The 57,671-nt window shown below is 55.1% G+C and carries 50 protein-coding genes and 1 riboswitch (1 of these 51 running past the window's edge); of the genes, 24 read left to right on the top strand and 26 right to left on the bottom strand.

Translation table 11 applies throughout. The features are described 5' to 3' along the window. Positions 1-3,271, top strand: the 3' portion of a protein-coding gene (locus AFL22_RS13255; protein WP_052271571.1) for an AAA family ATPase. The gene continues 2,270 nt to the left of window position 1, outside the view; the window shows 3,271 of its 5,541 coding nt (coding positions 2,271-5,541); its start codon lies beyond the left edge, outside the window; it ends in the stop codon at positions 3,269-3,271. Between the two features lie 29 nt (positions 3,272-3,300). Here the strand turns inward: AFL22_RS13255 and AFL22_RS13250 are convergent, their stop codons facing one another. Then, positions 3,301-3,921: a response regulator gene (locus AFL22_RS13250; protein ID WP_033760375.1), complete on the bottom strand. Its 621-nt coding sequence runs from the start codon at positions 3,919-3,921 to the stop codon at positions 3,301-3,303. An 821-nt stretch (positions 3,922-4,742) separates the two neighbouring features. On the opposite strand from AFL22_RS13250, the gene fdhF reads away from it, so the two are divergent. Both fdhF and AFL22_RS13240 read left to right on the top strand, forming a co-directional pair. Beyond that, the gene (gene fdhF, locus AFL22_RS13245) at positions 4,743-7,715 is read left to right on the top strand and encodes a formate dehydrogenase subunit alpha (RefSeq protein ID WP_052271570.1); all 2,973 of its coding nucleotides are present in this window, start codon (positions 4,743-4,745) and stop codon (positions 7,713-7,715) included. Continuing rightward, on the top strand, positions 7,715-8,200 hold the full coding sequence (locus tag AFL22_RS13240; protein WP_022624305.1) for a DUF1641 domain-containing protein: 486 nt from the start codon (positions 7,715-7,717) through the stop codon (positions 8,198-8,200). The genes fdhF and AFL22_RS13240 overlap by 1 nt, the downstream gene beginning before the upstream one ends. A 16-nt stretch (positions 8,201-8,216) precedes the next feature. Here AFL22_RS13240 and AFL22_RS13235 read toward each other — a convergent pair whose 3' ends face one another. Together AFL22_RS13235 and AFL22_RS13230 are read right to left on the bottom strand one after the other, a co-directional pair. Continuing rightward, entirely contained in the window at positions 8,217-8,627 is a 411-nt protein-coding gene (locus tag AFL22_RS13235) for a GFA family protein (protein ID WP_010670336.1), read from the bottom strand. A gap of 155 nt (positions 8,628-8,782) precedes the next feature. Then, positions 8,783-9,553 (bottom strand): DeoR/GlpR family DNA-binding transcription regulator, encoded by a 771-nt coding sequence (locus AFL22_RS13230; RefSeq protein WP_052271569.1) that lies wholly within the window; start codon positions 9,551-9,553, stop codon positions 8,783-8,785. A 120-nt stretch (positions 9,554-9,673) separates the two neighbouring features. On the opposite strand from AFL22_RS13230, the gene AFL22_RS13225 reads away from it, so the two are divergent. After that, on the top strand, positions 9,674-10,825 hold the full coding sequence (locus AFL22_RS13225) for an MFS transporter (RefSeq protein WP_052271568.1): 1,152 nt from the start codon (positions 9,674-9,676) through the stop codon (positions 10,823-10,825). 82 nt (positions 10,826-10,907) lie between these two features. Here the strand turns inward: AFL22_RS13225 and AFL22_RS13220 are convergent, their stop codons facing one another. The 4 genes from AFL22_RS13220 to AFL22_RS13205 all read right to left on the bottom strand — a co-directional run bounded on the left by AFL22_RS13220 (position 10,908) and on the right by AFL22_RS13205 (position 13,985). Beyond that, the gene (locus AFL22_RS13220; protein WP_010247152.1) at positions 10,908-11,549 is read right to left on the bottom strand and encodes an NrsF family protein; all 642 of its coding nucleotides are present in this window, start codon (positions 11,547-11,549) and stop codon (positions 10,908-10,910) included. Continuing rightward, on the bottom strand, positions 11,536-12,090 hold the full coding sequence (locus AFL22_RS13215) for a sigma-70 family RNA polymerase sigma factor (RefSeq protein ID WP_022624309.1): 555 nt from the start codon (positions 12,088-12,090) through the stop codon (positions 11,536-11,538). The genes AFL22_RS13220 and AFL22_RS13215 overlap by 14 nt, the downstream gene beginning before the upstream one ends. Before the next feature lie 71 nt (positions 12,091-12,161). Then, on the bottom strand, positions 12,162-13,403 hold the full coding sequence (locus tag AFL22_RS13210; RefSeq protein ID WP_052271567.1) for a thioredoxin family protein: 1,242 nt from the start codon (positions 13,401-13,403) through the stop codon (positions 12,162-12,164). 24 nt (positions 13,404-13,427) lie between these two features. After that, positions 13,428-13,985 carry a peroxiredoxin gene (locus tag AFL22_RS13205; protein WP_010670341.1) on the bottom strand — a complete coding sequence of 186 codons (558 nt, stop codon included), beginning with the start codon at positions 13,983-13,985 and terminating at the stop codon, positions 13,428-13,430. Positions 13,986-14,354: 369 nt separating this feature from the next. Here AFL22_RS13205 and AFL22_RS13200 point away from each other — a divergent pair, with 369 nt between their 5' ends. Continuing rightward, positions 14,355-15,563: an aldose 1-epimerase family protein gene (locus tag AFL22_RS13200; RefSeq protein WP_052271566.1), complete on the top strand. Its 1,209-nt coding sequence runs from the start codon at positions 14,355-14,357 to the stop codon at positions 15,561-15,563. A 272-nt stretch (positions 15,564-15,835) separates the two neighbouring features. Next, entirely contained in the window at positions 15,836-16,096 is a 261-nt protein-coding gene (locus AFL22_RS13195; RefSeq protein ID WP_010670343.1) for a type II toxin-antitoxin system ParD family antitoxin, read from the top strand. 325 nt (positions 16,097-16,421) lie between these two features. Here the strand turns inward: AFL22_RS13195 and AFL22_RS13190 are convergent, their stop codons facing one another. Further along, on the bottom strand, positions 16,422-16,814 hold the full coding sequence (locus AFL22_RS13190; protein ID WP_052271565.1) for a cytoplasmic protein: 393 nt from the start codon (positions 16,812-16,814) through the stop codon (positions 16,422-16,424). Beyond that, positions 16,811-18,190: an MFS transporter gene (locus AFL22_RS13185; protein WP_052271564.1), complete on the bottom strand. Its 1,380-nt coding sequence runs from the start codon at positions 18,188-18,190 to the stop codon at positions 16,811-16,813. The genes AFL22_RS13190 and AFL22_RS13185 overlap by 4 nt, the downstream gene beginning before the upstream one ends. A gap of 126 nt (positions 18,191-18,316) precedes the next feature. On the opposite strand from AFL22_RS13185, the gene AFL22_RS13180 reads away from it, so the two are divergent. The 3 genes from AFL22_RS13180 to AFL22_RS13170 all read left to right on the top strand — a co-directional run bounded on the left by AFL22_RS13180 (position 18,317) and on the right by AFL22_RS13170 (position 21,574). Continuing rightward, on the top strand, positions 18,317-19,228 hold the full coding sequence (locus AFL22_RS13180) for a LysR family transcriptional regulator (protein WP_052271563.1): 912 nt from the start codon (positions 18,317-18,319) through the stop codon (positions 19,226-19,228). Between the two features lie 464 nt (positions 19,229-19,692). Further along, positions 19,693-20,463, top strand: a complete 771-nt coding sequence (locus AFL22_RS13175) for a transporter substrate-binding domain-containing protein (protein WP_033780226.1) — start codon at positions 19,693-19,695, stop codon at positions 20,461-20,463. A gap of 37 nt (positions 20,464-20,500) precedes the next feature. Then, on the top strand, positions 20,501-21,574 hold the full coding sequence (locus tag AFL22_RS13170; RefSeq protein WP_052271562.1) for a DUF2817 domain-containing protein: 1,074 nt from the start codon (positions 20,501-20,503) through the stop codon (positions 21,572-21,574). A gap of 2 nt (positions 21,575-21,576) precedes the next feature. On the opposite strand, the gene AFL22_RS13165 is transcribed toward AFL22_RS13170, so the two are convergent. Next, positions 21,577-22,350 carry a 2OG-Fe(II) oxygenase family protein gene (locus tag AFL22_RS13165; RefSeq protein ID WP_052271561.1) on the bottom strand — a complete coding sequence of 258 codons (774 nt, stop codon included), beginning with the start codon at positions 22,348-22,350 and terminating at the stop codon, positions 21,577-21,579. 99 nt (positions 22,351-22,449) lie between these two features. On the opposite strand from AFL22_RS13165, the gene AFL22_RS13160 reads away from it, so the two are divergent. Next, positions 22,450-23,358 (top strand): LysR substrate-binding domain-containing protein, encoded by a 909-nt coding sequence (locus AFL22_RS13160; protein ID WP_010670351.1) that lies wholly within the window; start codon positions 22,450-22,452, stop codon positions 23,356-23,358. A gap of 98 nt (positions 23,359-23,456) precedes the next feature. Here the strand turns inward: AFL22_RS13160 and uca are convergent, their stop codons facing one another. The 6 genes from uca to AFL22_RS13130 form a co-directional block, all read right to left on the bottom strand. Then, complete coding sequence (uca, locus tag AFL22_RS13155; protein ID WP_052271560.1) at positions 23,457-27,068, bottom strand: urea carboxylase; 3,612 nt, start codon at positions 27,066-27,068, stop codon at positions 23,457-23,459. Positions 27,069-27,232: 164 nt separating this feature from the next. Beyond that, complete coding sequence (locus AFL22_RS13150; protein WP_010670353.1) at positions 27,233-27,868, bottom strand: urea amidolyase associated protein UAAP2; 636 nt, start codon at positions 27,866-27,868, stop codon at positions 27,233-27,235. A 10-nt stretch (positions 27,869-27,878) separates the two neighbouring features. Further along, entirely contained in the window at positions 27,879-28,607 is a 729-nt protein-coding gene (locus AFL22_RS13145; RefSeq protein ID WP_052271559.1) for an urea amidolyase associated protein UAAP1, read from the bottom strand. Continuing rightward, positions 28,604-29,389, bottom strand: a complete 786-nt coding sequence (locus AFL22_RS13140) for an ABC transporter ATP-binding protein (RefSeq protein WP_033780235.1) — start codon at positions 29,387-29,389, stop codon at positions 28,604-28,606. The genes AFL22_RS13145 and AFL22_RS13140 overlap by 4 nt, the downstream gene beginning before the upstream one ends. After that, entirely contained in the window at positions 29,386-30,201 is an 816-nt protein-coding gene (locus AFL22_RS13135) for an ABC transporter permease (protein ID WP_010247123.1), read from the bottom strand. Before AFL22_RS13135 ends, AFL22_RS13140 begins: the two co-directional genes overlap by 4 nt. Positions 30,202-30,225: 24 nt before the next feature. Continuing rightward, entirely contained in the window at positions 30,226-31,281 is a 1,056-nt protein-coding gene (locus AFL22_RS13130; protein WP_010247121.1) for a putative urea ABC transporter substrate-binding protein, read from the bottom strand. 60 nt (positions 31,282-31,341) lie between these two features. Continuing rightward, positions 31,342-31,440, bottom strand: a riboswitch (guanidine-I (ykkC/yxkD leader). A 288-nt stretch (positions 31,441-31,728) separates the two neighbouring features. Between AFL22_RS13130 and AFL22_RS13125 the strand changes: the two genes are divergently transcribed. Together AFL22_RS13125 and AFL22_RS13120 are read left to right on the top strand one after the other, a co-directional pair. Continuing rightward, positions 31,729-32,778: an ABC transporter substrate-binding protein gene (locus tag AFL22_RS13125; protein WP_052271558.1), complete on the top strand. Its 1,050-nt coding sequence runs from the start codon at positions 31,729-31,731 to the stop codon at positions 32,776-32,778. Further along, the gene (locus AFL22_RS13120; protein WP_052271557.1) at positions 32,778-33,464 is read left to right on the top strand and encodes a molybdate ABC transporter substrate-binding protein; all 687 of its coding nucleotides are present in this window, start codon (positions 32,778-32,780) and stop codon (positions 33,462-33,464) included. Before AFL22_RS13125 ends, AFL22_RS13120 begins: the two co-directional genes overlap by 1 nt. Before the next feature lie 70 nt (positions 33,465-33,534). Here the strand turns inward: AFL22_RS13120 and AFL22_RS13115 are convergent, their stop codons facing one another. Further along, a complete protein-coding gene (locus tag AFL22_RS13115; protein WP_045140103.1) occupies positions 33,535-34,116 on the bottom strand; it encodes a DJ-1/PfpI family protein in 582 nt (193 codons plus the stop codon). 151 nt (positions 34,117-34,267) lie between these two features. Continuing rightward, positions 34,268-34,651 carry a cupin domain-containing protein gene (locus AFL22_RS13110; RefSeq protein WP_052271556.1) on the bottom strand — a complete coding sequence of 128 codons (384 nt, stop codon included), beginning with the start codon at positions 34,649-34,651 and terminating at the stop codon, positions 34,268-34,270. Positions 34,652-34,935: 284 nt separating this feature from the next. Between AFL22_RS13110 and AFL22_RS13105 the strand changes: the two genes are divergently transcribed. Beyond that, positions 34,936-35,733, top strand: coding sequence for a MetQ/NlpA family lipoprotein (locus AFL22_RS13105; protein WP_010247110.1), 798 nt, complete (start codon positions 34,936-34,938; stop codon positions 35,731-35,733). A 132-nt stretch (positions 35,734-35,865) separates the two neighbouring features. Here the strand turns inward: AFL22_RS13105 and AFL22_RS13100 are convergent, their stop codons facing one another. Beyond that, complete coding sequence (locus AFL22_RS13100; protein WP_010247108.1) at positions 35,866-36,573, bottom strand: phage antirepressor KilAC domain-containing protein; 708 nt, start codon at positions 36,571-36,573, stop codon at positions 35,866-35,868. A 390-nt stretch (positions 36,574-36,963) separates the two neighbouring features. Between AFL22_RS13100 and AFL22_RS13095 the strand changes: the two genes are divergently transcribed. Then, on the top strand, positions 36,964-37,398 hold the full coding sequence (locus AFL22_RS13095) for a 6,7-dimethyl-8-ribityllumazine synthase (protein WP_010247107.1): 435 nt from the start codon (positions 36,964-36,966) through the stop codon (positions 37,396-37,398). A 55-nt stretch (positions 37,399-37,453) separates the two neighbouring features. Then, entirely contained in the window at positions 37,454-37,927 is a 474-nt protein-coding gene (locus AFL22_RS13090) for a nuclear transport factor 2 family protein (protein ID WP_052271555.1), read from the top strand. Between the two features lie 45 nt (positions 37,928-37,972). On the opposite strand, the gene AFL22_RS13085 is transcribed toward AFL22_RS13090, so the two are convergent. Beyond that, positions 37,973-38,368 carry a hypothetical protein gene (locus tag AFL22_RS13085; protein ID WP_010247102.1) on the bottom strand — a complete coding sequence of 132 codons (396 nt, stop codon included), beginning with the start codon at positions 38,366-38,368 and terminating at the stop codon, positions 37,973-37,975. Between the two features lie 361 nt (positions 38,369-38,729). Here AFL22_RS13085 and AFL22_RS13080 point away from each other — a divergent pair, with 361 nt between their 5' ends. The 3 genes from AFL22_RS13080 (at position 38,730) to AFL22_RS13070 (ending at position 41,752) form a co-directional block, all read left to right on the top strand. Further along, positions 38,730-39,500 (top strand): MerR family transcriptional regulator, encoded by a 771-nt coding sequence (locus tag AFL22_RS13080; RefSeq protein WP_033780243.1) that lies wholly within the window; start codon positions 38,730-38,732, stop codon positions 39,498-39,500. Between the two features lie 122 nt (positions 39,501-39,622). Then, positions 39,623-40,012 (top strand): DUF1090 domain-containing protein, encoded by a 390-nt coding sequence (locus AFL22_RS13075; protein WP_010247098.1) that lies wholly within the window; start codon positions 39,623-39,625, stop codon positions 40,010-40,012. Between the two features lie 465 nt (positions 40,013-40,477). After that, positions 40,478-41,752, top strand: a complete 1,275-nt coding sequence (locus AFL22_RS13070) for a Glu/Leu/Phe/Val dehydrogenase (RefSeq protein WP_010247095.1) — start codon at positions 40,478-40,480, stop codon at positions 41,750-41,752. Positions 41,753-41,794: 42 nt separating this feature from the next. Here AFL22_RS13070 and AFL22_RS13065 read toward each other — a convergent pair whose 3' ends face one another. After that, entirely contained in the window at positions 41,795-42,964 is a 1,170-nt protein-coding gene (locus AFL22_RS13065) for an ROK family transcriptional regulator (RefSeq protein WP_052271554.1), read from the bottom strand. A gap of 297 nt (positions 42,965-43,261) precedes the next feature. Here AFL22_RS13065 and AFL22_RS13060 point away from each other — a divergent pair, with 297 nt between their 5' ends. From AFL22_RS13060 to ugpC, 5 genes are read left to right on the top strand one after another with little or no spacing between them, the layout of a single operon-like run. Continuing rightward, on the top strand, positions 43,262-44,509 hold the full coding sequence (locus AFL22_RS13060) for an extracellular solute-binding protein (protein ID WP_010247091.1): 1,248 nt from the start codon (positions 43,262-43,264) through the stop codon (positions 44,507-44,509). A gap of 9 nt (positions 44,510-44,518) precedes the next feature. Beyond that, a complete protein-coding gene (locus tag AFL22_RS13055; RefSeq protein WP_022624334.1) occupies positions 44,519-45,427 on the top strand; it encodes a sugar ABC transporter permease in 909 nt (302 codons plus the stop codon). Next, entirely contained in the window at positions 45,417-46,256 is an 840-nt protein-coding gene (locus AFL22_RS13050; protein ID WP_022624335.1) for a carbohydrate ABC transporter permease, read from the top strand. Before AFL22_RS13055 ends, AFL22_RS13050 begins: the two co-directional genes overlap by 11 nt. A gap of 2 nt (positions 46,257-46,258) precedes the next feature. Then, on the top strand, positions 46,259-47,206 hold the full coding sequence (locus tag AFL22_RS13045; protein ID WP_010247086.1) for a carbohydrate kinase family protein: 948 nt from the start codon (positions 46,259-46,261) through the stop codon (positions 47,204-47,206). A 2-nt stretch (positions 47,207-47,208) separates the two neighbouring features. Then, on the top strand, positions 47,209-48,291 hold the full coding sequence (gene ugpC, locus AFL22_RS13040; protein WP_052271553.1) for a sn-glycerol-3-phosphate ABC transporter ATP-binding protein UgpC: 1,083 nt from the start codon (positions 47,209-47,211) through the stop codon (positions 48,289-48,291). A 471-nt stretch (positions 48,292-48,762) separates the two neighbouring features. On the opposite strand, the gene AFL22_RS13035 is transcribed toward ugpC, so the two are convergent. Next, the gene (locus AFL22_RS13035; protein ID WP_052271552.1) at positions 48,763-50,703 is read right to left on the bottom strand and encodes a methyl-accepting chemotaxis protein; all 1,941 of its coding nucleotides are present in this window, start codon (positions 50,701-50,703) and stop codon (positions 48,763-48,765) included. A 522-nt stretch (positions 50,704-51,225) separates the two neighbouring features. On the opposite strand from AFL22_RS13035, the gene AFL22_RS13030 reads away from it, so the two are divergent. Continuing rightward, positions 51,226-52,353 (top strand): Fic family protein, encoded by a 1,128-nt coding sequence (locus AFL22_RS13030; RefSeq protein WP_052271551.1) that lies wholly within the window; start codon positions 51,226-51,228, stop codon positions 52,351-52,353. A 68-nt stretch (positions 52,354-52,421) separates the two neighbouring features. Here the strand turns inward: AFL22_RS13030 and ascB are convergent, their stop codons facing one another. From ascB to AFL22_RS13010, 4 genes are all read right to left on the bottom strand, one after another. After that, entirely contained in the window at positions 52,422-53,816 is a 1,395-nt protein-coding gene (gene ascB / locus AFL22_RS13025; RefSeq protein WP_052271550.1) for a 6-phospho-beta-glucosidase, read from the bottom strand. A 12-nt stretch (positions 53,817-53,828) separates the two neighbouring features. Then, positions 53,829-55,691: a PTS beta-glucoside transporter subunit IIABC gene (gene bglF / locus AFL22_RS13020; protein ID WP_052271549.1), complete on the bottom strand. Its 1,863-nt coding sequence runs from the start codon at positions 55,689-55,691 to the stop codon at positions 53,829-53,831. A 137-nt stretch (positions 55,692-55,828) separates the two neighbouring features. Beyond that, on the bottom strand, positions 55,829-56,662 hold the full coding sequence (gene bglG / locus AFL22_RS13015; protein ID WP_010247080.1) for a transcriptional antiterminator BglG: 834 nt from the start codon (positions 56,660-56,662) through the stop codon (positions 55,829-55,831). A 615-nt stretch (positions 56,663-57,277) separates the two neighbouring features. Continuing rightward, entirely contained in the window at positions 57,278-57,622 is a 345-nt protein-coding gene (locus AFL22_RS13010) for a YebG family protein (RefSeq protein WP_033780256.1), read from the bottom strand. Positions 57,623-57,671 lie beyond the last annotated feature (49 nt).

Below are 57,671 nucleotides of genomic sequence, written 5' to 3'. Positions count from 1 at the left end.
ACGTGCCGGAGATTATCTCTCGGCGCTGCGCTATCTGCGCAGCGCCCAGCAACTCAGCCAGCGGATGGTGACTGGCAATGATTTTATGCTGGGCATCGATGAGGCGGAGTGCGAATTTCTGCACGGTAATCTCACGACCGCGCAAAAGCTCTGTACCCGACTGCTGAGTGAACCAGGCACGCTGAGTGAAAAATCGATGGCAGCCTGTCTCTCTGCTGAAATTCATATGCGTCAGTCCGACAACCATCTGGCGCTGGAAACTGCGCTAGCCTGGCTGGCAGTATTTGGTGTGCATCTCAGGCGTGATCCGGACGACGCGGAGATTGACGCCGCCTGGCAGGCGATCAGGGCGCGGATCGGCGATTCCCCGCAAGCGGCTTTTTCCCACCTGCCACGCAACACCGATCAGGAAACTGAGTCGGTGCTGAACCTGATGGCCAGCACCATTTTTGTCTCCGCCTACGACTGCCCGCAGCTGCATCTGTTGCTGGTCTGCCGGATGCTGGAGATGACGCTGGATCACGGCGTGACCGGTGCCTCTGCGTTTGGTCTCGCCTGGTTCAGCGTGCTGATCAGCGAACGCTATCAGGCCTGGCATTTTGGCTATGCCTGTGGTCGGGTGGCCCGTGAGCTGGTGGAGCGGCATGACTTTACCCGCTATAAAGCCCGCACGCTGCTGCCTCTGGATCAGCTGGGGATCTGGACGCAGCCGCTGGATGTCGCCGTAGAAAGTGCCCGTGAAAGTTTTCGCGTCGCGGTGATGCACGGAGACCGTTCCTTTGCCTGCCTCTCGTTGCGTCATCAGATCATGAACACGCTGACACGCGGCGATCATCTGGAGTCGGTCATGACCTCCATTGAGCGCGGACTCGCTTTTACCCGCAAAACCTTTTATCCCGATGTTGAGAACGTGCTGGTCATGCAGAAGCAGCTGGTGATGCAACTGCGGAACAGCAACGGGTTCAGGGCAGGCGATCGCGATGGCGCTTTGCCGATGGTGGCGGGCAGCGAGCCGGGCGTGATCTCTGGCCCAAAAGCGATGGTGCTGTTCTGGGCGGGGTTGTATCGGGGAATGGCACATTTCTTTGCGGCAGAATACCGGGAGGCGCTGCGCTGTTTTGCAGAAATTCGTCCGCTGACCAGCGCAGTGCCCGCTTACATCTACCTGATGGATATGCATTTTTACAGCGCACTATCGCTAAGCCTGCAGCCCGGTGCGGCTGACAGCAACACGCTGCGCTGCGATCTGGACAAATTTGCGGGCTGGGCCGACCTCAATCCCGGACTCTTTGCTGATAAATATGCCCTGCTCAGGGCAGAGTGTGCCCGTCTTGCGGGCAACACGGGCGAGGCGCTGAAACAGTATGAAAATGCGATCTGTCTCTCCCGCCAGGGGGGATATCTGCACATTCATGCGCTGGCGAATCAGCTGGCTGGCCGCTACTGCAAAGCATTACAGCTAGATACCGCCGCCGATGCCTACGTTAAAGCGTCGATGAGAAGCTGGGAGAGCTGGGGCGCGCTGGCGATGGTGCGCCAGCTTGAGCAGCACTATCCGCATCTGACCACGCCGATGCAAAACAGTGCAGTGGCGACCATTCCCTTTACGCAGGATGCCTCGTTCTACGACCTGGAGAGTGTGCTGACCGCCGTGCGCGCCCTGACGGAGGAGATCAACCTTGATCGGTTGATTCATACCCTGATGCGCATCCTGCTGGAGCGGGCCGGTGCCCAGCGCTGTCGGCTTATCCGGATTCTGGATGGTACGCTTCCGGAAACGCAGGCCTGGGCAGAAAGCACGGCTGATGGCGTGCGGGTGCAGATTGTCAAAGAGCGCCCCGTCGCAACTGACCTGCCGCTATCGGTACTGGCCGCGGTGATCCGTACCGGTCAGGAGATACGTACTGGCAAGCCGGAAGAGTTCAGTCCGTTCAGTCAGGATCCTTACCTGGTGGCCTCGGGCGCTGCGGTGTTATGTGTTCCGATGTTCAGGCAGGCCAATATGGTTGGGGTGCTCTATCTGGAGAATCGCCTGATGCCCGATGCGTTCACGGCTGAGCACTCCCACATTGTTAAAACGTTGAGCGCTCAGGCGGCAGTTTCGCTGGAGACGGCGCGCCTCTACGCTGAACTGCTGGAGGAGAACAACCATCGGCGACGGGTTGAAAAGCAGCTGCGCGCCAGCAAAACCTCACTGATGCTCGGAGAGAAGATCAGTCATACCGGTACCTGGCGCTGGGAAGTGGCAGAGGACATGATGATGGTGTCTGAAGAGTATGGCCGTATTCTGGGCCTGCCAGCCCATCAAAAAGGGTTGTCGATGGCAGATTTTCTGACCCGCGTTCATCCCGATGATTATGAATGCATCAGCGAACTGGTGACGCACAGCGTCAGTCAGGGACGTAGTATGCAGGCTGAGTTCCGTGTGCTCAGGCCGGATGGGGAATGCCGTTATATCAAAGGCATCGGAGAGCCGGTAGAAAACTTCCCCGAGGTGAAAGAGTACTTCGGCACCATTTCCGATATCACCTCGCAGCGCCAGGCAGAAGATGCCGCGCGCATGGCACAGGCGGATCTGGCCCGTGTAACGCGCGCCACCACAGTCGGGCAACTGACTGCCTCAATCGCGCACGAAATTAACCAGCCACTGATGTCGATCGTGGCCAATGCCGGTGCCAGCCTGCGCTGGTTAAAGCGTGAACCGGTGATGCTGGAGAATGCCAGCAGCAGTCTGGATGAAATTATCAAAGAGGGAAAACGTGCCGGAGAGATAATTCGTGGCCTGCAGGCGCTGACCCGCAATCATGAATCGAGCTTTGCCTCGGAAAACCTCCATCTGATCGCCCGCGATATCCTGGCGCTCTCCAGAGTGGAGCTGGAGCGACGCGGAATTTCGCTGGAGCTGAAACTGAGGGCCGGAAAGGCGGATATCTATTGCGACCGCGTTCAGATTCAGCAGGTGCTGCTGAATCTGGTAATCAATGCCATCGATGCCATGTCCGACGATTTACCGCGCGCGGCGCTTTTGCGGCTGACGTCAGAGAACCCGACGCCGGACACGCTGCGTTTTGAGGTGCTGGATAGCGGCTGCGGCTTGCCGGATGGCGTGCGTGAACGGATTTTTGAGTCGTTCTACACCACGAAGAAAAGTGGCATGGGCATGGGATTAACCATCAGCAAAGGGATCATCAAGAAGCATTGTGGTGAGTTAGGCGCAGAGAACCGGGCGGAAGGCGGCAGCCGTTTCTGGTTCACTCTGCCACTGGGATAATCGTATTGAGGCCAGGTGTCTGCCTGGCCTTAGCGGCGTCGGGTATGATCAATATTGAGCCGCTCTGCCGCCCGCACCAGATCGGTGAGCGACCGCGCCTTCATCTTCTCCATCACCCGCCGCTTGTGAACTTTAGCTGTGATCTCACTGACGCCCATTTCGGCGGCGATCTGCTTATTCAGCAGGCCGCTAATCGCCAGCAGCATGACCTCGCTTTCACGCGGTGTCAGGGTCTGATGTCGCTCCAGTATCTCCCTTCGCTCCTCGGAAGAGGCCATATTCTGCCCGGCGATCTGTAAGGCTTCTGCAACCGCCTGCAAAATACGATCGGGATCGACAGGTTTAGTCAGAAACTCATAAGCACCGGTTTTCATCGCCCGCACTGTGACCGGAATAGTCCCGAAGCCGGTTAAGAAGATAGTGGGAATGGCGTAGCCACGATCGATCAATGCCTGTGCGACATCAAATCCATCTGCACCAGGCAGATTAATATCCAGAATCAGGCAACAGGGAAGGGGAGTAAAAGCGTGAGCCAGGAAATCATCAGCCGAAGAAAAAGAGATAACCGTGTAATCGTCGGCAGTGAGCAGATTACGCAGTGCAGCAGTCACAGCAGCGTCGTCGTCAACGATATAAACGATGGGATTCATAGGGACCTCATTTCAGCCAGGTATTTACTGATAATTTAATTAAGCATGACGCGTAAAGAGGCCCTGATGAGAAAGTGTCGGGCAGGGTTAACAGGATATTACCATAACAGTTATCATTATCATCTTATAATTATCAGCTTGTTAAAATTAAGATAAATGGCTGATAGGTATGAGTAAAATGTGAGCGTCAACTCTGGGGTGGAGCGCCACTGTTCTGGGCGTCAATGCTGATAACTGTCATTTGATCGACATAGCTATGCCATAAATTGTTCGCTCACTCACGGGCAGGAGAATAGTCCCGTTTAATAGCTAAAATAATCCATAAACCCGTTATCCAGATTAAATCGTTTCAGCCTGATATGTACTGGAATAAGTTAGTGGCGGTACGTAATTAATTTGGAAGTAGTCTGTTAACTCGCGGCGGTCCTGATAATTAATTTGCCTGAGGGCAAAACGACGGATTGATAAGCGTGCCGATCATTACCCTGGGTCTTATAGCGAAAGTAGATAGTTGATTATATAGTTACAACATACATTGTGTTTAGTTATTAATCCCAAACTTCACCATTGTGCGGCTAATGCTTATCAACGCGAAGCCACTCTGCCAAATTCTGACGATCTGCCGGGTAAAACCTGACCCGTATTTAGCCGGTAAGAAGTCATTACATTTAAAAAAGCCTTATCTGTCAGCAAGTAACCTTGATAAGCGTAGCGGTATTCATGGCGTGGCTGCTAATCCTCACTAAGCTTGTGAAGCAACCCTTTAAATAGAGGGAGATTTTCCATTCGGTAGCTCGTCGCAATGTCGTCATGAGGCTTATATGAGTCAAAATTACTGCACCATTATCTACAATGGTGAACGGTTAAAAGGGTTAGCTGATCAACCGCTAATCGATTTTCTGGATGCTCAAGGGAAAAAACTACCTCATGTCTGTTACCACCCGGCGTTGCCACCGCTGCAAAGTTGTGATGTCTGCTGGGTAGATGCCAACGGCGAGCGGGTTCGCGGCTGCACGCTCCGCACTGAAGAGGGGCTGGAGGTGCAGAGTGAAGGCAGTGCGCTTAAGGCCGCGCAGCAGGAGGGAATGGATCGGCTGCTCAATCGTCATGAGCTTTACTGTACCGTCTGTGAGCACAACACCGGCGACTGCACGCTGCATAATGCCGTGGCAGATATGCACATTCCGATTCAGTACTATCCTCATGAGCCCAAGCCCTACGCAAAAGATCATTCCAATCCGTTTTACACCTACGATCCTGACCAATGCATCTTATGCGGTCGCTGTGTCGAAGCGTGTCAGAATGTCGAGGTCAATGAAACACTTTCGATTGACTACACCCAGGCACATCCTCGCGTGCTCTGGGATGGCGGAACGGAAATCGCCGGTTCCAGCTGCGTCAGCTGCGGACATTGCGTCACAGTTTGCCCGTGCAATGCGCTGCTGGAAAAAACCATGCAGCCAGATACAGGCCCCTTTACCGCGATGGATGAAGGGCTGAAACGTCCGCTGATCGACTTTGTTAAAACGCTGGAAAACAGCATCGGCATGGAGCCGATTACCGGCGTTTCGAAAATCGATGTGGCGCTGCGCCAGTCGGAGATCAAACGCACCAAAACCGTTTGCACCTATTGCGGTGTAGGCTGCAGCTTTGAGATCTGGACCCGTGACCGCCATATCCTGAAAGTTCAGCCGGTCGCCAAAGCCCCGGCCAACGGCATCTCGACCTGCGTTAAAGGTAAGTTCGGCTGGGACTTCGTCAACAGCCCGGAGCGCCTGACTACGCCGTTGATCCGCGAGAATGGCCACTTCCGGCCTGCCAGCTGGGATGAAGCACTACAACGGGTTGCCGAAGGATTACAGGGTATCGCTCAGAATTATGGAGGCGATGCGATTGGCTTTATCGGCTCCAGCAAGGCCAGCAATGAAGAAGCCTATCTGACCCAAAAAATCGCCCGTTTAATTTTCGGCACCAACAACGTTGATAACTCCTCGCGTTATTGTCAGAACCCGGCCACAGAAGGACTGTTCCGCACGGTGGGCTACGGCGGAGATGCCGGGACGATTGAGGATCTGCAACAGACCGATTTGATCGTGCTGGTCGGCAGCAACCTGGCCGAGAACCATCCGGTCATAGCTTCTCACATCAAACAGAGCCACAAACATCGCGGTCAGAAACTGCTGGTCGTTGATCCGCGCCGTCATGAAATGGCGGAACGTGCTGACTGCTATCTGCGCATCCGACCGGGCACTGACCTGGTCTGGGCCTCGGCGATGGCAAAATATATGTTCGATCACGGTTATGCGGATGAGGCTTTTCTGGCCCAGCGGGTCAACCAGGTTGATGAGTACCGCGCCTCACTCGCTCCCTTTACGCTGGCCTTTGCCAGTGAGACATGTGGACTGAGTGAATCAGAACTGATTGAAGCAGCGGAAATGATCGGCCAGGCGGGCAGTGCCTGTGTGTTGTGGGCGATGGGAATTACCCAGCACAGCCACGGGGCAGATACCAGTACGGCGCTGTCGAACCTGCTGCTGGTCACCGGCAACTATGGCCGGCCTGGCACCGGCGGTTATCCGATGCGCGGACACAACAACGTACAGGGCGCCAGCGACTTTGGCTGCCTCAGTAATCTCTATCCCGGCTATGAAAAAGTCACTGACCCAGCGGTGCGCGAAAAATGGGCGCGCGCCTGGGGCGTCTCGCCTGAAGCGCTTTCCGATCAGCCTGGTGCAGATAATTTTAAAATGGTGCAGCAGGCCGGTGAAGGCAAAATTCGTGCGATGTATATCACCGGTGAAGAGACGGCGTTTGCGGATGCCGATGCCACTTCAGTGCATGCCGCCTTCAGCAAGCTGGAATTTATGGTGGTACAGGACATTTTCATGTCACGCACTGCCGAATTTGCCGATGTGGTGCTGCCCGGTGCGCCCAGCGTGGAGAAAGAGGGCACCTTTGTGAACACCGAGCGGCGGATCCAGCACTTTTCACCCGCCATGAAGCCGCTGGGTGATAGTCGGCCCGACTGGGAGATCTTTACCGATCTCGCCGCCCGTCTCGGTCATCCGTGGCATTACCCGAACCCAGGCGCAATTATGGCGGAAGCGGCAGGCATCGCAGAGATTTTCGCGGGTGTCAGCTATGAGCAACTTGTCGGCTGGCAGTCCCAGCTCTGGCCCGTCAGCGCCGCAGGCGAAAGCACGCCGCGACTCTACACGGAACGGTTTAATTTCCCGGATGGCAAAGCGCGACTCTATCCGCTGAGCTGGCAGCCGCCCGCGGAGCAGGAGGATTCACAGTATAATCTGCTGCTGAATAATGGCCGGATGCTGGAGCATTTCCAGTCGATGAATCAGACCGGGCAGGGTGGCCGCATGATGTCGCTGTCGCCTAATGCCTTTGTTGAGATCTCACCGGAGCTGGCCGCCGAGCGCGCGCTGAACGAAGGAGAGTGGGTACGCATTACCTCACGGCGCGGATCGCTGGATGTGCCTGTCGTGATCACTGAGCGTGTGGCAGGCAACGTGCTGTTTATGCCGATTCATCATGGCAAAGATGGCGTCAACGCCCTGACCGGCGAACATCACGATCCCGACGTCAACACACCAGCTTATAAAGAGATTGCCGTAAATATGAAGCGCGTTGATCGCCGGTCGCAGCCTAATCCGGTGCCACTACACAACTTCCGTCACGGCAGTCGTACGCCGCTGGATCACCTGCCGATAGAGCAAAAATGGCAGCAGGCTGGCTATCGGGAACCGCCTGAACATGTCGAAAAACCGGAGAAATTCTAATGGCAGAACGGATGAAATATCAGGTCCCGCCGACACCTACCGAGCCGACCGCCCGGGAGGCGATGGATGAGCTAATCGAAAATCTTCACCAGCACGGTTTTCTGCGGCTGGCGAACGACCTGGTTAAATCAAACAGCGAGGTGGGGAAAATCCTGGTCTCGGGCCTTAATCAGCCGGGTACGCAGAACGCGCTGCAGAATCTCTCGCTACTGATGATGACGCTGGGCAGCGTGCCGCCAGAACGGTTTAATCATCTGCTGTTGGCCGTTCGCGATGCCGCGATGGCCGTTAAACCAGCGCGCGATGAGGCCCGTCAGGATAAAGCCGCGCCGGGCATCCGCGGCATTATCCGGTTACTCAATGATGAGGATCTGTGGCGCGGACTTCGCCCCATCTTCGCGGCGCTTGAAGTCTTCTCACAACAGATTGACCGTGAAGAGCAGAAGCCGATTACCCGCTTCAGTGGCAAGCCCACACGAGAGTAGTTCAGCCTGCGATCGTTCAGGATTGCGTGGGGGTGTAGATCAGATGACCGGCTACACCGCCCGCGCCGCCATCTTTTGGATGATTGATACCATCGGAGACAGGGACATCGGTGAAATCAAACGGCGAAACCCCCTCAAGGCAGGCGACATTTATCCCGAACTGATCGGGCTGTGAGCGGCTCTGATGAAAGGTGTAAATGCCGCAAACGGAACAGAAGTAGTGGCCCACCTCTTTGCTGTTGAAACGATACTCTGTGAGCTGCGCTTCACCCCGGGTCAGCTCCACTTTTGTCGCAAATACCACCACCGCGCCGCGCATCCGGCAAAACGAGCAGTTGCAGCGGCGCACCGTATTAAATCCATCCTTTAGCGTCACCCGGTACGCCACCGCGCCACAGTGGCATTGTGCTGTCATTTCATTTTGCATCGTGATCTCCTGTGTAGTGAAACCAACCAGCTTTCAGCCTACGCTAAAGCCTGGAATTTGGCAGCATCGGGTGCGGATTTGTCGACCATTAGTACAGCCAGGGCAGGGTGCGTTCATCGGGTTCGTCTGCGACATGATTTATTTAATCACCCCTATCAGACAGTAATAAGCGTTATCTCTTCCGCTTCAAACGCCTCAAGCAGTTCTTTATCGAGCTTCTCTTCCACGACCAGCATTGAGATTTCACGACATTTCGCCACGCTGAATCGCGCTACTGCGGGGATTTTATCCGCTGTCAGCCCGACAATGACCTGATTGCTTTGCGCCATGGCAACTTTCTTGAATTCGCAATCCGCATAGTTAAAACCGGTCAGACCGGCCTCCGGACTCATGGCACAGCCGCCAATAAACGCCTGATCAAACAGAATCCCCTGGATCTGGTTGATCGCGGTTTGCCCGACCGCGCCGCCGGTGCTCTTCTGTATCTGCCCGCCCAGCATAATCACCTCCGCAGCAGGATGGTTGATCAGTAGCGCAGCAATATCGGGTGCATTGGTGACGACGGTGATATTCAAATCTGGTGATAGCGCCTGTGCCAGCGCCAGATTGGTTGTACCGGCATCAATAAAGATGCAGCTATTGGCTTTCACCAGGCTGGCACAGCGCTGCGCGATCAGGGCTTTTGCTGCGTGATCGTGAGCTTTCCGGCTGACAAAGCTGCCCGCCTCCTGAAGCTGTAACACCGCACCGCCATAGACCTTTTTACATAAACCCTCTTTACTGAGTTCATGGAGATCGCGGCGGATAGTGTGCTCTGACACGGCCAATTGCCTTGCAAGGTCAGCGCAGACCACCCGTCCTTTGTCCTGCAATATCTCACGAATCAGCGCTTGTCGCTGCTGCGGGAAAGCTGCATAATCGAGCATATAAACCTCAAAATATTCACAATCGAGCTATAGTGAGCATAATCGTTCACTGCCGGGCAGGGAGTCAATAGCGATCTCTCGGTCCTGTCAGCTCTCCCCGACATCCCTTAAAGGAATGCAATGGCTAATAACGTCTCTTCCACGCTGGCAACACGCATCATCTTTTTTATAGCCGGATTTATCACCGCGACCTGGGCGGTGATTGTGCCTTTCGCCCGCGGCAATACCGGCGTTAATGAGGCGCAACTCGGCACCTTGCTGCTTTGTCTTGGCGTCGGCGCGCTGATTGCGATGCCGGTGACGGGCTGGCTGACCAGCCGCTTTGGCTGCCGCCGGGTGATTCTGGTCGCTGTCGCGCTGGTCATCATCAGTACGCCATGGCTATCGGTGCTCAGCGACCCGCTGTTGCTGGCGCTGGCGTTGCTGGTTTTTGGCGTCGGCATCGGAGTAACCGACTGCGCCATGAACATCCAGGCGATCCTGGTGGAGAAGCAGGCGGAAAAGCCAGTCATGTCAGGCTTTCACGGCATGTATAGCGTGGGCGGCATTGCCGGCGCGGGCTTTATGACGCTGCTGCTGGCGATGGGATTTAGCGTGCTGACCGGCTGTTTGCTGGCGGTCGCGGCGGTGATTATCATGACGCTGGTCAGCGCATCGGGCTTACTGACCTACGCGAACCCCGCTGAAGGCCCGGTGTTTGCTGTTCCGCGCGGCAGCGTACTGATTATCGGCATCATCTGCTTTGCCGTCTTCCTGACCGAAGGCACCGTGCTGGACTGGAGTGCTGTCTATCTGACCGATGTCCGGGCCATTCCGGCGTCACTGGGCGGACTGGGCTATACCTGCTTTGCCATTGCGATGACCGTGGCGCGTCTGACGGGGGACCGGATTATCTCATCGCTGGGACGTTTACCGGTTGTGCTGGGCGGCGCACTGGTTGCCGCCGCTGGCATGGCGATGGTGACCTTTATCGCCTCCTGGCCGCTGGCGTTACTGGGCTATACCCTTGTCGGCGCAGGCTGCGCCAATATCGTGCCGGTAATGTTCTCCGCCGCTGGGCGTCAGACGGTGATGCCGCAGGCGGTCGCCGTGCCTGCCATTACTACTCTGGGCTATCTGGGGGTCCTGAGCGGGCCAGCCGTGATTGGCTACGTGGCGCATTACACACATCTCGCTTTCTCGTTTTCACTGATTATGGCGCTGATGCTGATCGTCGGTGCGGTCTCTCTGACCCTGGATCTGGGCCGTAGCCGCGCGGGGGAGAATGCATAAAATTACCCAATCCGCGCTCCTGACAGAATTTCATTGAACGGGGCGCGGAGTCATCTTCAGGAGGAACGGAAGCGGCGTGCCATTACTCTCCCAGCCTGACCCAGCGGCGGCCTGCCAGCACCGTCAGCGCCACGATGGTGATGCCCGCAGCCAGATGCATAGAAAAATCGATGGCGTGCAGATGGGTATCGTGGCACAACGACAGCAGCATCGATGAGGTAAACGCACTGCCGCAGCCGCTCAGCGCCAGACTGCGCGCCGGATAGAGGGATCGGGTGCGCTGCAGGGCGAACACGGACATCAGCATCATCGGGACACTGGCCGACAGCATAAACAGATAGCAGTGCATCCCTTCACCCAACCGGTTCGCGCCCGATGGCGGTGCTGAAGATGACATATTGATCAGATTCAGAACCAGCCACATCATCGCCATCAGCAGCGGCCAGCGCAGGCTGATCGGTTTTCTGCCTGCAATACTCAGCGTAAAGGCTGCCGCCAGCGTGCTGCCCGCGATGATGAGTGACAGCAGCAGGGCAACCAGCGCGAAAAACGCGCCAGGCTGCGACCAGTCAGTGAAACGGCTGTGAAATGCCCAGCTGGTCAGCGCGCCACAGGGCAGGGCAAGGGCAATCCAGCCCGCAACGCGCCAGGCGGTGGGCCAGACGCGCTGCACCGGCTGGGCAGACGCGCTGAGCTGATTAATTAACTGGTCATGATTTCTCATGATGACCCCGTCCATATTTACGAAGGTTGACCATTGCGCGATGCAACAGAGATTTAACCGCAGAGAGCGACTGATTGGTTTCAGCTGCTGCCTGCGCCAGGCTCTGCTCACGCAGATGCACGGATTCGACGATCTCCCGCTGGCGCTGCGGAAGGTTATCCAGATAACCGGAGAGGATATCCGTATCGGCTGAGGACTCTGCACTTGCAGCGGGTTGTCGTTGCAGCTCTTCCTCATCCTGTACTTCCTGGCGACGGCCGCGATGGCGCAGCGCATCAATGGCCCGGGCAGAGGCGATGGCAGCAACCCAGGGGAGTATCGGACGCTGCGGATCGTAAGTATGCCGCACCCGATGAATCGCCAGCAGCGTCTCCTGAATGACATCCTCAACCAGTCCCTCATCACGTATTTTTTTGCATACCAATGCCCGGATGGCCGGAACCATCGCTTTCAGTAACTGGTTATAGGCAGCTCTGTCACCCGCCTGCGCCCTGGCCATTAATGCTGGCCACTGCTGTGCGCGTTGATCAGTTTCTGGCATCGATCATCAGCAGTTCAGCACGCTGTCGCCGCGCCCTGACCACGCGCCAGGCCATCGTTTCATCAGTAATCTCAGGATTTATTTCCTTTTTCTGTTGCCTGATCCAGCGCTGAAATCACAATGCCAGGCGTCAGCACCTGCGGCAGTACCTCAGGTTTACCGCCGTCAGCCGGATAGACCACGTAGAGCGGTAATCCACCGCGTCCGAAATCGCTCAGCGCCTGTTCAACATCGGGATTATATTTGGTGGAATCCGCGACCATATAAATGGTGTTGGTTCGCGCCATCGCCGCTTTTACCACCTGCGTCGAAAGCGAAGTACGATCGTTAACCTGGCAGGTAATACACCATGATGCGGTAAAGTTCACCAGTATTGGCTTGCCCTGGCCTTTGATGGCATCAACGTTCTGGGGCGACCACGCCACAGCGGCGGCAGCCTGTGAGGCGGTTGCCGTTTCAGCCGGAGCCTCGGCAAACCTGTTCAGGTTCAGTAACGGCACTACGACCAGCGCCAGGAAGAATGCGGTCGCCACATGCAGCACCCAATGACGCTGTCCCATCATACGGCGTTTCTGCGCCATGCCATACAGCCAGGCGGCGAAACTAAACAGTAAACAGCAGGCCAGAATGGCAGCCAGTGCCGCCGATCCCGCCTGACGTTCAAGTACCCAGATTAGCCAGCCCACCGCGCCCAGCATGGGAAACGCCAGCCCCTGCTTTAACGTGATCATCCAGGCACCCGGTTTTGGCAAAATTCGCGCCAGCACCGGGAAGAATGAGATGAGAGTGAAGGGCGCAGCAAAGCCCAGCGCCAGTGAAATAAAGATCACCAGACTGATCAGTGGAGGCTGGGTAAGCGCATAGCCTACCGCGCTGGCCATGAAGGGCGCGCTGCAGGGAGTCGCGACAATGATGGCCAGAGCGCCAGTCAGTGCTGAACCGACTAAACCACCGCGATCGCCTCCCACTTCGCCAACCCGCTGTACCGATAATCCTACTTCAAACAGACCGAGCAGGTTCAGTGCCGACCCAAGCATCACCAGAATCAGCGCGGCGATGACCAGCGGCGATTGCAGCTGGAATCCCCAGCCCACCGATGCACCGCCCGCCCTGGCCAGCAGCAGAACTGCGGTCAGAGCGACCATCGTCACGACTACGCCCAGCAAAAAGGCCAGGCCTTCGGCTCTGGCGTGGGAAGGTGATTCGTGATGGCGGATCAGGCTCAGTGCTTTCAGCGAGATCACCGGAAACACGCAGGGCATGAGGTTCAGAATAATGCCGCCCAGGAAGGCGGCTGCAATCGCAGTCAGCATGATGTACCTGCTCTGAAGATGAAGTTATGCCGGATTGGCCTGACGGTATTTTTTAACGGCATCCATCGCTTTCTGGATATGCGTATCAGGATTTTTATCGGTGAAGCTCAGCAGGATTTTGCCATCGGGCGCAATCACGTAAGAGGTACGGTCTGAGAGTTTCTGCCCTTTCATCTCCATGGTGCTCTTATATTCTGCCGCCACTTTGGCACCGGGATCGGCTGCGACGGTAAATTTGTCACGGCATTCAAGCTGCGAGAATTTCGCAATCTGATCGGTATTGCCCGCCGTCACGCCAATGACGGTCGCACCCTGCTTTTTAAATTCATCGGTCGCTTCAGCAAAATCGTGTGCTTCCAGCGTACAGCCTGCACTGAAAGCAGCAGGGAAGAAGTAGAGTACAACCGGGCCTTTCTGCAGCGCCTGTTGCAATGAGAAGGTGGTCGATTTACCAGCCAGCGCGGCTTCCAGTTTAAAGTCCGGTGCTTTTTCACCGACCTGTAACGCTGCAAAAGCAGATGTTGCCGGAACACTCAGTGCCAGCAGCGTAGCGACGGCCAGGGTTTTCAGGGTGTTTTTCATTGGCTTTACTCTCTCCATTGACGAACAGACGGAGTTGTCTGACGTCCCTGATAACAGGTTCGTTTAAAAATGGAAAAAGTTGCGCGTTTGAAGATTTTTTTTAAATTATTTTTTAAATAGCGCTTCATCCGCCATCTTTTATCAGATCCCTCTTTTTGAGCTGAATCGAATAAAGCTAATGTCAGCAAATTTCACCTGATTCGCTGTAGTTATTCCTCTCTGGCCTGTAATCACTGTGATTTGGTCCACAATAATAGGTCTAATTCGCTGCCTTTTCCCAACAGGTGAGCATCATCACGTTTATCTTCAGTCCCATTAAGTAAATTTCCCTTACGGAATGAAAAAACGATTCAGCTAATGGGGTGAAGGGTGAAGATTAAACTGGCGTTAACGGTACTGGCAGTGCTGGTTTCAGGCTCTGCAGCGGCGAAAACCTGGGTGCTGACGAGTGCTGAACAGGGCACCGAGCAGGGAAACTGGAAGATTTCCAGCAGTGAGCTGAAGTCTCAGGGCAAACCGTTCAGCATCGAACAGAAAGTCCTGCATGGCGGCAAGCAGGAAGGTAGTAAAATACTGACGATCCGCAGCGAGGATGGCCTGACCATCACGCTAAGCCCGACACGTGGCATGAATTTACTGCGTGTTGAAGGCTTTGGCACCCGCATGGGCTGGGATTCACCGGTTAAAGAGGTCGTCAATCCTGCCTACATCAATCTTGAGAGCCGCAACGGTCTGGGCTGGCTGGATGGTTTCAACGAGATGATGGTGCGTTGCGGCTACGAATGGACCGGCCATCCGATCACCGATGAAGGCCGAATCTATACGCTGCACGGTAAAGCAGGGAATACGCCGGTTTCTCAGCTGGAAGTTGAAGTGGCAGATGCGGCACCACACGAAATTCGTATTCGCGGCCTGATTAAAGAGAGCACCTTTAAGAAAGCTGATTTGCAGACCATGACCGAACTGCGTTACGTGCCAGGCAGCAACAGTTTCAGCCTGCATGATGTGTTAACCAACCATGCCGACTATCCGCACGATTACCAGATCATCTATCACAGCAACTTCGGCAAACCGATTCTGGAAGAGGGCGCACGCTTCCTGGCGCCGATGTCCGGCATCAGCCCATTCAATGACTACGCGAAAGCCGGGTTAAAAGAGTGGCAGACCTATAAAGGTCCGACCAAAGACTTCGATGAGATGGTGTTCAACATCAAGCCACTTTCAGACAGCAATCATCAGACCGTCGCTGCGGTGATAAATAAAGCGGGCAACAGCGGCGCATCCATTCAGTTCGATACACGTCAACTCCCGATGCTGACCTTATGGAAAAATACCGACACCCTGAAACAGGGCTACGTGACCGGTATCGAACCTGGTACCAGTTACGCCTATCCGGTCACCATTGAACGTGAACAAAAACGCGTGAAGCAGCTGCAACCGGGTGCCAGTACGGCATTTGATCTGACTTACACCTTGCTGCACAGCAGCGAGCAGGTTAATGACGTTGAGAAACGCATTAAGGGCATTCAGGGTGAAACGAAGATTGATGTGAGCGAGACGCCAATAGCGAAAGAGTAACGACCCATCATAACCCCAGCTAAATTGTTGGGGTTTTTAGTTTACAGGTCAGCGTTCCGTCACGGGATGACAACACAAATGCGGGAAAGAGGCAAAGATCTGCGCAGGATACTGGCGATGCTAGAAGGTCGCGGGGTTGGTCAACGCAAAGTTACACGCAGGTAAACATCCGGCAAACCTGTGTAAGGGTGTTAAGCCGAAAGTTGATAGAGAAGAGTAACTCTGGAATACTAACAGTTAATAACTGATAGTAATTCAGCGGCAGAGGAATCATGCCAACCAGCGTAGCACTCAGTCCTTATTTCGAAGCGTTCATCCGCGAACAGATTGAAAGCGGGCGATATAACAACACCAGTGAAGTGATCCGTGCGGGACTCAGGGCACTGGAAGAACGGGAGCAGCAGATGAAACTTGATGCCCTGCAAACAGCGGTCAGCGCAGGTATAAACAGCGGCGAAAGCAAAAACGCGGAAGAGGTATTTGGTCGCCTGTCGCAAAAATATCGGCGGCAGGCCGAAGGTGGTAAAGCGTAATGAGGTACATGTGCGATATGTAATTTAACATAAGATAGATTATGCGCACTTAAGGCGCGGCGGTAACGTAGAGGCTAAAGCTCTAAGCTAACCTTATTCGGGCGCTTCAGACAACCTGCTGAAGCCCCTTGTATGAGTATGACGGCCTCTGGTGCGGAATTTTCACGATCAATAAAGCCGTCGCCTCACCACCGCTGTAGCTCTCACGGCGATCGGTTCAGCATAGACAGCGGCGAGCATCGCTGGTTTAAGAAACGCGGTTCAGCCTGCACACTGTTGCTCTCAACCCGTCGCGCCCTGACACACTGCGAATCGTCAGCCTCTATCACTGCGGCAATGAAGTCTCGTGCAGATGTCGCCACAAAACCTTGCCAGCATCATTTATCTCGAACACAACCGTAGAAAACCGCAGCGTGGCATCCTGGCCCGGAAGCTGCTGCAACTCCTTATATACCACAGTGGCGTTTCCTTCACTCTCAGCAACCATCTGCATGTCGCAGATATCAATCGCTAAACCCGGACGTGCACCGCGCTGAGTGCGGAAAAAACCATTTAGTGTCGTGAAATCCAGTAAGGCACCGCCCGGTGTCACCATAGAATATGCAGGACTAAAACGCGCTAAAAGTTCCTCACATACCTCATCATGTGCTTCTTTGTTACCCAGCCAGTTGCGAATCAATTCGTGGGCGTCCAGTACTTCCTTAAAATAACGGTTCATTTTTGGTCCCCTTTAAGCATAGAAATAACCTTCTGATTTGAAATGCGTAAACAGCACAGAAGCGGAATCACAGCGCTGAATGCCGCTATAACAAAACAGAGGTGATAAGCGTGTTCTTCAGGCATGCCGCTATTCGCAATCAGATTGAACAGCAGGCTGACCAGCGTAACGCCGAGACAAAAACTGAGCTGGCGATTGATATTCCAGAGTGCGCTGGCATCAGCAAGTTCGCTGTCGGTGATGTGAATAAAAGCAGAACTCTGAGCCGTGCTGCTGCACAGGCTGCCGCCAAATCCCATCAAGGCGAAAGCAAGTGCAAAGACTAAGCTGTCCGATGTCTGGCCAGTCAACGCCAGCAGGCCAATACCCAGCGCATGAAACAGACAGCCGGTGATAAATAGCGGGCGTGGTCCCCAGAGGTTGAACGTCTTACCTGTCAGACTAATTGCCGCAAAGGAAGCCAGAGACCATGGCAGCATGAGCGCGCCGACAATGCTGGCATGCATACCTAATTGATTTTGCAGGTATAGCATAGTGATCATACTGACGCCGGTGAACACGCCTGGTATAAACTGATAGATCAGCATTGCGGTGTGTAAGAGCGGATCCTTTATCAGATGCAGGTTAATGAGTGGATGGCTTTTTCGAAGTGCGTCCCACACATAGCCCGCCAGAGTAAGGACGCCAGCAAGCAGCATCATCGCCCCCTGATAAAGCCTGTCAGCATCGCCCAGGTAAGTCAGCCCGAGAAGGATCAGCGTGAGCGCGGTACAACCACTGACTAAACCCACCAGGTCCAGCGGGTCAGATGAGTTCGCCGGTTTGTCTGCTTTGAGCCAGCATCCCGCCAGCAGCAATGCCGCAACCGCGAGCGGCAGGCTCACAAGAAAAACCCAGCGCCAGCTAAGGCTCTCAACCACTATTCCACCAATAGCAGGCGACAAGGCGGGTGCCAGCAATGCAATCAACATCACTACTGACGATAACTTCGCACGTTCATTGCTTCTGTATAACGCATAGGTCATCGTCTGACCGATGGGGATCAATAGTCCGCCGCCGATGCCCTGTATCCATCGGAAGGCGATGAGCTGAGAAACTGACGTTGATGCCCCCACACCACAAGTGCCCGCAATGAAAATAAGAAGTGAGAGCATGAACAGACGTTTTGCGCCCATGCGCCGTACCAGCCAGCTACTGAGCGGTATGACCAGCGTCAGGCCTAAGATGTAGCCATTACTGATCCATGCCAGCTGGCTAACGGGGGCATCAAAATGTCTGCCAATCTCTGGATAAGCAACATTGGCGATAAACATGTTGACCAGATCAATAAAAAATCCCAGCAAATAGACACTGGCTACGCGCACACGATAGCTCATTTTTTTCCCAGACAGATCAGCGTAAGGCGCGCAGTATAGGTGCTTAAATTATCGGGATAAATTCACTTTCTGTTGTTACACTGTCAAAGATATTTTGACAATGAGATGTCGTTAACGGAGTTCAGGATGATCAATATGCAACGGCTGGGGATCTTTGTCGCAGTTGTCGAGGCAGGCAGTTTTACAGGTGCAGCTCAGACACTCGGGTTAACTAAAGCCGTTGTGAGTTTCAATATTAAACATCTCGAAGAGGAGCTGGGTGTCTCGCTCCTTATCAGGAGCACCAGACGCGTTTCAGCCACGGATACGGGTGAAAGATTTTATCATCGTTGCCTTCAGCTTCTACAGGATGCGGAAAGCGTATTAGAGGATGTGAGAAGTGATCACGCTGGATTAAGCGGGACACTCCGGATCACAACCACTCTGGAATATGGCGCTCGTGTGATCGTCCCTGCCCTGGCTGACTTTGCAGCCCAACACCCGCAGTTATGCATACATCACGTCTCTTCATCAAAAAATGACGACCTGATTGCCGGCCGCTTCGATGTGGCGATACGACTTGGGCATCTTGCCGATTCCAGTCATCACGCCCGCCTTATCGATCAGTTTGATATCCTGGCGGTCGCTGCACCTTGTTATCTCAACAGCCTGAATGAAGCGTCTATCCGGGATCTTTCACATCTCGCGTCAGCAAAATGGATTGCGCATAGCCGTTTATCGACGCCACTCAGCTGGCAGGTGATCACGCCCGAAGGCGAGTCTATGCTGATGAGCGCATTTCAGCCTGCCATGATCACGGCTGACAGTGCCTCTTCTTTGCTCGCTTTTACTTTAGCCGGTGCTGGCGTGGCGATTCTGCCCGCCTGGCTGGTACAGGATGAGATTGAAAAAGGTGGATTAGTACGGCTACTGCCCGATCATCAATTCCCCCGTCAGGGAATTTACGCGCTCTACCCTAGTACTCGTCATGTGCCAGAAAAAGTACGCGCGTTTATAGATTTCCTGCATGAACGTTTAGCGCTGTACAGCAGAAAATAAGCGCATCCATCACATTATTCTGATGGGCTAACCGTTAATTTATCTCAACTGATTTAAATCCCATAAACTTTATTTTATGCAGCGCGGGAAGGTAAATATTTACTGTCTGGTTAATGACAATTCAGTTTAACGCAGGCGCATTACTTAATTCCCTGTCCTGATAAATCACTGCTGCGCAATAACCTGAAAACTGGCGCTGGGGCTTGTCTTATTATCCCAACCCCAACCCCAGCGGCTGCGGCTGCGGCTTAAGGCCCGGACCTGCGCCATACCCTGGTATGGCTCAGTCATTTGATGCACAGTATTAAGTAAAAATTAACGCCGTATAAATAATTCGCACAGTATCTTAATAACATAAGATTTTAATCTGGATGATTGCGGTTTATTCGCTGGCAGGAAAACAGGTCGCATGTTATTAAATTTGAATGTCGCGCTTAAATTCATTTGCATCCGGGAATTAAAACATGAAAAAGAGCTTATCCCTCGCATTACTGTTTTCGCTCACAACAGTTAGTCACGCGGCACTGGCGCAGCAGACCCTGCGCTTTGGCGTTGACCCTACGTTCCCACCGTTTGAATTCAAGGCGGCTGATGGATCATTGCAGGGCTTTGATGTTGATCTGGGCAATGCCATCTGCGTTCAGGCAAAGGTGAAGTGCCAGTGGGTGCAAATGGGTTTTGATAGCAGCATCCCTGCCCTTCAGGCGAAGAAATTTGATGCCATCCTGTCAGCGATGTCGATGACCGATAAGCGTCGTCAGCAGGTGGCTTTCAGCGATATGTTGTACAACACGCCCAGTGCTTTACTGGCACCGGCTGCCAGCACGCTGACGACCGATGTTGCCTCATTGCGCGGTAAGACGATCGGTGTGGCACAGGGCACCATCCAGGAAACCTATGCCAAAACCAAATGGGAGCCGGAGGGCGTTAAAGTCATCTCCTATCCTAACCAGATGGAAGTTTATCCGGATCTGGTCGCCGGGCGTCTTGATGGCAGCCTGGCCAATGCGGTCTCTGCTGAACAGGGATTCCTGACCTCAGCCGAAGGCAAGCCGTACGCCATCAAAGGGACCCTGGTGGATAAAGTGATTTTTGGTGATGGCGTGGGTATCGCGCTACGCAAAGGAGATGAGGCAAACCTGAAGATGATTAACGCGGCACTGGCGGAGATGCATAAAAACGGGACTTATGACCAGCTCACCAAAAAATATTTTAAATTCAATGTTTATCCCTGAGCCGCTCAACGTGAAGAATCGCAGGAGTATGAAGACTATGGCGTTGCCCGAATACCACGTTCAGCGCGCGCGCTTTATGGCAGCGGCGCAGAGCAAAGGTGCTGAGACGACCTCTTATCCGCATCCTCTGCCTGGTCCTCTAGGAGAAGCTCTGTATACAGACGTGGCACGGATAGGACCGGCCAGCGCATCACGTCTGATGCTGGTCGTTTCCGGCACTCACGGCGTTGAAGGCTATTATGGTTCCGATTGCCAGATAGCCTGGCTCGAGACGCTGGATGAAAAAGCGTTGCCCGCTGATACCGCGCTGTTGCTGATTCATCTGCTCAATCCATGGGGCGCGGCGCATTTACGGCGCGTGAACGAAGACAATATTGATCTGAACCGTAACTTTATCGATTTCAGTCAGCCACCTCCTGCTAACCCGGATTATGCACAGTGGCACGGTATTTATCATGGCGACCGTGCAAGCGCCGATCGGCATCTGGCCGACGCACTCGAGGGCGCAGGCTGGCAGGCGGTTAAACGTGTCACAGAAGCCGGACAGTATACTTTTGCTGACGGCTTTTTTTTCGGCGGTGAGAAGCCCTGCTGGTCACACCTTACGATGGCGGCGATCGTTGACCAGCATCTCTCTGTAGCGAAAACCATCATCAGCTTTGACCTTCATACCGGGGCTGGCGCATGGGGGCATCCGATGCTGCTCTCTATTGCGGAGCAGCGTTATCCGGCGCATGACTGGGGCAAAGTCATTTACGGTGAGTGGCTGACCTTATTGTTTACCGGTGCCGGACGTGACAGTGTAACTGGCGTAACAGCAACGGCAACAGGCTATCTGTCGCAATATCTGCTGACGTCGCTGGCTGACACCCGGATTTTGCCTCTGGTGGTGGAATGCGGGACTTACGATGGGCAGGATATGCATCAGCGGGTGCGTGAAGATCACTGGCTGCACCTCTATGGCGATCCTGCCAGTGCGGGCGGCCAGGTGATAAAGCAGCAACTGGTCGAGGGGTTCTGGCCAGAAGATGCGGACTGGCGTGCATTGGTGGCTTTCCGCACGCAGCAAATCTTTCTGCGCGGCTGGCGTGCCCTTGCAGACACGCCATGATGTCATAGTCTGCCGTAAAAGGTCATACGCGCGGTTTCGGACAACGCAATATCAGGCTGCGTATTATAAGCCAGCACGGCCAGCATCCGGGTGACCTCGCCTTCAGTTGGGGTCACGCGGTGCAGGGAATTACGGCCACGAAACAGCACCAGATCCCCGGCATCTATCTCCAGCGCGTCAACGGTCTGGCGTTCTTCCAGCACTGTGTCGACACCGGCAAAGTTCATCTCACCGGCATCGGCATCCCGCAGATCTTTCACATACTGAAACACGCCGCCCGCCAGCGGTTTCTGTACCAGTAAGGTGATCGCAAATGAGGAGTTGTCGAAGTGCCAGCCCAGCTCCTGGCCGTGTGATGCATAGTGCAGGTTGATCGAGGAAAGTGGGTCAGCATAGGGATAGAGCGCTTTTTCACCCAGCACATCGCACAGGAAATGTTTGAACAGCTCATCATTATAAAGCTGACGCAGCGGCGAGTCGGCAGCGATAACATCATCAGTTATGCAGCCTTTGGTGCTGATCACATCCCGATTACGCGGATGCTCAGCACTGAAAGCGTCATCAGGTTTCATCAGATAGACATTGTGCTTGCTGCGGGTGTGATAAGCCTGGTGACGTTGTGCATTGCCCTCTTCGATGATCGCCTCTAAAGCGTGTGGTTTTAAAAATTGACGCAGTACCAGCGCGCCGGACTGGTTTAACTGTTCACGACAACGTTGACGCCAGCCATGATCGGCCAGTGGATGAAGATCGAGACGGACAAGGGAACCAGACATAGCAACAATTCTCATGATGAGCAGGTGTGATGTTACTCTACCGGTCGCCTGCAACGCTGCGTAACGATAAAAACTTAATGCCCTGATAAGGAAGAGTTAATGCCTGCCCAATTGCCAAGGTTGCCAAAGATCAGCGTCATACAGTCATTTAAAGTGGCTGCCGAACTGGGCAGCCTTGCAAAAGCGGCCGCTCAACTGGCCTTAACCCCCGCGGCAGTCAGTCAGCAGATTCGCCAGCTGGAGGAGCAACTCGGCAGCGCCCTGTTTTTACGTACGCAGAGCGGCGTGATGCTGACCGAAACCGGCAAAGAGTATCTGCGCTATGTCACCGAGGCGTTTGATATTCTGCATCTCGGTCAGCAAAACATCCGCCATGCGGCCAGTGCGCCAAAACTCACGGTTTACACATTACCGGCGCTGGCGTCCAAATGGCTGTTGCCCCAGCTGGCGAGCTGGCGCGACCATTGCCCGAATATCGATCTCTCGTTACACGGTACGCATTCTCAGGTCGATTTCACCGCGATGCCCGCCGATTTTGTGATCTGCTTTGGTGAGGATCGTTACCCGCAGTCAGATAAGCTGAAGTTGTTTCATGATGATGTGCTGCCGGTGGCCAGTCCTGCTCTGTTACATCGCTTTACGCCGGAAACGATCTTAAGCCAGGCGCCGCTGATCCACCTCGACTGGGGTAATGAAGGCCGTTTTCTGCCGGACTGGCGAAGCTGGTTTCAGGCTAAAGGCATGGACGAACCTCTGCCGCAGCCCGCATTCAGCTTTAATCTGACCTCGCTGGCGATTGATGCGGCCGTCGCGGGAGCTGGTGTGCTGCTGGGGCAGCGACGCCTTATCGCGGCGGAACTGGCGCGGGGCGATCTGGTGGTAGTGGATGATCTTTGCCTGCCGCTGAGCAAACCCTATTACCTTGTCTGGCCGCAACGCACCCTGAGCCAGCCAGGCAGTGAGGCGATGATCAGCTGGTTAAGCCAACTGGGCGCGAGCTGCGAATAGCCCGTCGCCGTGATCGGACTCGCCTGCGCACGCCAGTCTGGAACCATCAGCTGGCACAGAGTCAGATTATCACTGCGCCACCAGGTGATCAGGTGTCATCATCCTTCCGCATTATCCTCAACAATCACCGCCACGCGTTGCCCTGCACGTACAGCGCTGCCTGGCTGCACGCTGACCTGCTGAACAATGCCGTCGCACGGCGCCAGAAGCGGGATCTCCATCTTCATCGACTCCAGCACCACCAGAATATCGCCTTCCCGCACCCGGCTGCCCGCCGTCGCCTGCACCTGCCATAAATTGCCGGAAACCGGGCTTTCAACCCCCTGCTCGCCCGGCTGCAGCGGCGCGTCGCCGCCTTCATCGGCCACACTTTCCTGGCTGTCGAAATGGGCCTGCCCGCTGGCGATCCAGCGGTCACGTTCCGCATTGAACGCGGTTTGCTGGTGATCGCGAAACAGACCGATGCTCTGCGCTTCACGGGCGAGGAAATCCTGATATTCCGCCAGCCGCAGCGTGCTGTGCTCGATGCGCAGCGGATAGCGACCGAGGGGAAAATCGCGGCGAATCTGCAACAGCTCACTGGCTGAAACCGGATAAAAGCGGATCTGATCGAAAAAGCGTAGCAGCCAGGGTTTACCGCCAAAATCAGCGACTTCATGATACCGGTTCCACATCTGCAGCGTGCGGCCGACAAACTGATAGCCGCCTGGCCCCTCCATGCCATACACACACAGATAGGCACCGCCGATGCCAACCGAGTTTTCCGCCGTCCAGGTGCGGGCCGGATTATATTTTGTCGTCACCAGCCGATGACGGGGATCCAGCGGCGTGGCGACCGGCGCGCCGAGGTAGACATCGCCCAGCCCCATCACCAGATAGCTGGCTTCAAAGACCGTGTTCCAGACAGCCTGCTCATCTGGCAGATCGTTTATACGGCGGATAAATTCAAGATTACTCGGGCACCACGGCGCATCCTGCCGCACGGTGGTCATATATTTTTCGATGGCCTTCTGACAGGCCGGATCGTCCCAGGAGAGCGGCAGATGCACCACGCGTGTGGGAACCTGAAGGTCATCACTCGTGCAGACCCTCTCCCACTCACCGCGCACCCACATCAGCAGCACGTCGGGCGTCAGCGTCTCCGGCTGAAAGTGGATTTGCAGCGAACGGATCCCCGGCGTGATATCAATAATGCCGTTGCGGGATTGCGCTTCCAGCGCCTGCATCAACGCATGAATGCGAAAACGTAACACCAGATCCAGTTCCGGCTCGCCAGCCTCCAGCAGCAGATGCGTATCGCCAGAGAGGCGCGCCACCAGGCGTTTATCCGCTGCGCCGCAGGTCATCACGATGGGCGAAATCAGCGGTGCAGGCTGCCAGTCTGTTTCCTGTGGCTGGAGCGTGGTCAGCTCGGTGCGTCGGCCCTCTGCCAGTCGGCGGGCGGTAGGAATATCCACCGCGACAAACTGCACTTTGTCACCGGCTTTGAGCTGTCCCAGTTGCCAGAGGTCAGCCTCGATTACCGTCACCGGGCAGACGAACCCGCCAAGGCTCGGGCCATCCGGCCCCAGAATCACCGGCATATCACCGGTAAAATCGACCGCGCCGATCGCGTACGGGTTGTCATGGATGTTTGAGGGGTGCAGCCCTGCTTCACCGCCGCTGTCGCGGGTCCAGATTGGCTTTGGCCCGATCAGGCGAACGCCGGTGCGGCTGGAGTTAAAATGCACTTCCCATTCTGTGGCAAAAAACGTCTCGATATACTTCAGCGCAAAAAACTCAGGCGCACCGTGCGGACCATAAATGACGCGCAGCGTGCGCACCGTAGCAAGCTCTGTGTGCAGTCCGACGGGCAGTTCCGATCCGGTTGCGCTCGCAGAACGCGGAGCGAGATGCAGCACGTCACCGCTACGCAGTGCCCGTCCGGCATGTCCGCCAAACTGACCAAGGGTGAAGGTGCTTTTGCTGCCTAAATAGTCCGGCACCTGAATGCCGCCGCTCAGACAGAGATAACTTCTGACGCCAGCGCCACTTATCGCGCCCAGCTTCAGCGTTGTCCCGGCCGGAATGGTAAATACAGAATTCATTGACTGCCCGACGCCATCCAGTGTGACAGTGAGCGGCGCGCCAGAGATCACCGCCTGAATCTCAGTGTTAAATTTCAGGGTGGGTCCATTCAGGGTGATTTCCAGCGCGGCGTCACCCTCCTCATTGCCCAGCAGACGGTTGCCCAGACGCAGTGCGCGATCGTCCATCGGCCCCGACGGCGGCACGCCTACCGCCCAGTATCCCAGACGTCCGGGATAGTCCTGAACGCTGGTCTGGGTTCCGGCACTCACCACTTCAACCGTTGCCGCCTGATAGGCGAGCTGCTCCAGGCAGCGGGTCCAGGGTTCGCCAGCCGTAAAGGGCGAGAAGGCCAGAATCTGCAACAGATAGAGGCGATTGGTTTCTACGCCATAGAAACGGGTCTCCGCCAGCGCCTGTGCCAGTGTAGCGATGGCTTCCTCGCGGGTGGGGCGCCAGGTGATAACTTTTGCCAGCATCGGGTCGAAGAATGGCGGGACTTCGCACCCCGCTTCCACCCAGCGGTCAATACGCAGGGTTTTACCGTCGGCTGCCGGAAAGAGGACCTGGGTTAACAGCCCTGGCGAAGGCTGGAACTGCCGCCCCGGATCTTCCGCATAAATTCGCGCCTGCACGGCATGGCCCTGAGGATTCAGCGCGGCGGCTAACGCATGAAGCGGAGGAAGATCGCCTGCTGCCAGCTCAATCATCCACTGCACCAGGTCAACGCCCCACACCTGCTCCGTGACGCCATGTTCAACCTGCAGCCGGGTATTCACTTCAAGAAAATAGAACTGCTGCGCCACGCTGTCATAGACAAACTCAACCGTTCCGGCGCTGCGATAGTTCACCGCTTTTCCCAGCGCGATAGCCGCCGCGCATAAAGCCTCCGCCATACCTGCGGGCAGATTCGGCGCTGGCGTCTCTTCGACCACTTTCTGGTTACGCCGCTGTACCGAGCAGTCGCGTACGCCCAGCGCTATTACCCCGCCCTTACCGTTACCGAAAATCTGCACTTCAAGATGTCGGGCGCGTTCGATATATTTTTCGAGAAATACCCCGGCATCGCTGAAGTTGTTCTGGCCGAGGCGCTGGACCGTTTCAAACGCCTCTGACAGCACATTCGCATCACGACAGACACGCATACCGATGCCACCGCCGCCCGCGGTGCTTTTGAGCATCACCGGATAGCCGACCCTCTCTGCGGCGCGGCGGGCTTCACTGATATCTGCCAGCAGTTCACTGCCTTCCAGCAACGGCACCCCTTCGGCTTCCGCCAGCGCGCGGGCCGTGTGTTTCAGGCCAAAAGTCCGCAACTGCTGCGGTGTGGGGCCGACAAAAATCAGACCAGCAGCCTCGCACGCCTCAGCAAAGGCGGCGTTTTCCGAAAGGAAACCGTAGCCAGGATGAATCGCTTTCGCTCCGCTCTGCTGCGCGGCGGCGATGATCTTTTCCGTTACCAGATAGGTTTGTGCGGCCGGGCCTTCGCCAAGACTTAGCGCCACATCCGCCTCGCGGATATGTAAACTGCTCAGATCGGCTTCGGAGTAAACGGCGACCCCTTTCACCTGCATGGCACGTAGCGTGCGCAGGATGCGACAGGCGATAGCACCGCGATTAGCAATCAGTAAGGTATCAAACATAAGCGAACTCTCAGGGATGCGGGTCGTCCCGCAAAATTCGATATTCCCTGGGGCCGTCCCCGGGGCTGACCGGCACGTAACAGGCGTGCGCCGGTGGTGTGTTGAGAGGTCTGACGCACAAGGCTGAGAAACTCAGCCCTGCTTGTCGCCATGGCAACGCTGGCTCAGTTCCACACCAGCACTTCGGCGGGCGTCGGGTTCCAGCCGTTACAGGGGTTATTCAGCTGCGGGCAGTTGGAGATCAGCACCATCACATTGCATTCGGCTACCAGCTCAACGTATTTGCCGGGCGCCGATAGCCCATCCTCAAAGGTCAGACCGCCTTCCGGCGTGACCGGAACGTTCATGAAAAAATTGATGTTGGCACCGATATCACGTTTGTGAAGGCGGCCATCGTGCAGGCAGGCGCAGAGAAAGTTATCCCGACAGCTGTGCATGTAGCGCTTATCCTGGGCATAGCGCACGGTGTTGCTCTCCTGCGAGCAGGCTCCGCCCAGGGTATCGTGACGACCGCAGGTGTCGGCGACGATAGTCAGCAGCGGATTGCCGAGATTCGAATAGAGCACGCTGCCGGTGGTCAGATAGACGTTTCCCTGACGACGCAGCGTGCGCTGAGGATCGTAGCGTTCCCGCGGGTTATCGCTGTTATAGAACAGGGTATCAATTGCCTGATTCCCTTCGAGGTCGAGCAGGCGCAGCGTCTGCCCTTTTTTCACTTCGAACAGCCACGGCTCGCCTGCCGGTATCACGTGGCGATAGACGGCATCTTCAGGACGACGATCAGAGTTGATAAGGGTCATCGCAGCCTCCTTACAGGGCAAAAAGTTGGGTGTTCTGAAGCGCGCGCAGGTTTTCACCGCGCGTGACCATCGCTTCGCTGACGGCCTGCATATCGTCGGCCTGATACCAGCTCAGCTGAACCGGTCGCGGGAGATAGTCAGCGGCGGGATCCTGCGGATGTGGCAGCGCGGTCAGCACCATCAGCACGTCCATGGGTGCGTACAGTTCAGTGAAATCGCCGGCGCGGCTGTTGCCCGCGCTGAACCGGAAGCGGCCCTTCTCATCAACCGTGACCTTGCTGAAAAAATTGACGACCATCAGCAGATCCTCCAGGCCCAGATCCCATTTGCCCATCTCAACCAGCAGATTATCGGTGCCGTTGCGGTAGAAGCCGTTGCGCAGCTCCTGATAGCGTCCGGCTCCATACTTATCGTGCGCTTCCGCCGCGTTGAGCACGCCGCCAAACGGGTCGTGCCAGCCGCAGCTATCCGCCACGATCGCGGCCAGTACGCGTCCCATGTCGGAATAGAAACAGTGCCCGGTGGTCAGGCGAGCCGTATGCTGGCCTTTCAGGGTGTCCGGCAGATTCAGGCGTTCACTTTTCTCGTGGGGATTGAGCATCATCATGCTGACGTTCGCGCCGCCCTCGATGTCGGTCAGGCGCAGGATTTGCCCTTTGCGCAGAATCAGCGAGGTGTGCCCTCCGCCAGGCAGCTGCTCTTCGCGCAGGCTCGGAGCTGAATGAAAAAGTGCGGTCATTGAGCGGTCTCCTTGAGGGGATAAATGTTGTTTTTACTGCCGGTTGCCAGCTGCGACAGCCGCGTTTCATTAAGCGGGATGTCGTAAGTGATACGCGCGCCCCAGGCATTGGGGGCCTGAGGATCGATGCGCACTTTGTCGAAAACCAGCAGCCGGGTGCCAAGATTGAAGCCTTCGGCAAGGTCGTGAGTGACCATAAACACCGTCATGCGGGTTTCGCTCCAGAGCTGGAGCAGCAGCGCATGCATATCTTTGCGGATGCCGGGGTCCAGCGCGCCGAAGGGCTCATCCAGCAGCAGTACGCGCGGCTGCATGACAAAAGCCTGCGCAATCGCCAGCCGCTGCTGCATCCCTCCCGAAAGCTGCGCCGGATATTTATCGAGCGAATGGCCCAGCCCGACTTTCTCCAGCATCTGTTTTGCCTGCTCACGGGCATGGCGTTTTCGGGTGCCAAACAGTCGGCCAGTAAACGGTGAAGCCGGAAGTTCGAGGCCAATGGCGACGTTATCCAGCACGTTGAGATGAGGGAAAACGGAGTAACGCTGAAACACCACGCCACGGCTGCGATCGGGTTCCGCGCGCAGCTGTTCACCATCCAGCGTGATTGTTCCCCGTGTCGGCCTTTCCTGCCCCAGCAGCAGGCGTAAAAACGTCGACTTACCACAGCCGGACGCGCCCACCAGCGAGCAGAATTCACCTTCTTTGACCTGCAGATTGATGCGTTCCAGCACCACGTGGTCGCCATACTCCTGCCAGATATTTTTGATATCGATAAAACTCATTCCCGGCCTCCTTCCGCCCAGGGGAAACAGGCTTTGTGCAATTGACGCAGCGCGAGATCCATCAGCCACGCCAGCAGCGTGATCCAGATGACATAGGGAATGATCACATCCATCGCCATATAGCGACGAACCAGGAAAATGCGATAGCCCAGTCCGGCGGTTGCGGAAATCGCTTCTGCGGAGATCAGAAAGAGCCATGCGGATCCCAGCAACAGGCGCAGCGAGGTGATCAGCCGCGACAAGAGCTGCGGCAGCACAACCCGCAGCACCACCGTCCAGCTGTTCGCCCCCAGGGTTTGTGCTTTGATAAACAGCTCTGCGGGGATTTCCCGCGCCCGATGTTCAAGGTCGCGCGCCAGCATCGGCGTAATCCCGATAACAATCAGCATCACTTTTGACAGCTCATCCAGCCCGAAGACGATAAACAGCATCGGCAGGAGCGCCAGCGGCGGGATCATCGACACCACGGTCATAAAGGGTGACAGCGCCGCGCGACTCATCGGGAAGACGCCCGCAGCAACACCGATGCAGAGACCAATCAGTGAAGAGATCGCCAGGCCGGTCAGCAGACGGCTTAAGCTAATCCACGTATCCGCCCACAGCAGATATTCACCGCTGCGCTTGTCCGGCGTGAAGGCCATCCGATCAATAGCGGCGATCATCTGTGACAGGCCGGGCAGCAGTTTGTCGTGTGGGTTGGCTTCAAGACGCACCGCCGAACTGATAAACCAGACGGCGATCAGCAGCACAAAAGGTAATAGCATCAGCGTCAGGCGCATTCCCTGCCGGGGATAGCGGTTGATGTGGCGCATGGCAAATACTCCTGAGATCGGTGATTACAGCTTGCCCGCAGCGGCCATCTTCAGATAGCTGTCGTCAAAGCGCAGTTTGATGTTCGCTGTATCACCGACGGTGATGTTGCCAGGGAAGCTCATACCGATGAAGTCAGCGCTTTGTGCACCCTCGCCCAGTAATCCCTTATCAAAGGAGAACGCGGCGACGCGCTGCATGGTTTTCGCCAGATCGGGGGAAGAAACAAATGTCTGGGTTTCGGCTGGGGTCCAGAACAGGTGGGTGGTTTTCAGCTGCGCCTTGTATCCGGCGAGGTCAGTACCGGAATCGGCAGCCATCGCGCTCAGCGCCTGCGCATCTCCGGCCTGCATTTTCGCCATCATCTCAAACCAGGCCCCGGTCAGTGCCTTACCCAGCGCGGGGTTATCTTTCAGGGTCTCGGTGTTCACCACCATCATGTCAATCAGTTCGCCCGGCACGGCCGAAGAGCTGAACACCTCTGTGGTTTGCGGGGTTTTCTTGATCACTGAAAGCTGTGGATTCCAGGCAACCGCCGCCTGCACGCCGCTGGTACCAAAGGCGGAGACGATATCGGCATCGGAGGTGTTCACGACCTTAACGTCTTTTTCCTGTAAACCGGCCTTCTCCAGACCGCGAACCAGCAGGTAGTGCGAAACCGACAGCGCAGGAAGATAGACAGACATCCCCTTCAGGTCGCTAAGTTTTTTATTTGCGCCTTTCAGCACCACACCGTCATTGCCATCGGAGAAGCTGCCGGTGATCAGCGCCGTGGAATCAATGCCCCCCGCCGCAGGTATGGTCAGCGCATCCATGTTGGTCATGGTGCAGCCGTCGAACTGACCCGCGGTGTACTGGTTGATCGACTCGATATAGTCATTGAGCTGGGTGATATGAATTTTGATGCCGTATTTGCTGGCCCATTTATCGATGATTTTCTCGTTGCTGATGGTGCCCCACGGCATCCAGCCCGCATAGATGGTCCAGCAGATATTGAACTCTTTTTTGACCGCGGCGAAAGATGGCGCGCTGACCAGCAGCGTCAGCGACAGAATAAGCGTCAGGAGGGGTGATTTCTTCATGGTTGACCTCTGGTTGGCACAAAAAAACGGGAGCAGCGCAAGACACCATTTGGTGCCGCTGTCTCCCGGGCTTTTGTCCCGCCGTGTAACCTCACAGAGGTCGCCAGCTCTCGGACCAGACATTCACCTGCGTGAACCGGAACCCTAGCCAGCTATTTGCTATCAATTGTGTCGAACGCTGCTTACTGTTCAGACTTCAGCAAATGGCGTGCCAGAAATTAACTTACGTAAAATCAGAGAAATAGAGAGAGCATAATCCAGAAGGCACCGGGATGGTGAGTCAGTAACGGGCGTTGCACATTATCAGTGCCGGACAGGCAAGAGATATCAGAACCCTCAGTCAGTCTCTTTTCGTACTCACATCTATGCCGGAATGCAGACCCGGACCGTGACGCCCATCACTTATCGCTATATAATCCAATGCATAACGTATTTTGAGGATAGTTAATGAAGCGCTTCTGGCAGGCATGCACACTCGGTTTACTGATACTCCTTCCGCTCTTTTCCCAGGCATCGCGCCAGATAACCGATCAGACAGGCCGCCAGGTCACGATTCCTGACCGTGTTGATCGTATTGTGGTGCTTCAGCATCAAACGCTGAACCTGCTGGTGCAGATGAACGCGACCGATAAAATCGTCGGTGTGATGGCGAACTGGAAGCAGCAACTTGGCGACAGCTATGCCCGCCTGGCTCCTGAGCTGAATCAGAAAGCGACACTGGGGGATCTAACGCATGTTGATCCCGAAAAACTGGTGGCGCTGCATCCGCAGGTGGTGTTTGTGACCAACTACGCACCGCAGGAGATGATCGACAGCATTACCGCGCTGGGCATTCCGGTGGTGGCTATCTCACTGCGTCATGACGAGCCGGGTGAAAAGGCAAAAATGAACCCCTCTATCCGCGATGAGGAAATGGCCTATGACAAAGGACTGCATGAAGGGATTACGCTTATTGGCGAGATCATCAATAAACCGGCAGAAGCAAAAGCGCTGATTACGGCCACCGATGAGGGCCGCAAAATCGTCAGCGATCGCCTGAAGGATGTTCCGGCGGAAAAACGCATTCGCGCCTATATGGCGAACCCGGAACTGACCACCTACGGATCAGGGAAATATACCGGCCTGATGATGCTGCATGCGGGCGCGGTCAACGTCGCCGCAGCGACTGTAAAGGGATTCAAAACCGTGTCGATGGAGCAGATAATCGCCTGGGATCCGCAGGTGATTTTTGTGCAGGACCGTTATCCCTCCGTCGTGAATGAAATCAACAGTTCACCACAGTGGCAGGCTATCGACGCGGTAAAAAATCATCGTGTCTGGCTGATGCCGGACTACGCCAAAGCATGGGGTTATCCAATGCCGGAAGCGATGGGGATTGGCGAATTGTGGATGGCGAAAAAACTCTATCCGCAGAAATTTCAGGATGTGGACATGAATAAGCTGGCCAATAAGTGGTATCAGCGCTTCTATCGCACCGCTTATCAGGGAACAGAGTGATGCGCGTACTGGCGGCGGGCAGCCTGAAAGCGGTCTGGCCCGCGCTGATGGCGTACTTTCCTGAGCCAGTTGAAACCCGGTTTGGCCCCGCCGGTCTGCTTCGCGAACGGATTGAAGCCGGTGAGCCCTGCGATCTCTTTGCTTCAGCCAGTGAGGAGCATCCGCAAAAATTGCTGAACGCTGAGCGAGCGCTGGCAGTCATACCGTTCACGACTAATAAACTCTGCATCACGGTTCGCAGCGATCGGCTACAGGCGGGAGGCGACTGGTATCAGCTACTGACCCGCGACACACTGCGGATCGCAACCTCTACACCCACAGCCGATCCCTCTGGCGACTACGCGCAGGCCCTTTTCACCCGGATGGGCAAAGCCGGTGAAGCGGTGCGCCAGCGCGCAAAGGCACTGGTGGGTGGGCGCGACTCTGCACCCATTCCCGCAGGCAGGCTGGCGGCAGAATGGATTATCCTGGAGGATCAGGCGGATCTGTTTATCGGTTATGCCAGCCATCGGGCTGCCCTGAGCCAGATTGCCGGGCTGACAGTCGTTGATATCCCTGCGGCTTTCAATTCTGCTGCGCGCTACGCCTGTGCAGTCATTACCCCCGAGGCGCGTCGGCTGGCGGATTTTTTAGAATCGGAGCAGGCAAAAAAGGTACTGCGGGAAGCGGGATTTGGCGGGAAGTAAATGCCTTTTCTGTCGCGGATGACTTTGCGCCCTGCCAGCATCTCGCTTTAAGGGCGCGAAACACCGCTCATTAAAGCTTAGCGAAATCCACCTTAAGCTTGTGACTGATATGTTCAGCCTGCTCGGTGGCACTATCAGCGTCGCCAGTCAGGATAAAAGCGATCGCGAAGGCGAAATCAAACGCCGCGCCCAGATCCTGTCCACTCAGCAGATTGCCATCTTTCACTACCGAGGCATTAACGTAAACGCCATCGGTAACACCTTCTGATGAAGTCCCAGAACTGACATAGCGACGCCCCCTTAAAAGACCCTGTGGCGCCAGCACTCTGGCCGCTGCGGAGCAGATTGGGCAGACCAGGCGGCCCGCCTCATCATGGCGGCGAATAAAATCTATCACTGCCGCATTTGCCGCCAGATTTTTGCTGCCGTCAGGACCACCCGGCACAATCACCGCATCAAACAGCCTGTCCCGATTCGCCTCCAGCAGCTCATCGGCGACAACCTTCACATGATGATAACTGTTCACTTCGCGATAGGGCTGACAGGCCAGGGTTGTAACCTGAACGCCCAGGCGTGAGAGGATGTCGAGAGTGATAATAGCCTCAGCTTCTTCAAAGCCAGGGGCAAGCAGCAGAGCAACATTCTTATCCATGAAAATTCCTTTTTAATTGGTGTGGATGAAGCAGAGAGCGTTTAATCCTGGTCTGTGCAGGCGCACCCTTTACTGATCCGAATCAAGTCTGAGCAGGGTTTTTAAACGGCAGCGGGCGACACTACCGTGGTGCGTCATGAAGTAAGTGCGTTTAAAACTCTTCCGGCTCGCCCGGCAGTGGCTCGGTCAGTTCCTGCCCGTTTACACCGGCATAGGTAATCACCAGTTCGGCTGGCTCATCCAGTGTGTAACCGCGATGCGCACTGTTGACCGTCTCATTGAGGGCTTCACCCGCATGGAAGGTGCGCTGTTCGCCGCTCTCTTTATCCTCAACAATCAGGGTGCCGGAAAGAATAAACGCCGCATTCGGCATTGGATGGGTATGCCAGGGCAATGACGTATGGGCAGGTAGCGAGAGCCGCATAACGGTCAGCTCAGGTTCGCCGGTGGGATAGGCTTCAAGAACGTCACCGTTCCAGGCCTGGCTGCTGCGCATCACTTCAACCGCGTTAATTTCGTTATCTTGCTTCGACATGGTTAATCCCTGTTAATAATCAATAGAATGCCAGTAGTGACCGATAAGTAAGCTTAGAAGAAAACTGTGTTGATGCCCGCCTGCGTTTTAATAAGCCTGTTAACAGGAATTTTCCGCCAGCGAACAGAGGGATGAAAACCGGCCATTAGCGGACTGGCTGAATTACTGATTAATTAATGTTCAATATTTGCGTTGTGGTTATAAGATATATTCCTCAGTCAGTACGCAACCTGTGAGTTCTGTATTATCTTTGAAGCCATCAACCACCTGAGGGATTTCTGATAATGAAAGGTCTGTTTACGGCATTACTCGCCAGTTCTGTTCTACTATTATCCGCCTGCTCAAAAGATGACGATAACAAAGTTAAAGTTGCGATTAATACCGGGCCTGATGAAGCAATCTGGCAGGTGGTAAAGCAGGTGGCGAAAGATAAATACAAGCTGGATGTCGAAGTGCTTAACTTCAATGACTATGTGCTGCCAAATGAAGCGCTGAATAACAAAGAAGTTGATGCTAACGCTTTCCAGAGCCTGCCTTATCTGGAATCACAGTCTAAAGAGCGCGGCTATAAGTTTGCGGTAGTGGGTAAAACGTTCGTCTTCCCGATTGCTGCCTATTCGCACAAAATCAAGAACATCAGTGAGCTGCAGAATGGTGCCACTATCACCATCTCTAACGAAGCCACCACGCTGGGACGCAGCCTGCTGCTGCTGCAGGCGCAGGGTCTGATTAAACTTAAACCGGATGTGGGTTATTTACCGACCTCACTGGATATCATCGAAAATCCAAAAAATCTGAAGCTGGTTGAAGTGGACACCCCACAGCTGACCCGCACCTTAGACGATCCCAACGTGACCCTGTCGATCATTAATACTAATTTCTCGGCTCAGGCTGGATTATCAGCGCACCGCGATGGCTTATTTATGGAAAGTGCCTCATCGCCTTACGTCAATGCGCTGGTATCACGTGAAGATAATAAAGACAGCGATAAAATTCAGAAGCTGAAGTCAGCGCTGCAGTCACCGGAGGTGGCGGCCAAAGCCGAAGAAGTTTACAAGGGTGATGCGATTAAAGGCTGGTGAGTTGCCCGATAATCGATCATTAACGATCAAAAAAGGCCGCACTCTGTTGCGGCCTTTTTTATATCTGCACTTTTACAGGCACATCTGCCAGCACTTATACATCCGCGCCAGCCCGCAAGATCACAGGAACGGTTACGCAGCTGCGCCTTTTGGCTGAGCAGAGAGGTGCCCTGCCCACAGACTGGCGACCCATTTCACCCCTTTAGACGTAAAACGTGCCTGAGAGAAAGCGTGCTGATTTTCGCCCGTGCCGGTATGCAGCGTAAAGTAGCCGGCCTGCATATGGTAGTGCTGCGGCGTCAGGGTGCCTTTTGCGCGATACATGATGTTGCGCTCCAGCAGAAACTGGCGAAACTCCGGTTCTTTCACTTTCAGCATTTTGCAGAGCTGCCGAAAGCCCAGCGAGTCATCAACCTCAACGAAGTTATCAAAGAACGCCGCCTTGGGTGCCGAGAGAGCCAGCTGCTGCTCCGCCGCCTGACGCTGTTCAAACTGCTCAGCCCAGGCGCGAGCGGCTTCAGCCGGATTGGTAAAGTCAGGCAGATGGGTCGTCTTCTCGCGATCCTGCCAGCGATCCAGCACTTCTGCAGTGAAGCCTGGCGACAGGCGTGCCACGGCCAGCAGCGAGTCACGCTTGCACAGACGGTACTCCTGACGCACTTCCCCTTCCCGCTCATACTCATTCACGCTGAGTGGCTGGGAGAGACGCTGAGCCGTCTCCAGACTTTTGATTAACCGCTTCACTTCTCCGTGTGTAATACCGGTCATCTGAGCCAGTTCACGACTGCTCATTGTGACCGATTGTTCCAGAGATTTGAGGCTTTCAGTTGAAATCATCATGGGTTCACCCCTCGCTAACGCTACCAATACCCGGCGGGCAGTCGATTAATTATACAAACACCTGTTCAAATATCCAGTATTTTATTTAAGCAATAACGTAACTGGAAGCTGTTACGCAAACAACAGGGTGTGAGGCGGTTTGGCGGGCTGAAGCGTGCGTGTGGAATACCTTGCAGGAGACGTTGCAGGCTTTTGCTGCAGCATAAGCGGGTAAGCCATCGCTCAGTTATTTACATATAATCACAATGATGGACACAGACTCTTTACATTACAGTATAGTGAAGGCTGTCAGCAGGTTACTGGCCTGCCGGGCGCACTATTTTTGATTCGGGGTGCAGAGGCGCAATCTGGCCCGTTACCACTGGATGTCACCTTTTACTGGAGTAAGTCATGCAGCCGTTGAAAGTCGCCTTTATTAAAGCTAACTGGCACAGCGAAATCGTTTCTCAGGTTCTGACAGGATTCGAACAGGAACTGGAAAGCCGCGGTACCTCATATGAGATTAAAACATGGGATGTTCCGGGCGCTTTTGAAATGCCGCTGCTGGCGCAACGCCTGGCGCAGACCGGCAACTACGATGCGATTGTCTGTGCAGCACTGGTGGTGGATGGCGGCATCTATCGCCATGATTTCGTCGCGCAGGCTGTGGTAAGTGGTCTGATGCAGGCACAGCTGGCAACCAATGTGCCCGTCTTCTCGGTGTCACTCACGCCGCATAATTTCCAGCCATCGGCCGAGTTTATCGACTTCTATACTCAGCATTTCGTGAAAAAAGGTCAGGAAGCGGCGCGTGCCGTCTGCCAGATTCACGCCCTGGAACTCTGATACGACTGTAACGAATGCTGACAATGCGTTTGCCTGCGCTGTTAAGGAGAGAAAGTTGGAAAATACACGTCCGCCTCTACCGCCATTTATCCTGGCTGCACAGGCGATTGAAAAAGTCCGGCTGGCTGAGGATGGCTGGAACAGCCGGGATGCGGAGCGGGTCGCTCTGGCCTATTCAGCGGACAGTAAATGGCGCAATCGCGATACCTTTCTGACCGGCCGGGCAGAAATCATCGCCTTCCTGCAGCAAAAATGGCAGCGGGAGCAGCAGTATCGGCTGATTAAAGAGTTGTGGAGTTTTGACCAGAACCGGATTGCGGTGCGGTTCGCCTATGAATGGCATGACGAGCAACGGCAGTGGTATCGCTCATATGGCAACGAGAACTGGGCCTTTGATGAGCAAGGTTTAATGCAGCAGCGTTATGCCAGCATCAATGATCTGAAAATCAGTGAAGAACAGCGGCTGTTTCACTGGCCGCAGGGCCGACGCCCTGACGACCATCCTTCACTGAGCGAACTGGGATTATAGTGCCAGCCCTTCCAGCGGAGAGCGCAGCTCTCCGCCGTTATCCACTCAGCCCTGCTCGTCCTTGTTCTCAACAAAGGTCGCTTTGTTGCGTGTGACCGTATAAGCCACTTTTTTAACATCTTCCGGTGACGTGGTCACTTCTACCGGTGCAATGGTCACCCGACCCATACCAAACAGAGTGGGTACATAGCCACCGACCTGGTGTTTTCCGGCCGGAACATGCAGCAGCATGCTTTCGCCGTTAGGCAATCTGCCGGCGTCTTTACCATCTACAGTCAGGAATACACTGGAGCCATCATCTGCGCGGGTCTTGATGTGTGAGACATCAATCTGCGTCGGGCCAGCAGCAAATTCATCTGGCGCATCGCTGGCGGCATGTTTTGCACAGCCAGTCAGTACAGCAGCAACCGTTACAACGGCGAGACTAAAACGATAACGCATTGGGCACTCTTTCTCCTGATCATCAGAACCCGCTATTTTAGCGATTTAGCGGGAGGATGTAAGGGGGATAAGAGTCGGCATGCTCTTAAAATAGGCTTAAAAGTACCGATTTCCCGGTATATTTGCGTAAAGAATATTTACTGAATAAATACACAGTATTTTTATTGCCTGATCGCAGCGCTTTTAACCTGCTGATCAGCATAAATTTAATCGGAGAATAACAACGAATAAGCGTAGCGTCACAGGCACATAGCGCCGATTTGCCTTAACTCTGCCTCTGTTAATTGACTGTTATAAGGTTCATAGTGGTGGTTCATCCCCGGTTAATCCCGGCGGCCTTCCCCTCTACAGAGGGCACGATATGCATTCTTATACCACCGATACTGTTTGCGCCATAACCGGCACCCATCCCGCTAACCTGAAGAGCTGGATGAAGCAGGGATTACTGACGCCGCAGCAGTATCAGGAACGCTGGAGTGATCATCACCTCAGTGAAATCCAGACCCTGGTTGGCTTAACAGCGACTGGCGCGACGCTCGACGAAATCTGGCAAGGTCAGCAGGCTGCTTCGACGGTCACCACCTATGGCTGGGCGGCGCGCAAAGGCGACCTGCTCTGGCAACTGGAATTTGGCACACCGCTGTCGCTTTCACGCCAGATGCACACGATGTCCAGCCATTATAGCGGTGATGATTTCGTCATTAATCTGCTGCGGCCGCTGAGCGCCTGGCTTTACGCCGATCTCCGTCGGGGAGCGTCACGTCGCCTCAACCGTTTTGAGCAAACCGTGCAGCAGCAGGCGGATAAAGTCATGCGCGCCTCATCGCGCAACGAATCCTCCATTCCTCTGTTTCTGGAAGCGGTGAGCGTACTTGATAAAACCGAAATCTGGCTTGAAGCGATTCGTCTTACTGCGATGGGCTTTAATGTCGAGGTTGACTCGCGTGCAACCGGACAGCCAGCCGTTAAAACTGACCTCCATCAGCATCATGTGATGTGGTGTGGTGCCGGCATCAGCCAGCAGATGCAGGACTATTTTGAACAGCAGAGTCTGGATGGTCATCCGGTAATGCTCAGTGGACCTGATTGTAACCTGCAATTTGCCCAATCCAACGCCTCCAGCGCTGCCTGACAGCAGGCAGCGCCTTCTTTACCCCTGTTTTTCCGCGCCAGTAAATAATTTTTTTCGTTAAGAATCTCTTAAGGTGGTTCCGTATACTGGTGCCACAACCCTGACTCATTGACGAGACTAAGATGAAAAAGACCTTACTGACCTTCAGCCTTCTCCTGTTACCACTCACTTTTACTGCTGCTCACGCGGCCTCTGGCCTGACCGGTTGTGCAGCCAAAAAGCAGGAGATTGAGACCCAGCTCTCTTTTGCCCGCCAGCACAATAATACCCATCAGGTTGCCGGCCTTGAAAAAGCGCTGAGCGAAGTGAATCAGAACTGTACCGAAAGCAGTCTGCTAAAGCAGCGTCAGGAAAAAGTGGCAGAGAAAAAGTTGAAGGTACAGGAACGCGAACAGGAACTGGCTAAAGCGAAAGCTGAAGGCCGCAGCGCCAGCAAGATCCAGAAGCGCGAAGATAAACTGGCTGACGCTCGCCAGGAACTGAAAGAAGCCGAGCAGGCACTGCATCAGTAAACCTCATTCTGGCCAGCCACTGCGCTGGCCCGTTATTCTCCCTTCCCCAGCCCTGACCCTCACTCCTTTCTAAATACCTGATTAGCCTGCGCTATTAACGTCCAATCCATTACTTTATGTAATCCTTTGATTACTTATTCTCATGCACTTAATTGGTGCAGTAAAGTCAACATGGTTACGATCAATTATTTAACTTTTTGAACGCCCTCAAAGATTTGAAAGATAGCGATATTTCCTGTCCTATGCAGAAAATACGCACTCCACGCGCATCTTTATTCGTCTGTAAGGGGTCAGCAATACTAATCTATTCACTCACCCTGCCCCAAAACAGGGCATTACAGCGATGTGGCATGGCTGATGCCACATCTTATTTGTTTCAGTAGTGTTAGATTATGTCGGCGCAATGCAATGCGCTCTCCATCCACGGCTCCACACAATAAATAACTTCATTAAGAAAGGTTTTTTATGGATAAGTTATCTTATGCGTCTGAAAGCAGCACATCTGCCTGGTCCACCTATTTACAGCAAATCGACCGGGTTGCGCCCTATCTGGGCGATCTTTCACGTTGGATAGATACTTTGCGTCATCCAAAACGTGCGTTGATTGTTGATATTCCTCTCCAGATGGATGATGGCTCAATTCGCCATTTCGAAGGCTATCGCGTTCAGCACAACCTTTCGCGCGGCCCAGGAAAAGGCGGTATTCGCTACCATCCGGATGTCGACCTTAATGAAGTGATGGCGCTCTCCGCATGGATGACCATCAAATGTGCGGCGGTTAACCTGCCTTATGGCGGCGCTAAGGGCGGCATCCGCGTTGATCCGTTCAAATTGTCCGACGGTGAACTTGAGCGACTGACCCGCCGTTACACCAGCGAGATCGGCATCATCATCGGGCCGCAAAAAGATATTCCTGCGCCAGATGTCGGGACCAACAGCAAAGTGATGGCGTGGATGATGGATACCTACTCCATGAACCACGGCACAACGATTACCGGCGTTGTCACGGGCAAACCGATTCATCTGGGCGGTTCACTGGGGCGTGAAAAAGCCACCGGTCGCGGCGTGTTTATTACCGGACGCGAAGTGGCACGCCGTGCAGGTATTGAAATTGAAGGCGCACGCGTTGCGGTCCAGGGTTTCGGTAACGTCGGCAGCGAAGCGGCACGCCTGTTTGATGAGGCGGGTGCTCGTGTGGTAGTGATTCAGGATCACACCGCGACGCTGTTTAATGCCGATGGCATCAACATGGCTGCCCTGACCGAATGGCAGATCGCCAATAAGCAGATTGCCGGTTTCCCTGGTGCGCAGAGCATTGATAAAGAGGCGTTCTGGACCACAGGGATGGATATTCTGATCCCGGCGGCGCTGGAAGGTCAGATTACCCGCGAGCGTGCTGAAGTCCTGAGCTGCAAAATCGTGCTGGAAGGCGCAAACGGCCCGACCTATCCGGATGCCGATGACATGCTGGCCACCCGCGGCATTATCGTGGTGCCGGACGTGGTCTGTAATGCCGGTGGCGTGACCGTCAGCTACTTCGAGTGGGTTCAGGACATGGCCAGCTTCTTCTGGAGCGAAGATGAGATCAATCGTCGCTCAGACAAGATCATGACGGAAGCGATGGTACACGTCTGGGAAAAGTCGAAGGAGAAAGATTGCTCGCTGCGTACCGCGGCCTATATCGTGGCCTGTGAGCGTATTCTGATGGCGCGTAAAGATCGCGGTATCTACCCGGGTTAATGCCTGTGGCGCTGTTGTCTGCAGCAGCGCCCTTTTCCCTGACTACTTCATCAGCACCTGAAACTTCGGATTAAATTCATCGAAAATCGGTAAAGCGGCGGCGCCGAGAGCGGCTGTATCGCTGCCGGTCATGCCAATTTTTAGTCGCATATCGTTAAGATAGCGTCCGCGCACCGACTGATAAAGCGGCGGCAATCGCTGCACCATCTGCTCCAGCAACGGCGCAGGCATCATCCCGCCAATAATTACCGCCTCAGCATCAAACACCGACTCCAGAATATTGATTGCCTGACGTAACGGCGTCGTCACATTCTCAATCCATGCGGTAAAACGCGCGGGTTCAATCTGTAACAGATCTTCGGGCAGCGCCCGCATTGGATCGAGACCGCAGAATTCATAAGCGGCCTGCAGCGAGACGTAACGCTCGAGGCAGCCCTGATTTCCGCAGTAGCAGTCGCGACCGCCCGGCTCGACCACAATGTGTCCGATTTCGCCCGCATTATGAGCGTGGCCGGTATAGATATGACCATCAGTGAAGATCCCCGCGCCCAGGCCGGTGCCGATATAGAGATAGATAAAGGAGTTCAGGTGGCGCGCTGTGCCGTGAAAGCGTTCGCCGATGGCGGCGACCGTAGCATCATTTTCCAGCGTCACCGGCAGACCACTGATGGCGGCGAGTTCAGCCTCAATATCGACCTGCTCCCACCCGTTCAGCGTGGTCGGCCCCACTGATGAAATGCCCTCCACACCAAAAGGCCCTGGCATCACCACGCCAATCCCCAGCACTTTTTGCCACTGAGTACCCAGGAAGGCGCGCATCTCCTCCAGCACGCTGGCAATGCACGCCAGGGTGGCAGCAGGCTGAGGCTTTTGCACCAGAACGAGGCGGCGGAAACGCACTTCACCACTGAGATCGACCAGAACCAGCAGCAGCGTCTGGTGATCAAGATGGATGCCGATCGACCAGGCACTGGTGGGATTGAGCGTAACCGGAATTGAGGGCTGACCACGCCCGCTGCGGCGCGGCTGGCGGCTGGTCAGCAGTTCGGCCTGCTCCAGTTCCGCCACGATATTCGAGACGGTCTGCGGCGTCAGTGCCGTCATGCGGGCCAGTTCGGCACGGGTCAGTTCACCGTGCAGGCGAATGGCTTCAATCACCACACGCCGGTTGTGCGCCCGCGCATGTTCAAGGTTGGTACCCGAGGTTTTCATGTTGTTTTCCATTTCAGCGGGACCCGACAGTATTGGTCTCCGAATGCATTCGGGCAAACAATATCTTTGATGCTGCACGCAATTCTCGCGCATCAGGATAGGCAATTTTGCCATAAAAGCGCAGTCTGAGTTTCAGCGTTGTTACGGCTTTGTTGCTATGCCCTCCGGCACTGTGGCACGCCGTTTGCTTAGATTCAGACAGGTCAGTTCACCCACTGACCAAAATTACGCCCCCGATTAAATCAATCAAATTGATTTAATTAATCGACAGCCTGTTGCTGCACAGTGGAGAAGACCATGTCACAGCGTTACACACCCCAACTAAAAGCCGGTTTTGCCGCCTTACTGATGTTAAGCGCAGGCAGCGCGGCGGCGGCCAGCCAGATCAATGCCCTGTTTATGACCCAGGCGGCTTACAGCGAAAATGATATTCGTGCGATGACGCAAAATTTTCAGAAGCAGCACCCGGATGTCAGCGTCAATCTGGAGTTTGTTCCTTATGAGGCGCTGCACGACAAGATTGTGGCGGCGCGTGGCGCGGGCGGCAATGGCTATGATGTGGTGCTGTTCGATGCCATCTGGCCAGCGGAATTCGCCCGTTTCGATCTGCTGCAGGATGTCAGCGCACGCATTACGCCAGAGGATAAAGAGAAGGTCTTCCCGGGCGCGATGAACACCGTGGTTTACAAAGGTAAAACGCTGGGTATGCCGTGGATCCTCGACACCAAATACCTTTACTACAACAAAGCGATGCTGGCTAAAGCGGGCATCACCACGCCGCCACAGACCTGGCAGCAGGTGCTGGATGACGCGAAGATCATCAAGGATAAAAAGATTGTCACCTGGCCGCTGGTCTGGAGCTGGTCCCAGGCTGAGGCGCTGGTGTGTGACTACACCACGCTTGTTTCAGGCTTTGGTGGTCAGTTCTATCAGAACGGCAAACTTAACTTCTCCAGCCCGGCTTCACTCAAGGCGCTTAACCTGATGAAAAGCTCGCTCGATGAGGGCCTGAGTAACCCGGCGTCGCGTGAATATCTGGAAGAGGATGTGCGTAAATCGTTTTCTAATGGCGATGCGGCTTTCGCGCTGAACTGGACCTACATGTACAACATGGCGAACGATCCGAAGCAGAGCAAAGTGGCGGGCGACGTTGGGATCATGCCTGCGCCCGGCGATGCGCCAGGAAAAGTGGGGGCGGTAAACGGCTCAATGGGGCTGGGGATCACCAAAGGCAGCACCCATGCCAACGAGGCGTGGCAGTACATTCAGTACATGACCTCACAGCCGGTACAGAATCAGTATGCGAAGCTCAGCCTGCCGATCTGGAAATCCTCTTATCAGGATGAAGCAGTGAAAAAGGATCAGGAGAGCCTGATTGCCGCGGCGGACAAATCGCTAAACGTGATGCTGTCACGTCCGGAGACCGCTGACTATTCCCGTCTGTCGAACCAGCTGCAACAGCAGTTACAGCAGGTGTTGCTGGGTAAAGCCCCGGCGCAGGACGCGATGGCGACGGTTGATAAAAGCGCCGCCCGGCTGCGTTAAGGAGTTATGATGCTGAGTTTGCGTCAACGCGAACAGCGTCAGGCATGGGTGCTGCTGGCACCCATGTTGCTGGTGATGCTGCTGTTAACCGCCTGGCCTCTGCTGCGTACCATCTGGCTCAGCTTTACCGATGCTGCGCTGATTGGCAGTGGTGAAACGCCTGCCTGGATTGGGCTGGAAAACTATCTCTATGCGCTTAGCGATCCCGACTTTCGGGCGTCGATCTGGCGCACACTCTATTTCACCCTTGTGTCTGTCACCGTTGAAGGGATTATCGGCGTGCTGGTGGCGCTGCTGCTGAATCAGAAATTCATCGGGCGCAACGTTTTGCGGGTGCTGGTGATTCTGCCGTGGGCGCTGCCGACCATCGTCAACGCCATGATGTGGCGGCTCAACTTCAACCCTGATTACGGCAGCATCAACGCCCTGCTCAGCCAGCTCGGCATCATTGACGGCTATCGCAGCTGGCTGGGATCGCCGGAGGCGGCGCTCAACGCGGTGATGTTTGCGGATATCTGGAAAAACTATCCGCTGGTCACCCTGCTGGTGCTGGCGGCGCTGCAGTCGATCCCCGAGGATCTGTTTGAAGCGGCACGACTGGACGGTGCCTCCGCCTGGCGGCGTTTCCGGGCGATTACCTTCCCGGCGATTGTTGCACCGCTCGGCGTCGCGCTGGTGTTACGCACCATCGATGCCTTTAAAATCTTCGACATCATCTACGTGATGACGCGCGGCGGCCCGGTGGACAGCACCAAAACCCTGAGCTTTTTCGTTTATCAGGAGTCGTTCAGCTATCTGCGTGCCGGCAGCGGTGCCGCCTACGCGATACTGATGACCCTGATGTGCGCCCTTCTGATCACGCTCTATCTGCTGATGTTATGGCATCAGCGCCGCCGGAGTACCGCTTATGAAAACTAAACTGCGACGGGTGCTGCGCTACGGGGCTGCGCTGCTGGTCGCCGTCAGCATTCTGGCCCCGATGGGCTGGCTGTTTCTGATGAGCGTCAGTTCTGCCAGCGATCTCTCCCGCGTGCCGCTGGAGTGGCTGCCGCGTCAGTGGGATTTCAGCCGCTATCAGGGGCTGATTTCGCTGGCACCAAATCAGCCCGGCAACGTTTTCCTGCACGCGCTGGGTAACAGTTTGCTGGTGGCGACGGTGGCCACAGCGATCTCGCTGCTGCTGGCGATACCCGCGGCGTTCAGCTTCTCACGCTACAGTGGTCGTGATGCCTGGCTTTCCGGCGCTCTGGCAATCTATATGGTGCCGCCCGTGGCGTTTGTGCTGCCGCTCTACTTTCTGCTGCAACAACTGGGGCTGCTCAACACCCGTCCCGGCCTGGTGATGGTCTACTGCTCACTGATCCTGCCGTTTCTGACCTGGATGCTGAAGAACCAGTTCGACTCACTGCCACGTGATATCGAACAGGCAGCACGGCTTGATGGCCTGCGCTTCTGGCAGGTTCTGCTGCGCATTACGCTGCCGCTGGCAAAGCCGGTGCTGGGCGCTGCCGCGCTGTTCGGCTGGCTGCTCGCCTGGGATGAGTTTTTCTACGCGCTGCTGTTCACCAGCAATATTTCGGCACAGACCCTGCCGGTCGCCATTGCCGGTTTTACCGCAGGACGCGCGACCGATGACGGGCTGATCGCGGCAATCGGCATTCTGGCTTCGGTGCCGCCACTGTTTATTGCCATCTGGTTGCAGAAGACGCTGGTCAGCGGTCTCACCAGCGGCGGAAGTAAGGGATAATTATGGTCACTACCCTCACGCCCACCCTCTATGTGGTGGGCAATATAAATGTTGATTTAATCATGAGTACGCTCAGCGACTGGCCGCAGCGCGGCACGGAAGTGATGCTGCAGCACAGCGAGTTACGTCCCGGCGGGTCCGCAGGTAACTGTGCGCTGGCGCTGGAGGCGATGCAGGTGCCGCATCGGGCCATTGCCAATCAGGGCGACGATGGCTTCAGTCACTGGCTCGCCAGTCACTTTCCTCATAGCGCTGCATACTGGCCGCGCTATGCCTGTGAAACCTCGCTGACGGTAGGCGTGACCCATCCCGATAACGAACGCTCGTTTCTCAGCAATCACGGCCATATTACCGTGCTGACCGCGGACGATGTGCTGGCCCAGTTGCCGTCGCAGGCGACGCCGGGCGACATCGTCCTGCTGTGCGGCACCTTTCTCTGTCTGGAACTCTATGATCACTACCCGGCGCTGCTGGCCGCGCTGCAACAGCGTGGCTTCTGTGTCGCCGTGGATACCGGCTGGCCGCCTGCGGGCTGGAGCGATGGGCTTCGCTTACAGATTGGCAACTGGTTAGCGGACTGTGACTGGCTGCTGCTGAATGAGGTGGAAGCGCTGGGCTTATCGGGCGCAGAACTGCTGGATCAAAGCGGTAAACAGCTGGCGGCCCGGCTCAGTGGTCGCGGCGGCTGTGTGATTAAGTGTGGCGCAGAGGGCGCACGTCTCTGGTCTGCCGCCTCTGTGCAGTATGCTGCTGCCCAGCCGGTGACGGTGGTAGATACCATTGGTGCCGGTGACAGTTTTAATGCCGGTTTTCTTACTGCACTGCTCTATCACCAGCCATCGCACACGGCGCTGCGCTGGGGCATTGAAGTGGCATCACAGGCGATAAGCAGCTCTCCGCGCCGCTATCCCAGCTGGCAACAACTCCAACTATCAAATGAGGTGCGCTGACCATGGCCAGTGTTGAACTTGTACAGGTGGCGAAGCGCTACGGTAAACAGAGCGTGCTGCACCCGCTGGATTTAACCATCCCTGATGGCAGTTTCACTGTGCTGGTTGGCCCCTCCGGCTGCGGCAAATCAACCCTGCTGCGGCTGCTTGCCGGTCTGGATACCGTCTCTGACGGGGCGATCATGCTGGATAAAAAACGCATTAACGATCTCGATCCTGCTGACCGGGATATCGCCATGGTGTTTCAGAGCTATGCGCTCTATCCGCATCTCACCGTCGCGGAGAATCTGGCGTTTCACATGCAGGTGAAAAAGGTGAAGCGCGAGGAGCAAAAAAGCAAAATCGCCCGCATTGCCGGCATTCTCGGCATCGATCAGCTGCTGCAGCGTTATCCAAGAGCGTTGTCGGGTGGACAGCGGCAGCGCGTGGCGATGGGCCGCGCCATGGTGCGCAATCCGCAGGTGTTTCTGTTTGATGAGCCGCTTTCTAATCTTGATGCGCAGTTACGCATGGAGCTGCGGGCCGAGATTAAGTCGCTGCATCAACGTTTCAAAACCACCATGGTCTATGTTACCCACGATCAGGTCGAGGCGATGACGCTGGCGGATCAGATTGTGGTGATGAAAGAAGGGGTCATTGTGCAACAGGGTGCACCGCTGGCGATTTATGACCGCCCGGTAAACACCTTCGTGGCGCGGTTTATCGGGTCACCGCCGATGAATCTGCTGGATGCCCGTTTCCAGACACGCGATGGCCTGCCTGGCGTCTGCTGTGGCGAGCAGTGGCTGCCGTTGCCGCGTCGCTGGCACAGTGCGGCACAGCAGCAGGCCGATCAGCCGGTCACGCTTGGCGTACGTCCGCACGATCTGATTTTTGATGCCAGCGGGCAACCGGCGGCGGTCAATATTGTTGAGATCACCGGCGAATCGACCCTGCTACATCTGAAATGGCAGGGTTTCCCGCTGCATATGCAACTGACCGGCCGCAGCGATGCCGTGCCTGGCGGCACGCTGCCGGTGACCGTTAATCCGGATAAAATGCATTTGTTTGATGCCAGCAGCGGCATGCGGCTGACGGAACAGTGATAAAAATAAACCCGCCAGCGGTAATGTCAGTCAGTTAAGCGACAGGTGATAACGCAGTCTGGTGCCGGGCCTGCTCTGAAACTTCAGTGTGTATTGTTAAAAAAGGGCACGAGAGTGGAGGCCTGAGCGCCTCTGCTGCTGAAAGGGCTATCCGCAGCGCTGAGGCGTGACGGTGGGCCAGAAGTCCACGCCGGGAAGCGTGGACAGGTCGGGGCCGGCCAGGGAGGGCCGATCCCCGAACGGTTCGTCGGCACGACGTCAAAGCCGAAGGTACCGCGTGAGCGGCGCGAGGACGGCCCGGCAGCAGCAGAGGTGCGCTGGCCCGCACTGCGGCTCGCTCGCCCGGAAAAAAAGGCTGTGACGTTTAACCGTGACAGCCTTTACAAATCTAATCTTAACTGATCAGCATTGCGCCAGCGGCGGGTTTTTTATTTTGTGAAGCAGAGTCTGGATCAGGAAACATACGCCTGCTTACGCCAGATGAAACTGCTCTACCGTCTGTGACAGCTGCTGCGCCTGATCCTCCAGCGAACTGGCGGCAGCCGACATCTGCTGCACCAGCGCGGCATTCTGCTGAGTGACGCCATCCATTTCATTGACGGCAATCGTTACCTGGCTGATGCCACGCGCCTGTTCGCTTGATGCTGTAACAATCTCACCGATAATCCCCTGCACCGAATTCACCGCCTGCATCATCTCCTGCATGGTTTTACCGGCATCGTTTACCAGCCGGACGCCGCTCTCGACCCGTACGCTCGACTCTTCAATCAGTGCGCCGATCTCTTTCACCGCGTTCGCGCTGCGCTGGGCCAGATTACGCACTTCAGAAGCCACCACGGCAAAACCGCGTCCCTGCTCACCGGCGCGTGCAGCCTCCACCGCCGCATTCAGCGCCAGAATATTGGTCTGGAAGGCGATACTGTTAATCATGGTGGTAATGTCGCCGATCTTTTTCGAACTGTCATCGATCTGCGCCATGGTCTGCACCACCTCACCCACCAGCGAGGCACCACGACTGGCGATGTGGGTAGCGTTTTCAGTCAGGCTGGTCGCCTGCTGCGCGTTATCGGCATTCAGGCGAATCGTGGCGCTGATCTGCTCCATGCTGGCTGCGGTCTGCTCCAGCGCGGCGGCCTGTTGTTCGGTGCGTGACGCCAGATTGAGGTTTCCGCTGGCAATTTCACCCGCCCCCTGGCGTACTGATTCACTGGAATCTTTAATCTGCCCGACAATCTGCCGGAGCTGGCTTTGCATGGTATCCAGGGCGAAAAAGAGGCTGCTGCGATCGCCGTTTTTCACCACAATCGCGTTATCCAGCTTGCCATCGGCGACGGCCAGCGCAATATGCGCCGCTTCAGCCGGCTCACCGCCAATCGGACGCAACACTTTACGGCTGAACAGCATGCCCAGCACCGTCCCGACCAGCAGAACGCTCACGACCATCAGGATCACCGCCCACATCAGCTGCCGGTTTGAGGCGGCCATCACCTGACTGACCGGTGCAACCACGCCCAGATACCAGGGTTTGTCGCTGTTACCTATCATCACCGGCTGCCAGGTGACCAAAGCGTCTTCACCCAGCACGGCATCAAATCGCTGGACGACTTTTGACGTAAAACCCTCTTTTTCGCCTTTCCAGGGCTTCCCGGCTTCATCTTTCACCGGCGAAGAGACCACATTCCCGCCGTGAGAAAGCAGCAGCGCATAGCCGCTTCCCTGCCAGGGTTTGATCTGATTCACTTTCTGTTGCAGTGATGCCAGTGAAATGTCAGAGGTAACGATCGCCTTTAGTGTGCCCTGATCGATAATCGCGGCGGCGACGGAGGTGAGCAATGTTGGCACGCCGTTATAGGCATAGCTATAGGGTTCTGTGAGCGTATCTTTTTGTGTTTTTTGCGGGATCAGATAGTAATCGCCCTGACCCGGTGTCAGATAGGAGAGCAGCGGATGCATCGCGTATTTTCCTGCCGCGTCACGATCCACAAAAAAGGCATAACGGCCCTGCGGTGCCTGACCTGGCTGTGAAGCGAACTCGGCATCACGGCCATCAAACGCATTCTGTTCAAATATCACTGACATCGACAGATAGTCAGGGTTAGCACGCAGCGCATACTCCATCACCTTATCGGCCGCTTTGCGATCGGTAATGCCGACGTGGGGCAAGGCAATCAGACTTTGTCCGAGGTGACTCGCGACATCACGTGCATGGCTCAATTCCTGCTGCACCTGTAAGGCACGGCTCTGCGCAATCTGCTGCAGATATTGTTCGGCCAGCGCCTTCTGCTCTTTACCGGATTGCCAGCTGAGAACCCCAATCGTCACGGTAAATCCCAGCACTATCGTTAAACCACCCATGATCAGCATCTGGGCACGGGTACTCATTCTTTTCTTATGTGTTAACTGACTGACCATAGTGCTTCCCCTGAAATTTACCTGGCTCAATACCTCCTTGTAGTTATGGTGCTCCTGAGATCATCTATCGGCGGCGTTTTTTTGAACTTTAATGGCCATTTCCCCGCCGTGATGGGGGTCTCACAGCGCGTGATTACGGGAAGTTGATCGCAAAGGGATTATGGCGCTGTGAATGAACGGCCTTTTTTTGATCTGCAACAATACTGGTGCCCGCCATTACTGTCAGTTTATGTCAACAGTTGCTGTAGCCCCCTTATCGCAGTGGAGATAGAACAATGATCGGTAAATCAGGATTAGCTGTCGGGATGGTTGTCTGGCTGGCGTATGTCGCCTGGATCGTTCACTACTATTCAGACACCTTTATGCAGTTCTCCCGCTAAGCAAACAGGACCTTCGGGTCCTTTTTTTTGCCCTCACTTCAGCCGGGTTGGCCTGTGAGCCAAATATTCGCTATTATCGACTCATTGTGTGAGCCGAATAACCTTCTTTATTCGGCTCATCTACCCTTAGCGTGAGCCGATTATGAGCGTTACCTGGATCTGGCAACAGCCGGACTGGCCCCATTTTCAGTGGCAGGACGCCGTGCTGTTACCGCGCCTGCGCCATCTGCAGCAGCAGCGCGGATTGCTGCTGGGCCGTGCCAGCCTGCATTCAGACAGTGAAACCCAGACGCTGGATACCCTGCTCAGCAATATCCTCTCCTCTTCCGCGATTGAAGAGGAGCGGGTCAACGTGCAATCGGTCCGCTCATCGCTGGCGCGTCGGTTAGGCGTGACGGAAGAGCAGCCTTATCCGGTCTCCGATCGTTCAGAAGGCCTGGCTGCCATGATGCTCGATGCCATCAATAACCGCAGCCAGCCGCTGACGCCTGAGCGTCTCTGTCAGTGGCATCGCTGGCTTTTCCCGGCCGATGAGTGGACGGTGCAGCGCCTGAGCGTCGGCACGCTGCGCGGCAGTGAGCCGATGCAGGTCATCTCAGGTCGCATCGATCGTCCCACGGTGCATTTTGAAGCGCCGCCGCGACAGGGACTGGAGCCGCAGCTGGCGCAGTTTATTGAGTGGTTCAACAGCAGTCAGCATGATGTGATGCTGGACCCGTTGCTGCGCGCCGCCATCTGCCACCTCTGGTTTGTCACCCTGCACCCTTTTGATGATGGTAATGGTCGTATCACGCGTGCCTTAACCGATCTGGCGCTGGCGCAGGCCGACAGTCAGAGCATCCGGCTGTATGCCATGTCACCCGCCATTCTGACGCAGCGTGCCGGTTATTACCGCATCCTTGAGCAGACGCAGAAAGGCGGCCTGGATATCACCCACTGGCTGGTTTGGTTTCTTGATATCCTGGATGAGAGTCTGCAACAGGCGATGAACGTCATCGATCGCACTCAGATGAAAGCGCGTTTCTGGCTGCGGCATCAGGGGATGGGATTGAGTCCGGAACAGGTGAAAGTGTTGAACCGGCTGCTGGATGGCGGCGAGCAGGGTTTCGAACTGGGGATCAGCGCCAGTCAGTACCAGAAGGTCGCCAAAGTGAGTAAAGCCACCGCGACCCGTCATCTGGCCGATCTGGTTGAAAAAGGCTGCCTTTACCGGCTTGAAGGCGGAGGCAGGAGTACCCGCTATCAGGTTAACACCCACGAGACGCCCTGAGCCAGGCTGTTTTAACTGCTAACCGGGAGTACATCGCGATCGTTGTGATGTACTCCTGAGTGCGGCAATTACTCTTTAAGTGAAGCCCCGTTGGTCGCAATGACATCTTTATACCAGTAAAAGCTTTTCTTCCGGCTGCGGGCCAGCGAACCTTCACCAGTATCATCGCGGTCAACATAAATAAAACCGTAACGCTTAGACAATTCGGCTTTTGATGCGCTGACAAGATCGATAGGCCCCCAGCTGGTATACCCCATGACCTCCACGCCATCGTCAATGGCCTCACGCACCTGAACCAGATGATCGTTGAGGTAGCTGATGCGATAATCATCCTGCACGACGCCCGTTGCATCCGGTATATCTTTGGCGCCCAGTCCGTTCTCAACAATAAACAGCGGCTTCTGATAACGATCCCACAGCAGATTCAGTAAGGTCCGCAAGCCCACCGGGTCAATCTGCCAGCCCCATTCAGAACTCTGCAGGTGAGGATTGGGCACCATGCTCAGAATGTTACCCCGCATCTGCTGATTCAGTGTCTCATCGGCGGTCACGCAGCCGGACATGTAATAGCTGAACGAGATAAAATCGACGGTCGACTGGAGTATCTGGCGATCGGCATCCGTGATATCCAGCTGAATATTATTCTCGCGAAAGAACCGCAACATATAACCCGGATAAACACCACGGCACTGAACATCGCCAAAAAATTGCCATTTTCGGTTCTCCTGCAGCGCTTCCAGCACATCGTCAGGCTTACAACTGAGTGGATAGACCAGCCCTCCCAGCAGCATATTGCCAATGCTGGCGTCCGGGTTAATCTCGCGACAGGCTTTCACCGCCAGCGCACTGGCGACCAGTTGATGATGAATCGCCTGATACACCTCGCCTTTGCTGCTGGTTTCCGGCAGACCCACACCGGTCATCGGCGCGTGAAGCGACATGTTAATTTCGTTAAAGGTCAGCCAGAGTCTGACTTTCTGCCGGTAGCGGGCAAACACCGTACGGGCATAATGCTCGAAGAAGCCAATCACCTGGCGGTTACCCCAGCCACCATATTGCTTCACAAGGTGCCAGGGCATTTCATAATGTGACAACGTAACAAGTGGGGTGATGTGATGTGCGGCCAGCTCATCGAATAACCGGTCATAAAAGGCCAGACCAGCCTCGTTGGGCTGTTGCTCGTCACCGTTCGGGAAGATGCGCGTCCATGCGATGGAAACCCGCAGACAGCTGAAACCCATCTCTGCAAACAGCCTGATATCGTCCGGATAGCGGTGGTAAAAGTCGATCGCGATGTCTTTGAGGCTTTGGCTGCCCTCAATGCGCTCCGATACCGGGCCAAAGATTCCCTGTGGCTGAACGTCTGAGGTTGAGAGGCCTTTGCCCTCTTCACGCCATGCGCCTTCAACCTGATTAGCGGCAACAGCACCGCCCCATAAAAATGAATCCGGGAAAGTTTTCATCCTGTTCTCCTTTTATTGACGAGTGACGCTGAGTAAAGGCGTACCTGCAGTGACCGCGGTCCCTGCCACAGTCATCACCTCAGGATACTCATCGCTGTTAGTGATAATGATCGGTGTTGCCAGGTCATATCCGGCATCAAGAATGGCCTGACGATCAAACTCCAGCAGCAGATCGCCGGCCCTGAATGTGTCGCCCACTTGTACATGTGCCGTGAAAGGTTTGCCGTCGAGCCTGACGGTATCGATACCCACATGGATCAACAGCTCAATCCCGCTGTGACTCAGCAGCCCTATGGCGTGTCGGGTCTGAAACAGGGAGGCCACCTCACCCGCAAAAGGCGCAATCACTTTGTTGTCGGAAGGGATGATGGCCACACCCTGTCCCAGCAGGCCACTGGCGAAGGTTGGATCGGGAATCTGACCAAGCCCCAGAACGGTGCCCGTCATCGGTGACAGAATGTCATCTTCGCCAGGGGTAATCGGGAGCGCTGCGTCTGGCGCCGTGTTTCGGGGCATGCCCGCTACCAGCGTCATGCCGCAACCCAGTGTCAGCGCTAGTAGCGTCCCGGCAATACCGCCCCATAACGTGGAATCCACACCGCCAGGTGGGATCATCTGTGCGATGGTAAAGATGTTGGCAAAACCAAATGAATAAACGTGGGTGCTGCTGAGGCCGACAATGGCACCGCCAATAGCGCCCGCCACGCAGCCAAAGATAAAGGGACGGCGCAGCGGCAGATTAACGCCATAGACAGCCGGTTCAGTGATACCAAAGATCCCTGCGGTCACGGATGAACCCGCCAGCATCTTCTGTCGTGCATCCCGACTGCGCAGAAACACCCCCAGCGCCGCGCCAACCTGGCCCATGACAGCAGGCAATAGCATGGGCAGCATTGAGTCATGCCCCAGTACGGCAAGATTGTTGATCATCAGTGGCACCAGTCCCCAGTGCAAACCAAAAATCACACAGACCTGCCACAACGCGCCCAGGGCGGCACCAGCCAGCCAGGGTGCCAGCGCATAAATCCACTGGTAACCGTTTGCCAGTATCTGACTTAAGCCTGTGGCCAGTGGGCCAATCACCAGGAAGGTCAGCGGCACGGTGACGCTCAGGCAGATTAATGGCGCAAAGAAGTTTTTCATGGAGGCGGGAAGTCGCCGGCTGCTCTGTTTTTCCAGCCAGCAACTTACCCAGGCAGCGAGAATAATCGGGATAACCGACGCACTGTAATTAAACCAGGTTACAGGGATGCCGAGAAACGCGTCCGTCATTTCACCGGACTGCTGGCTGGCATTAAAAGCTGCAATCATCGTCGGGTGGGTCAGCGCCCCGCCAATCACCATGGTAATAAAGGGATTGCCGCCAAATTTCTTCCCGGCGGTGTAGCCCAGCACCAGAGGAAAGAAGAAAAACAGGGCATCACTGGCTGCAAACCAGATTTTATACGTTCCACTTTCAACAGAAAGCCAGCCACAGACCACGGCCAGCGCCAGTAAACCTTTTAGGATCCCGGAGGCGGCGAGAATGCCGATAAACGGGGTAAAAATGCCTGATACAATGTCGATCAGATGATTGAAAACATTACCCCCGGTCTTTTCCCCTTCTGTTGCTGCAGAAAGCTCATCAGCCAGGCCCGCTTCACTACGCACAGCCTGCCAGACATCATGAACGTGGTTGCCAATCACCACCTGAAACTGCCCGCCGCTTTCAACGACCATAATAACGCCCGGATTTTTCTTTAGCCCTTCAGCGTCGGCTTTATGGTTGTCTTTCAGTTTGAAGCGTAACCGGGTGGCACAATGAACCAGAGTTACGATGTTCTCCCGGCCACCAATATGGCTGAGGATATCCTGCGCCAGCGTGTGATATTCCATCTCGATTTCCTTACAACCGATGCCTGCGGACATCAGTTAACTGAGCCAAAAATGAAAAAAACCTGAGAACGTCCTCCTTTCAGAGGCCGCGCTCAGGTTTTGCCTGCGTAAAGCAGTAACAATCCGGTTTATGGAGCTTATTGCCCCTCTTTTCTCACCCGTTCGATGTTAATGGCGAGAAACATGATCTCTTCTGCGGTCAGATCACGCTGATAGCTTTGTTGCAGATGCTGCGCGATTTTCACCGCACATTTCCAGGCTTTGGGATAGTTATCTTTTACTGCTGTATGCAGCGATACATCGTCATCGTCCACCACGGTACGCGTCAGCATCCGCTGAGCAAAAAACTTCAGATGAGTGACAAAACGCTGGTAACTCAGCGACGATTCGATGTACTCCAGCTGCAGTTGATACTTCACCAGTTGCAGAATCTCCTGCATAACCCGGGTGACATGCATCACTTCCGGCATTTCATTATTGAGCTGCGCCGTCACCAGATGTAGCGCGATAAAGCCGGCTTCATCCTCCGCCAGTTCGACATTCAGACGACGTGAAATGATAGCCCTGGCCTCCTGACCCAGTTCGAACTCTTTGGGGTAGAGGCGTTTGATATCCCACAGCAACACATTTTTAATTGCCAGACCTTTTTTCTGCCTTTCAATGGCAAAGTAGCAGTGGTCGGTCAACGTGATATACAGGCTCTCCTGCAATGTCCCCAGACGTTGTGTTGCCAGATCAATAATGCGGTCGCAGGTGGTCATCACTTCAGGAGGGATCTGGTGTAACAACTCCTCCAGACGACGTACCAGCAGATCACTTTGCAGCGCAAATACCTTCTCAATGTGCGCAGCGTTGAGACTGTCACCGATGCGCTTCTGGAAAGCCAGTCCACGCCCCATCACGACCTGTTCGCGTCCCTGCTCATCCTGAACCATCACCACGTTGTTATTAAGAATTTTGGCGATTTTCATCGGAACCCCAGAAACAAAAAAACCTGACATCCGACAGAGGCCAGAAGTCAGGTTTTGCCTGCCTAAGCAGTAACAATCCAGTTCGGGAACTCTATCAGTTTTAGTCATGACCTCAATCTGTCAGGGCAAAAAGCGTGACAGCGATCGAAATCCTCTTATTAACTTAAAAAGTGACTACCGTGTTGAGTTCAGTCACCCAGGCATCCTGCGTGTGGCGATACCCGCCGGACGAGACCAGTATTAAAGCCGGGGGTGCGGTTCCGGGCAGCAAAAGGGGTATGACGCTCAGTGGAATGAAAACTCACGTTATGGGAGGAAGATAGTCATGCGAGGAAGGTCGTCTGAAAAATCGACTAATGGACTGCAGTGTTCATTAACTGCCATTTAGCGATTAAAAACACACCGCTTTGAACGCTTTTGTCACTGATCACAATGTTTTGATTTATCGGACGGAAAGCCCTTAATGTGTGAAATCGTTCTGTTGAGCGTCAGAGCCCGTTATGCAGGGTAAAAGAGTGGAAGGAAGACTATCTGTAAAGAAGTTAGCAGGAGAACAGCTCAAACCGCTATTCAGAAACAGCAACGCCGGAAGGTTCGCTTCCGGCGCTGTTGAGATTACGCGGCTTTAACGGCGCGCACTTTCTTTGCAGCAGGCTCTTCCTGCGGCTCATCCGCGCTATCGTCTGAGACAGCTTCTGGCTGAGAGACGGCTGCTGCTGCCGTTTCTGGCAGTTTGCTGGTGCGCAGAATATGCTGAACGGCATCTTTCTGCTCTGCAATCAGCAGGCCCAGCGTTTCCGCCTGAGATTCTTCCATTGCAGGTTGATGCTGTAACAGCCAGTCGGTGAAGGCTTCGGCCATATCGAGCATTTTGTCGTAGGCATCGGCCTCTTTCTTATTGGCAAACGTCATCTTCTCTTCACCCTTTCTGACTACTACAAATTTTGTTTCAACAGCCATCTTTTCGCCCTCAGGTACTGTGTATACATGGGTCTTCCCCTGTTGTGGT

The sequence above is a fragment of the Pantoea sp. CFSAN033090 genome (assembly GCF_001264395.1).
In the GTDB taxonomy this organism is placed as follows: domain Bacteria; phylum Pseudomonadota; class Gammaproteobacteria; order Enterobacterales; family Enterobacteriaceae; genus Pantoea; species Pantoea agglomerans.
Note: the sequence above shows the minus strand (reverse complement) of the source record. Positions and strands in the feature narration are given on the sequence as shown.

Excerpts from the sequence above, each read along its gene's own strand:
- AFL22_RS13250 (WP_033760375.1), bottom strand. The coding sequence starts at position 3,921 with ATGAATCCCATCGTTTATATCGTTGACGACGACGCTGCTGTGACTGCT.
- fdhF (WP_052271570.1), top strand. The coding sequence starts at position 4,743 with ATGAGTCAAAATTACTGCACCATTATCTACAATGGTGAACGGTTAAAA.
- AFL22_RS13240 (WP_022624305.1), top strand. The coding sequence starts at position 7,715 with ATGGCAGAACGGATGAAATATCAGGTCCCGCCGACACCTACCGAGCCG.
- AFL22_RS13235 (WP_010670336.1), bottom strand. The coding sequence starts at position 8,627 with ATGCAAAATGAAATGACAGCACAATGCCACTGTGGCGCGGTGGCGTAC.
- AFL22_RS13230 (WP_052271569.1), bottom strand. The coding sequence starts at position 9,553 with ATGCTCGATTATGCAGCTTTCCCGCAGCAGCGACAAGCGCTGATTCGT.
- AFL22_RS13225 (WP_052271568.1), top strand. The coding sequence starts at position 9,674 with ATGGCTAATAACGTCTCTTCCACGCTGGCAACACGCATCATCTTTTTT.
- AFL22_RS13220 (WP_010247152.1), bottom strand. The coding sequence starts at position 11,549 with ATGAGAAATCATGACCAGTTAATTAATCAGCTCAGCGCGTCTGCCCAG.
- AFL22_RS13215 (WP_022624309.1), bottom strand. The coding sequence starts at position 12,090 with ATGCCAGAAACTGATCAACGCGCACAGCAGTGGCCAGCATTAATGGCC.
- AFL22_RS13210 (WP_052271567.1), bottom strand. The coding sequence starts at position 13,403 with ATGCTGACTGCGATTGCAGCCGCCTTCCTGGGCGGCATTATTCTGAAC.
- AFL22_RS13205 (WP_010670341.1), bottom strand. The coding sequence starts at position 13,985 with ATGAAAAACACCCTGAAAACCCTGGCCGTCGCTACGCTGCTGGCACTG.
- AFL22_RS13195 (WP_010670343.1), top strand. The coding sequence starts at position 15,836 with ATGCCAACCAGCGTAGCACTCAGTCCTTATTTCGAAGCGTTCATCCGC.
- AFL22_RS13190 (WP_052271565.1), bottom strand. The coding sequence starts at position 16,814 with ATGAACCGTTATTTTAAGGAAGTACTGGACGCCCACGAATTGATTCGC.
- AFL22_RS13185 (WP_052271564.1), bottom strand. The coding sequence starts at position 18,190 with ATGAGCTATCGTGTGCGCGTAGCCAGTGTCTATTTGCTGGGATTTTTT.
- AFL22_RS13180 (WP_052271563.1), top strand. The coding sequence starts at position 18,317 with ATGATCAATATGCAACGGCTGGGGATCTTTGTCGCAGTTGTCGAGGCA.
- AFL22_RS13175 (WP_033780226.1), top strand. The coding sequence starts at position 19,693 with ATGAAAAAGAGCTTATCCCTCGCATTACTGTTTTCGCTCACAACAGTT.
- AFL22_RS13170 (WP_052271562.1), top strand. The coding sequence starts at position 20,501 with ATGGCGTTGCCCGAATACCACGTTCAGCGCGCGCGCTTTATGGCAGCG.
- AFL22_RS13165 (WP_052271561.1), bottom strand. The coding sequence starts at position 22,350 with ATGTCTGGTTCCCTTGTCCGTCTCGATCTTCATCCACTGGCCGATCAT.
- AFL22_RS13160 (WP_010670351.1), top strand. The coding sequence starts at position 22,450 with ATGCCTGCCCAATTGCCAAGGTTGCCAAAGATCAGCGTCATACAGTCA.
- uca (WP_052271560.1), bottom strand. The coding sequence starts at position 27,068 with ATGTTTGATACCTTACTGATTGCTAATCGCGGTGCTATCGCCTGTCGC.
- AFL22_RS13150 (WP_010670353.1), bottom strand. The coding sequence starts at position 27,868 with ATGACCCTTATCAACTCTGATCGTCGTCCTGAAGATGCCGTCTATCGC.
- AFL22_RS13145 (WP_052271559.1), bottom strand. The coding sequence starts at position 28,607 with ATGACCGCACTTTTTCATTCAGCTCCGAGCCTGCGCGAAGAGCAGCTG.
- AFL22_RS13140 (WP_033780235.1), bottom strand. The coding sequence starts at position 29,389 with ATGAGTTTTATCGATATCAAAAATATCTGGCAGGAGTATGGCGACCAC.
- AFL22_RS13135 (WP_010247123.1), bottom strand. The coding sequence starts at position 30,201 with ATGCGCCACATCAACCGCTATCCCCGGCAGGGAATGCGCCTGACGCTG.
- AFL22_RS13130 (WP_010247121.1), bottom strand. The coding sequence starts at position 31,281 with ATGAAGAAATCACCCCTCCTGACGCTTATTCTGTCGCTGACGCTGCTG.
- AFL22_RS13125 (WP_052271558.1), top strand. The coding sequence starts at position 31,729 with ATGAAGCGCTTCTGGCAGGCATGCACACTCGGTTTACTGATACTCCTT.
- AFL22_RS13120 (WP_052271557.1), top strand. The coding sequence starts at position 32,778 with ATGCGCGTACTGGCGGCGGGCAGCCTGAAAGCGGTCTGGCCCGCGCTG.
- AFL22_RS13115 (WP_045140103.1), bottom strand. The coding sequence starts at position 34,116 with ATGGATAAGAATGTTGCTCTGCTGCTTGCCCCTGGCTTTGAAGAAGCT.
- AFL22_RS13110 (WP_052271556.1), bottom strand. The coding sequence starts at position 34,651 with ATGTCGAAGCAAGATAACGAAATTAACGCGGTTGAAGTGATGCGCAGC.
- AFL22_RS13105 (WP_010247110.1), top strand. The coding sequence starts at position 34,936 with ATGAAAGGTCTGTTTACGGCATTACTCGCCAGTTCTGTTCTACTATTA.
- AFL22_RS13100 (WP_010247108.1), bottom strand. The coding sequence starts at position 36,573 with ATGATGATTTCAACTGAAAGCCTCAAATCTCTGGAACAATCGGTCACA.
- AFL22_RS13095 (WP_010247107.1), top strand. The coding sequence starts at position 36,964 with ATGCAGCCGTTGAAAGTCGCCTTTATTAAAGCTAACTGGCACAGCGAA.
- AFL22_RS13085 (WP_010247102.1), bottom strand. The coding sequence starts at position 38,368 with ATGCGTTATCGTTTTAGTCTCGCCGTTGTAACGGTTGCTGCTGTACTG.
- AFL22_RS13080 (WP_033780243.1), top strand. The coding sequence starts at position 38,730 with ATGCATTCTTATACCACCGATACTGTTTGCGCCATAACCGGCACCCAT.
- AFL22_RS13075 (WP_010247098.1), top strand. The coding sequence starts at position 39,623 with ATGAAAAAGACCTTACTGACCTTCAGCCTTCTCCTGTTACCACTCACT.
- AFL22_RS13070 (WP_010247095.1), top strand. The coding sequence starts at position 40,478 with ATGGATAAGTTATCTTATGCGTCTGAAAGCAGCACATCTGCCTGGTCC.
- AFL22_RS13065 (WP_052271554.1), bottom strand. The coding sequence starts at position 42,964 with ATGAAAACCTCGGGTACCAACCTTGAACATGCGCGGGCGCACAACCGG.
- AFL22_RS13060 (WP_010247091.1), top strand. The coding sequence starts at position 43,262 with ATGTCACAGCGTTACACACCCCAACTAAAAGCCGGTTTTGCCGCCTTA.
- AFL22_RS13055 (WP_022624334.1), top strand. The coding sequence starts at position 44,519 with ATGCTGAGTTTGCGTCAACGCGAACAGCGTCAGGCATGGGTGCTGCTG.
- AFL22_RS13050 (WP_022624335.1), top strand. The coding sequence starts at position 45,417 with ATGAAAACTAAACTGCGACGGGTGCTGCGCTACGGGGCTGCGCTGCTG.
- AFL22_RS13045 (WP_010247086.1), top strand. The coding sequence starts at position 46,259 with ATGGTCACTACCCTCACGCCCACCCTCTATGTGGTGGGCAATATAAAT.
- ugpC (WP_052271553.1), top strand. The coding sequence starts at position 47,209 with ATGGCCAGTGTTGAACTTGTACAGGTGGCGAAGCGCTACGGTAAACAG.
- AFL22_RS13035 (WP_052271552.1), bottom strand. The coding sequence starts at position 50,703 with ATGGTCAGTCAGTTAACACATAAGAAAAGAATGAGTACCCGTGCCCAG.
- AFL22_RS13030 (WP_052271551.1), top strand. The coding sequence starts at position 51,226 with ATGAGCGTTACCTGGATCTGGCAACAGCCGGACTGGCCCCATTTTCAG.
- ascB (WP_052271550.1), bottom strand. The coding sequence starts at position 53,816 with ATGAAAACTTTCCCGGATTCATTTTTATGGGGCGGTGCTGTTGCCGCT.
- bglF (WP_052271549.1), bottom strand. The coding sequence starts at position 55,691 with ATGGAATATCACACGCTGGCGCAGGATATCCTCAGCCATATTGGTGGC.
- bglG (WP_010247080.1), bottom strand. The coding sequence starts at position 56,662 with ATGAAAATCGCCAAAATTCTTAATAACAACGTGGTGATGGTTCAGGAT.
- AFL22_RS13010 (WP_033780256.1), bottom strand. The coding sequence starts at position 57,622 with ATGGCTGTTGAAACAAAATTTGTAGTAGTCAGAAAGGGTGAAGAGAAG.